General features: G+C 47.9%; 46 protein-coding genes (1 of these 46 only partly in view). 26 read left to right on the forward strand and 20 right to left on the reverse strand.

Annotated elements, in window-relative coordinates; genetic code table 11:
• Together BUA17_RS11750 and BUA17_RS11755 are read right to left on the reverse strand one after the other, a co-directional pair.
• Positions 1-68, reverse strand: the beginning of a protein-coding gene (locus tag BUA17_RS11750; RefSeq protein ID WP_063567354.1) for a nucleoside hydrolase. The gene continues 886 nt to the left of window position 1, outside the view; 68 of the gene's 954 nt are visible here — the first part of the coding sequence; the start codon lies at positions 66-68; its stop codon lies beyond the left edge, outside the window.
• Between the two features lie 276 nt (positions 69-344).
• Positions 345-2,576 carry an MMPL family transporter gene (locus BUA17_RS11755; RefSeq protein ID WP_072733711.1) on the reverse strand — a complete coding sequence of 744 codons (2,232 nt, stop codon included), beginning with the start codon at positions 2,574-2,576 and terminating at the stop codon, positions 345-347.
• Positions 2,577-2,756: 180 nt separating this feature from the next.
• On the opposite strand from BUA17_RS11755, the gene BUA17_RS11760 reads away from it, so the two are divergent.
• Together BUA17_RS11760 and BUA17_RS11765 are read left to right on the forward strand one after the other, a co-directional pair.
• Positions 2,757-3,380 carry a TetR/AcrR family transcriptional regulator gene (locus BUA17_RS11760; RefSeq protein WP_064641773.1) on the forward strand — a complete coding sequence of 208 codons (624 nt, stop codon included), beginning with the start codon at positions 2,757-2,759 and terminating at the stop codon, positions 3,378-3,380.
• 84 nt (positions 3,381-3,464) lie between these two features.
• On the forward strand, positions 3,465-4,046 hold the full coding sequence (locus BUA17_RS11765) for a GNAT family N-acetyltransferase (protein ID WP_072733712.1): 582 nt from the start codon (positions 3,465-3,467) through the stop codon (positions 4,044-4,046).
• Positions 4,047-4,059: 13 nt separating this feature from the next.
• Here BUA17_RS11765 and BUA17_RS11770 read toward each other — a convergent pair whose 3' ends face one another.
• Complete coding sequence (locus BUA17_RS11770; protein ID WP_211754047.1) at positions 4,060-5,271, reverse strand: serpin family protein; 1,212 nt, start codon at positions 5,269-5,271, stop codon at positions 4,060-4,062.
• A gap of 288 nt (positions 5,272-5,559) precedes the next feature.
• On the opposite strand from BUA17_RS11770, the gene BUA17_RS11775 reads away from it, so the two are divergent.
• Complete coding sequence (locus BUA17_RS11775) at positions 5,560-6,150, forward strand: hypothetical protein (protein ID WP_063567312.1); 591 nt, start codon at positions 5,560-5,562, stop codon at positions 6,148-6,150.
• A gap of 100 nt (positions 6,151-6,250) precedes the next feature.
• Here BUA17_RS11775 and BUA17_RS11780 read toward each other — a convergent pair whose 3' ends face one another.
• From BUA17_RS11780 to uxaC, 4 genes are all read right to left on the reverse strand, one after another.
• Positions 6,251-8,131, reverse strand: coding sequence for an ABC transporter ATP-binding protein (locus BUA17_RS11780; protein WP_072733714.1), 1,881 nt, complete (start codon positions 8,129-8,131; stop codon positions 6,251-6,253).
• Entirely contained in the window at positions 8,128-9,855 is a 1,728-nt protein-coding gene (locus tag BUA17_RS11785) for an ABC transporter ATP-binding protein (protein ID WP_072733715.1), read from the reverse strand. Before BUA17_RS11785 ends, BUA17_RS11780 begins: the two co-directional genes overlap by 4 nt.
• Complete coding sequence (locus tag BUA17_RS11790; RefSeq protein WP_063567315.1) at positions 9,852-10,394, reverse strand: MarR family winged helix-turn-helix transcriptional regulator; 543 nt, start codon at positions 10,392-10,394, stop codon at positions 9,852-9,854. Before BUA17_RS11790 ends, BUA17_RS11785 begins: the two co-directional genes overlap by 4 nt.
• 200 nt (positions 10,395-10,594) lie before the next feature.
• Positions 10,595-12,037: a glucuronate isomerase gene (gene uxaC, locus BUA17_RS11795; RefSeq protein ID WP_072733716.1), complete on the reverse strand. Its 1,443-nt coding sequence runs from the start codon at positions 12,035-12,037 to the stop codon at positions 10,595-10,597.
• Between the two features lie 204 nt (positions 12,038-12,241).
• Here uxaC and BUA17_RS11800 point away from each other — a divergent pair, with 204 nt between their 5' ends.
• Positions 12,242-12,988: an MBL fold metallo-hydrolase gene (locus BUA17_RS11800; protein WP_072733717.1), complete on the forward strand. Its 747-nt coding sequence runs from the start codon at positions 12,242-12,244 to the stop codon at positions 12,986-12,988.
• 86 nt (positions 12,989-13,074) lie between these two features.
• Here the strand turns inward: BUA17_RS11800 and BUA17_RS11805 are convergent, their stop codons facing one another.
• The 3 genes from BUA17_RS11805 to BUA17_RS11815 form a co-directional block, all read right to left on the reverse strand.
• A complete protein-coding gene (locus BUA17_RS11805; RefSeq protein WP_072733718.1) occupies positions 13,075-13,689 on the reverse strand; it encodes a hypothetical protein in 615 nt (204 codons plus the stop codon).
• A 202-nt stretch (positions 13,690-13,891) separates the two neighbouring features.
• Entirely contained in the window at positions 13,892-15,370 is a 1,479-nt protein-coding gene (locus BUA17_RS11810; RefSeq protein WP_072733719.1) for an alpha-amylase, read from the reverse strand.
• A gap of 165 nt (positions 15,371-15,535) precedes the next feature.
• Positions 15,536-17,857: a helicase C-terminal domain-containing protein gene (locus tag BUA17_RS11815; RefSeq protein ID WP_072733720.1), complete on the reverse strand. Its 2,322-nt coding sequence runs from the start codon at positions 17,855-17,857 to the stop codon at positions 15,536-15,538.
• 369 nt (positions 17,858-18,226) lie between these two features.
• Between BUA17_RS11815 and BUA17_RS31845 the strand changes: the two genes are divergently transcribed.
• The 12 genes from BUA17_RS31845 to gcvPB all read left to right on the forward strand — a co-directional run bounded on the left by BUA17_RS31845 (position 18,227) and on the right by gcvPB (position 36,319).
• Complete coding sequence (locus BUA17_RS31845) at positions 18,227-18,724, forward strand: antibiotic biosynthesis monooxygenase family protein (protein ID WP_072733721.1); 498 nt, start codon at positions 18,227-18,229, stop codon at positions 18,722-18,724.
• A gap of 308 nt (positions 18,725-19,032) precedes the next feature.
• Positions 19,033-21,021, forward strand: a complete 1,989-nt coding sequence (locus BUA17_RS11825; protein ID WP_244552127.1) for an LTA synthase family protein — start codon at positions 19,033-19,035, stop codon at positions 21,019-21,021.
• 292 nt (positions 21,022-21,313) lie between these two features.
• Positions 21,314-23,020: an amylo-alpha-1,6-glucosidase gene (locus BUA17_RS11830; RefSeq protein ID WP_072733722.1), complete on the forward strand. Its 1,707-nt coding sequence runs from the start codon at positions 21,314-21,316 to the stop codon at positions 23,018-23,020.
• Positions 23,021-23,213: 193 nt separating this feature from the next.
• Complete coding sequence (locus tag BUA17_RS11835) at positions 23,214-24,959, forward strand: sensor histidine kinase (protein WP_072733723.1); 1,746 nt, start codon at positions 23,214-23,216, stop codon at positions 24,957-24,959.
• Entirely contained in the window at positions 24,937-26,121 is a 1,185-nt protein-coding gene (locus tag BUA17_RS11840) for a response regulator transcription factor (protein ID WP_072733724.1), read from the forward strand. Before BUA17_RS11835 ends, BUA17_RS11840 begins: the two co-directional genes overlap by 23 nt.
• 129 nt (positions 26,122-26,250) lie before the next feature.
• Positions 26,251-27,513 carry an ABC transporter substrate-binding protein gene (locus BUA17_RS11845; protein WP_072733725.1) on the forward strand — a complete coding sequence of 421 codons (1,263 nt, stop codon included), beginning with the start codon at positions 26,251-26,253 and terminating at the stop codon, positions 27,511-27,513.
• Between the two features lie 24 nt (positions 27,514-27,537).
• Positions 27,538-28,524, forward strand: coding sequence for a carbohydrate ABC transporter permease (locus tag BUA17_RS11850; protein WP_063567326.1), 987 nt, complete (start codon positions 27,538-27,540; stop codon positions 28,522-28,524).
• Complete coding sequence (locus BUA17_RS11855) at positions 28,524-29,336, forward strand: carbohydrate ABC transporter permease (protein ID WP_063567327.1); 813 nt, start codon at positions 28,524-28,526, stop codon at positions 29,334-29,336. Before BUA17_RS11850 ends, BUA17_RS11855 begins: the two co-directional genes overlap by 1 nt.
• 31 nt (positions 29,337-29,367) lie before the next feature.
• Positions 29,368-32,499, forward strand: coding sequence for a beta-galactosidase subunit alpha (ebgA, locus tag BUA17_RS11860; RefSeq protein ID WP_083584703.1), 3,132 nt, complete (start codon positions 29,368-29,370; stop codon positions 32,497-32,499).
• Positions 32,492-33,274, forward strand: coding sequence for an SDR family NAD(P)-dependent oxidoreductase (locus BUA17_RS11865; RefSeq protein WP_072733726.1), 783 nt, complete (start codon positions 32,492-32,494; stop codon positions 33,272-33,274). The genes ebgA and BUA17_RS11865 overlap by 8 nt, the downstream gene beginning before the upstream one ends.
• Positions 33,275-33,322: 48 nt before the next feature.
• Complete coding sequence (gene gcvPA, locus BUA17_RS11870; RefSeq protein WP_072733727.1) at positions 33,323-34,723, forward strand: aminomethyl-transferring glycine dehydrogenase subunit GcvPA; 1,401 nt, start codon at positions 33,323-33,325, stop codon at positions 34,721-34,723.
• A 27-nt stretch (positions 34,724-34,750) separates the two neighbouring features.
• A complete protein-coding gene (gene gcvPB / locus BUA17_RS11875) occupies positions 34,751-36,319 on the forward strand; it encodes an aminomethyl-transferring glycine dehydrogenase subunit GcvPB (protein WP_072733728.1) in 1,569 nt (522 codons plus the stop codon).
• A gap of 193 nt (positions 36,320-36,512) precedes the next feature.
• On the opposite strand, the gene BUA17_RS11880 is transcribed toward gcvPB, so the two are convergent.
• Positions 36,513-37,397, reverse strand: coding sequence for a cidABC operon transcriptional activator CidR (locus BUA17_RS11880; protein ID WP_063567331.1), 885 nt, complete (start codon positions 37,395-37,397; stop codon positions 36,513-36,515).
• Between the two features lie 287 nt (positions 37,398-37,684).
• Between BUA17_RS11880 and BUA17_RS11885 the strand changes: the two genes are divergently transcribed.
• The 3 genes from BUA17_RS11885 to BUA17_RS11895 all read left to right on the forward strand — a co-directional run bounded on the left by BUA17_RS11885 (position 37,685) and on the right by BUA17_RS11895 (position 39,357).
• Positions 37,685-38,056, forward strand: a complete 372-nt coding sequence (locus BUA17_RS11885) for a CidA/LrgA family protein (RefSeq protein WP_063567332.1) — start codon at positions 37,685-37,687, stop codon at positions 38,054-38,056.
• Positions 38,053-38,733: a CidB/LrgB family autolysis modulator gene (locus BUA17_RS11890; protein WP_063567333.1), complete on the forward strand. Its 681-nt coding sequence runs from the start codon at positions 38,053-38,055 to the stop codon at positions 38,731-38,733. The genes BUA17_RS11885 and BUA17_RS11890 overlap by 4 nt, the downstream gene beginning before the upstream one ends.
• Before the next feature lie 105 nt (positions 38,734-38,838).
• On the forward strand, positions 38,839-39,357 hold the full coding sequence (locus BUA17_RS11895) for an AbrB/MazE/SpoVT family DNA-binding domain-containing protein (protein WP_064641751.1): 519 nt from the start codon (positions 38,839-38,841) through the stop codon (positions 39,355-39,357).
• A gap of 181 nt (positions 39,358-39,538) precedes the next feature.
• Here the strand turns inward: BUA17_RS11895 and BUA17_RS11900 are convergent, their stop codons facing one another.
• A complete protein-coding gene (locus tag BUA17_RS11900; protein WP_064641750.1) occupies positions 39,539-39,925 on the reverse strand; it encodes a DoxX family protein in 387 nt (128 codons plus the stop codon).
• Positions 39,926-40,349: 424 nt separating this feature from the next.
• On the opposite strand from BUA17_RS11900, the gene BUA17_RS11905 reads away from it, so the two are divergent.
• Positions 40,350-40,637 carry a winged helix-turn-helix transcriptional regulator gene (locus tag BUA17_RS11905; protein ID WP_062321783.1) on the forward strand — a complete coding sequence of 96 codons (288 nt, stop codon included), beginning with the start codon at positions 40,350-40,352 and terminating at the stop codon, positions 40,635-40,637.
• Between the two features lie 117 nt (positions 40,638-40,754).
• On the opposite strand, the gene BUA17_RS11910 is transcribed toward BUA17_RS11905, so the two are convergent.
• From BUA17_RS11910 to BUA17_RS11930, 5 genes are all read right to left on the reverse strand, one after another.
• Positions 40,755-41,759 (reverse strand): Gfo/Idh/MocA family protein, encoded by a 1,005-nt coding sequence (locus tag BUA17_RS11910; RefSeq protein WP_072733729.1) that lies wholly within the window; start codon positions 41,757-41,759, stop codon positions 40,755-40,757.
• Positions 41,760-41,827: 68 nt separating this feature from the next.
• A complete protein-coding gene (locus tag BUA17_RS11915) occupies positions 41,828-43,486 on the reverse strand; it encodes a glycerol-3-phosphate dehydrogenase/oxidase (protein ID WP_072733730.1) in 1,659 nt (552 codons plus the stop codon).
• Positions 43,487-43,879: 393 nt separating this feature from the next.
• Positions 43,880-45,367, reverse strand: a complete 1,488-nt coding sequence (glpK, locus tag BUA17_RS11920; RefSeq protein WP_072733731.1) for a glycerol kinase GlpK — start codon at positions 45,365-45,367, stop codon at positions 43,880-43,882.
• 23 nt (positions 45,368-45,390) lie between these two features.
• Complete coding sequence (locus BUA17_RS11925; RefSeq protein ID WP_063567339.1) at positions 45,391-45,969, reverse strand: glycerol-3-phosphate responsive antiterminator; 579 nt, start codon at positions 45,967-45,969, stop codon at positions 45,391-45,393.
• Between the two features lie 259 nt (positions 45,970-46,228).
• Positions 46,229-46,996 carry a GTP cyclohydrolase II gene (locus tag BUA17_RS11930; protein ID WP_072733732.1) on the reverse strand — a complete coding sequence of 256 codons (768 nt, stop codon included), beginning with the start codon at positions 46,994-46,996 and terminating at the stop codon, positions 46,229-46,231.
• Positions 46,997-47,369: 373 nt separating this feature from the next.
• Here BUA17_RS11930 and BUA17_RS11935 point away from each other — a divergent pair, with 373 nt between their 5' ends.
• From BUA17_RS11935 to gntK, 4 genes are all read left to right on the forward strand, one after another.
• The gene (locus BUA17_RS11935; protein WP_306291814.1) at positions 47,370-48,593 is read left to right on the forward strand and encodes an ABC transporter substrate-binding protein; all 1,224 of its coding nucleotides are present in this window, start codon (positions 47,370-47,372) and stop codon (positions 48,591-48,593) included.
• Positions 48,594-48,722: 129 nt separating this feature from the next.
• Complete coding sequence (locus BUA17_RS11940; protein WP_063567357.1) at positions 48,723-49,589, forward strand: carbohydrate ABC transporter permease; 867 nt, start codon at positions 48,723-48,725, stop codon at positions 49,587-49,589.
• Positions 49,590-49,610: 21 nt separating this feature from the next.
• Entirely contained in the window at positions 49,611-50,438 is an 828-nt protein-coding gene (locus tag BUA17_RS11945) for a carbohydrate ABC transporter permease (protein ID WP_072733733.1), read from the forward strand.
• Between the two features lie 129 nt (positions 50,439-50,567).
• A complete protein-coding gene (gene gntK, locus BUA17_RS11950) occupies positions 50,568-52,118 on the forward strand; it encodes a gluconokinase (RefSeq protein WP_072733734.1) in 1,551 nt (516 codons plus the stop codon).
• A 375-nt stretch (positions 52,119-52,493) separates the two neighbouring features.
• Here the strand turns inward: gntK and BUA17_RS11955 are convergent, their stop codons facing one another.
• On the reverse strand, positions 52,494-52,868 hold the full coding sequence (locus BUA17_RS11955) for a polyketide cyclase (protein WP_072733735.1): 375 nt from the start codon (positions 52,866-52,868) through the stop codon (positions 52,494-52,496).
• Positions 52,869-53,029: 161 nt separating this feature from the next.
• Here BUA17_RS11955 and BUA17_RS11960 point away from each other — a divergent pair, with 161 nt between their 5' ends.
• Positions 53,030-53,347 (forward strand): ArsR/SmtB family transcription factor, encoded by a 318-nt coding sequence (locus tag BUA17_RS11960; RefSeq protein WP_072733736.1) that lies wholly within the window; start codon positions 53,030-53,032, stop codon positions 53,345-53,347.
• Positions 53,348-53,410: 63 nt separating this feature from the next.
• Positions 53,411-54,226 (forward strand): hypothetical protein, encoded by an 816-nt coding sequence (locus BUA17_RS11965; protein WP_072733737.1) that lies wholly within the window; start codon positions 53,411-53,413, stop codon positions 54,224-54,226.
• A 243-nt stretch (positions 54,227-54,469) separates the two neighbouring features.
• Here BUA17_RS11965 and BUA17_RS11970 read toward each other — a convergent pair whose 3' ends face one another.
• Both BUA17_RS11970 and BUA17_RS11975 read right to left on the reverse strand, forming a co-directional pair.
• Positions 54,470-56,794, reverse strand: coding sequence for an ABC transporter permease (locus BUA17_RS11970; protein WP_072733738.1), 2,325 nt, complete (start codon positions 56,792-56,794; stop codon positions 54,470-54,472).
• Complete coding sequence (locus tag BUA17_RS11975) at positions 56,794-57,498, reverse strand: ABC transporter ATP-binding protein (protein WP_072733739.1); 705 nt, start codon at positions 57,496-57,498, stop codon at positions 56,794-56,796. The genes BUA17_RS11970 and BUA17_RS11975 overlap by 1 nt, the downstream gene beginning before the upstream one ends.
• Positions 57,499-57,671: the final 173 nt, after the last annotated feature.

Here is a 57,671-nt window from a genome sequence, read left to right on the forward strand (position 1 = left end):
ATGAACAGCGATACGAGGTCATCCACGCCGCCGTCATGGTTAAAGTACACATTAAGTTGGTTCGTCATGCTTGTTTTCATCCTTCCCCCTGGTTGTCCCATTGATGTTCATCCCGTCCGTCTGCCTGTGGCTGACGTTACCTCTATTATGTCCCAAAACCCTTGGCCACGTAAACCTTCCTCGTACAAAGAAAATAACGGCCAGTTCTGTTTCTGCGGATATTTTACAGTTCATCCATTCCATCTCAGCACTTGCTCAGATCAACCTGCATTCCAATATGAAAATGGTAAAAAAGGACAGTAGGCTTGAGGTCCCCGCTGTCCTTGTCTGAATCTATCCATCGTTTACATGGATTGTTTTTGTTTCTCTTTGGCTTTCTCTGCAACAGGCACATACTTGCCTGGCCAGAAAGCCCATTTGCCCAGCAACGTTGTAATGGCTGGCACCATGAACGGTCGAACAAGGAACGTATCGAGCAAGACACCCGCAGCCGTGATAATACCGAACTGCACTAGCACCTGTATAGGCAGTGTTGCCAGTACAGCAAACGTACCTGCGAGAATCAGACCTGCGGAAGTAATAACAGATCCGGTTTCACCCACACCTTCCTTGATCGCTTGGCGAAGTGGCATCGTTTTGCGTTTTTGCCAGATGCTTGAGATCATGAAGATGTTGTAGTCCTCACCCAGCGCCACAAGGAATACGAAGGAATACAGCGGAATCGCTCCCTGAATGGCGTCTGCTCCCAATCCATAGTGAATAATGAGCCAACCCAGGCCTAATGCAGAGAAGTAGGATAATACTACTGTCGCGATCAGATACGCCGTCGCTACGACGGAACGCAGGTATAACAGCAGCAGCAATGTGATCATCCCGATCACCACTGGGATAATGATGCTGGCATCCCGCTCCCCAGTGACTTCGATATCATACTGCTCAGCCGTCTGACCGTCGATCCAGACATGGCTGTCCACGCTTGTTATTCCAGCATCTTTCAATGCCTGTTCAGCCGTTGCCCGCAGATCCGGGATATGCTGCATCGCCTCCATAGAGTATGGATTCAGATTGAATTCCACATCGTAAGCGGTGATGTTTGCATTCTCAGCACCCTGCTGCGCTTCACCTACCTTGCTTACGTAATCCAGCGATTCCAGGCGTTGTTTCAGATCTGTCTGGCTGCCTTCTGTATCGATAATCACTTTCGCCGGAGCGAGTTCACCTTCCGAGAACTGTTCTCCAATGACTTTGAAACCTTCACGAGATGCAACATTCTCCGGGAAGGACGATAGCAAGTCATACGTGAATTTAATTTGGCTAGAGAAAGCAGCCAGTCCACCCAACAACACCAGTGTAATCGCCAGTACTGTCCACGGTTTGGTTACTACTGTACGGCCAATCCAGCTTTCCTTGATTTTACGCGGAGCAGGCGCTGGTTTGCCTTTTTTCTTCGCACGTTCTACTTCCATATCATGCGTACGCGGTACAAACGGATAGAATGAACCCCGACCGAAGATCGCGAGCAAAGCCGGAACCAGCGTCAGGCTCGCAATAAACATGATGAAGATGGATAAACTGAATGGTACGGCAAAACGGTGATAGGCACCATATTCTGCGAACAGCAGTACAAGCAATGCTGCAACAACTGTAAATCCACTCATGGCAATCGCACCGGACGATCCGGTAATCGCCTGGAAGAGTGCTTTCTTTTTATCCGGCTCATGATAGAGAACTTGACGGAATCTGGAGATCATGAACAGACAATAGTCCGTTCCTGCGCCGAACAACAGCACCGTCATAATAGAGATGGACTGCGCGTCCACTGTAATCCAGCCCTGATCCGCCATAAATCCGAGAATCGGACTGGTAACCATATAAGCGAACCCAACTGCAATAATCGGGATAATCGCCAGTACGGGCGAACGGTAGATCAACAGCAACAGCACGAGTACCAGCACAACTGTTGCAATCAGCAGAGATACATCCGCAGATGAGAATAATCCACTTGCATCAATCGATATCCCCACCGGACCTGTAACCCGTGCACTTAGTGCGCTGGCATCATCGATGGCAACATCAAATGGATCGGAGCCAAAAATATCTTTCGTTTTCTGCTCCAGCGCTTCAATGCCCTCTTTCAACTGTGACGAATCAGCTTCCTGATTGAAAAAGAGCGGCATAACCAAGGTGCTTCCGTCTTCCGAAAGCTGACCTTTCAGAGCCTCTGGCGGCAACTGATATAGTGGCACCACAGATTGCTGCTGCTCCACCGGATCTTGATCCAGTCGCCCCGTTAACGCCTGAATGTTCTTAATCTGTTCATCCGTCAGCCCGCCGGCTTGACGCCATACGATAAGAGCGGGAACACCTTCGCCGCCGGGAAATTCTTTCTGGGCAACTGCTGCCGCCTGCACCGAGGGCTTGGAATCACTCAGATCCTGCGCGTTATTGGTTTCACGGTCACCAACAGCAGGCCACACCACACCAAGAACAACCGCGATGATGATCCATACCAACAGTGTAATCCATTTGCTTCGTTTGCCGGCAACCCAGCGGCCGTAGCCCGAACCTTCTTGCATTGTCTCTTCATCTCCCTATTTTGGTTCTATGAAGCCGTTTTTATGTGATAAATATAGAAATGAACCACGGGTCATAGTATAATTGACTTAATTATATATACCGGAAGGTTAATATTGCAAATACTAATTTTGTGAACACTTTTGTACAGCCAACATGAATAAGTAAAGAGGTATGCAACCATGAGCAAAAAAACGAACCCTCCCCGCTCGCCGGGCAGGCCCAAAGCCGGTGCCGATCAGGCATCAGCCCAGTCGAAAATACTAATGACCGCCTCGCGGCTATTTATGGAATACGGGTATGAGCCCGTCTCTCTCCAGCAAATCGCCTCGCTATGCGGCGTAACCAAAGCATCGATCTATTATCATTTTTCCAGCAAACCGCAGCTATTCACCGTCGCCATCACCAGTATGATGGCTATGGGCATGCAGCAGACAGCTCTCCGTATGGATGCACCAGGTACATTACAAGAGCGGTTGGAGAAAGTTGCGGAAGGACGGATGCAACAATCCCACGTCGATACCGAGACCATGATGCGTGAAGCCAATACCTATCTGGATGCAGATCAGCTGGCCCAGATCCGTGAAGCCGAAGTCCGCATCTATGAAGTCCTCGCCACCCACTTTAAGCGGGAGATGGACAACGGTTATTTGCGATCTGCCAATCCGATGCTGCTTGCCCATGCGTTTACGTCCTTGCTGATGCTGGCAAACCGCGAAGGCGTGCGCGACATGCATGCAACGATTGCCGATCTGGCACATGAGCTGGTAGCTTTATTTTTGGACGGAGCCGCTCACAAGGCTTAAAGATCTCTCCATGCTTTTGCCAATGCGGCGATACCAGCTCAATCAGTCCTGCATGACGATTTGAACCCATAGGAGGAATAAACCATGTCCCAACCAACACCATCCGCACGCATCCCACGTCTGTTAGAAACGAAGCGCATCTATCTGCGTCCATTTGAATCGACTGACGTTGATACCTATTTCCCCGGATTGTTTGACGCCGAGATGCGCAGACTTACTGGAACACAAAACAGCTTCACCCGTACCCAAGTAGAACGTTACATCGAAAACGCGGCCCAGGATGACTCACGCCTGATGCTGCTGATTGCCTTGCAGGAGAATGACCAGGTCATCGGAGAGATTGCCCTGATGGATATGCATACCAAAAATCGCAGTGCGCACATCCGAATCGCCATTGATCATACAGAGCATCAAGGAAAAGGATATGGCAGCGAGGCATTGCTGCTTATGCTGGACTACGGCTTCGGTATCTGCAATCTGCACCGAATCGAGCTTGAAGTGTATGCCTTCAATCAACGTGCGATTCGTACATATGAGAAACTAGGATTTCAACGTGAAGGTTTACGGCGAGATGCCTTGTATTACAATCATCAATATCACGATTCCATTCAGATGAGCATGCTGGAGAATGAATTCCGAGAGCGGCATGTCAGCATACTTGGATAACGAAGACTACGTGCTACCGGGAAGGAATCTCATCTGGTTGGTTTACGTTCCCGGCAAATAACCATGCTCCAGTGGATTTATGCACTACAGCAACCATAAATGGACGATTAACCTCCATCTTGATTGGATCAGTTGGTGGAGCACTTCCAGCCTGCATCTCTACCAGCGTTGAAGCTGCCGCTACAGTCCCTTGCTCGCTCACTTCCATCACGGCACGATGCAGTACCTGACCAATGTATGCTTGCAAGTTCGGCCCGGGAGACATCATTTCCGTGAAATTGGCAGCATACGGATCAAAGGCCATTTCCATCCCCATCTGCTGCAACGTCTCTTTCAGGTTTATGCCATACTCCGCACGAAAACGTGGCAAGGACAGCTCAACTAGGCTATATTCGGAGCCACGATCAAGCCGTTTTGGGTCATCCAGCAACTGCTGCTGAACCTCATCCAGCGTACGCCCCTCTCGTGGTAAAACGACAAGCAGATGCATCTGGCCATCTCCGTAAGGCAGCCTCACCGCCTGCCAATCCTCATTCTCCGAGTATTGGAACTGCTTTGTCTGATGCATCATCCGCACAGATAATGCCTTTCCATTTGCCAGCTTAAACTCATCATCCGTCGTGTACTCCGGGTCAAACTCAGCCATCCAGTTTCCATCAAATGCAATGGCATTCACCAGAATCATCAGGGTTTCCTTTGCAGGTGGCTCCTGCATCAAGTTTGGAATCATACCTTCGGTGTGCTGCTTCACCCATTGATTGATCTCTTCCTTTGCTTGTGCTGGTTGTCCATTGAGTGTCCTGATTTCGGCTTCATACGTTTGCTGTACGGCTGTTTGGTACGTTTCCTCTACCGGAATTCCGTCCTTCACCCACATGGAGTTCGCAATACCGATCTGTATGCCTTTTCCCGGATGGGTCAACAACTGCTGCAAAGCCGCTTGAGAAGCATTCACTTGCTCCATTTCTAGCTCCGACCAGCCCATGACCTCTGCCATCTCTCGCCTAGTCTCACCTACGCTACCGTTATATGCCATGCCAATCGCTGCCGCAATGCTATAAGGAGAGATGAGCAGATTATTCCCATCAGTCTTCTCTTTTGCGCCCATCTGTTGAAGGATGTGCAGTCCCATGGTGTTCATGGATTGGATTGTTTCAGGTTCGATCTCTTTCAGAGCAGCTTTTCGTTCTGATTCGGACAGCTCCTGATTCAAATTGAATTGCATCTTGTTCGGGTCCCCCTTTGCTGAACAGCTCGTAATGATCAGCCCACTTATACAGCATAATAACAGTAGTACTCCTAACCGTGCATGCATCGTAATCCCCCCTCATCCGTAATACTCAGATACCCGTCATAGCAATTTACTGATTCCCTTTTTTTACTAGACGTACGGTTGAGAAAAAAGGTTACTTTACACTCAATGCTAAGGTCACCAATTTCTACTGTAGAAAACACCATTCAAAACGAGTCAAAACGGTTATATCTATACCATATACGAATGGAGGGATTCCCTATGATTCCAGCAACGTTGGAACAATTAGAGCAAGTTCGCAAGGAATGCCGCACCATGGTCAAAAAGAGAGCCACCGCTTCCGCTGGTACAACACTCGTTCCTCTTCCAGGTACAGACGTCCTGGCTGATGTGGGAATGCTCATGCAGCTACTGCCTGCCATAAACAATAAATTCGGATTATCGCAAAAACAGCTCGACGGGTTGGACCCTGAGACCAAATCCATGATCTACGGATTCGTCATGTCCATCGGAAGTAAAGTTATTGGACGTATGGTAACCAAAGAACTGGTAGTAGTCGTGCTAAAAAGGGTCGGAGTACGCGTAGCTACCAAATCAGTCGCCAAATTTGTACCTTTTGCAGGTCAAGGACTGGCTGCCGCGCTCAGCTTTACAGCCATGCGGTATGTCGGCAACAAACATGTTGAGGACTGTTATGAGGTCGTGAAACGTATGATCGAGCAGCGTGAATTACTACCGGGCGAGCCGGCACCTTCTGCGCTTGAGGAAGCAGACGAAGATCCAAAGCTGGAGGTAAAGACGTCATCCGGCGACAACGAAGGTAAAGCTCCAGAAGATTCGAAAAAGGACTAAAGAAAGAAGAAATTATATCGTGGGACTTTCCGCGGCAGCAAACAAATAGCCGGGTTCACCTAAATGGTGAACCCGGCTATTATGTTAACGCCATCTAGGATCAGATCGCCTGTGGCTGTTGCTCCGTAAACTGACTGTTGTACAGATCAGCATAGAAGCCTTGTTTCTCCATCAGTTCCTCATGATTACCCTGCTCAATCACGTTACCATGATCCATGACAAGAATCAGGTCGGCTCCGCGAATGGTGGACAATCTGTGGGCAATGACAAAGCTGGTGCGATCCTTCATCAGATCATTCATCGCTTTCTGGATGAACACTTCGGTCCGTGTATCGACACTGCTCGTCGCTTCATCGAGAATCAGAATGGCCGGATTCGCCAGAATTGCTCTCGCAATAGTCAACAATTGTTTCTGCCCCTGTGAAATGTTCGATGCTTCTTCATTCAGCACCGTATCATATCCATCAGGCAAAGTACGAATGAAGTGATCAGCATGGGCCGCATCGGCTGCCTTGATGACTTCTTCTTCCGTTGCGCCTTCTCGGCCATAGGCGATGTTGTCACGAATCGTTCCGTTGAACAGCCATGTGTCCTGAAGCACCATCCCAAACAGGCTGCGCAGCTTGCCGCGCTCCATGTCCACGATATTAACACCGTCAATTGTAATTTGGCCGTCCTGAATTTCGTAGAAACGCATCAGGAGGTTGATCAGCGTTGTTTTACCCGCTCCAGTCGGCCCGACAATGGCCACCGTCTGTCCCGGTTTTACATCAATATTCATATTTTGGATGAGTAACTCATCCGCTTTATATCCAAAATTCACACCATGGAATGCAACGGCACCCTGTGGTTGCTGCAATTGTACTGGTTTCGAAGATTCTGGAACCTCTTCCTCCTCATCCAGCAATTCAAATACCCGCTCCGCCGAAGCGATGGTGGACTGAATGATATTCGAGATGTTGGCAATCTGGTTAATTGGCTGAGTGAACTGACGGGAGTACTGTGTGAATGCAAGGATATCCCCGATGGAGATGGCACCACGTGTAACAAAGATCCCGCCGACCACACAAATCAGCACATAACCAAGGTTACCTACAAACGTCATCAGTGGCATAATAATCCCTGAGATAAACTGGGCTTTCCAACCGGATTCATACAGCTCTTCGTTCACTTTTTCGAACTGCTCTACCGAATGTTCTTCCCGTCCAAAGGCTTTGACCACCTTATGTCCGGTGTACATTTCCTCGACATGGCCATTCAATTCACCAAGTGATTTCTGCTGGCCTGCAAAGTGTTTTTGCGAACGGGATGCCACCAGAATAACAACAACTACACTTAATGGCAGTGTCAAAATGGTTATCAGGGTCATCCATGGACTAATGGTCAACATCATGATGATAACCCCGACAATGGTGACTACAGACGTAATGAACTGCGCCAAACTTTGCTGGAGCGTATTACTGATGTTGTCCACATCGTTCGTCGCCCGGCTTAATGTTTCCCCGTGGGTACGGGAGTCAAAATATTTCAGCGGCAGACGTCCAACCTTGGCACTGATCTGCTCACGCATGTCATACACAACTCGCTGAGCAACACCAGCCATCAGATATTGCTGAATGTACATGAAAGCTGCACTAAACAGATAGAGTCCCCCAAGCAGATACAATACTTTCATCAAGGCAGGAAAATCAATGCCGGCCCCCTGTACACCCTGAAGGATGGCAATAGCGCCTTTACTGAGAATATCCGTACCTTCTGCCATAACCTTTGGGCTGATAATGCTGAACACGGTACTTAGAATTGCAGCAACCAGCACACCCAGCAAACGATAGCTGTGGGGCTGAAGATAACGCATCAAGCGTCGCAGTGTACCTTTGAAATCCTTCGCTTTCTCCACGGGAGGCCGCATGCCCATTCCGCCTCCGGGATGACCCGGCCCGCCAGGGGGACGAGATGACTTGCGTTCTGTACGTTCACTCATGCGATCTCCTCCTCTGTCAGCTGGGAGGATACAATCTCGCGATATACTTCATTGTGCTCCATCAGCTCTTTATGTGTTCCCGAACCGACAATCCGTCCCTCATCCATAACCAGAATGCGATCTGCATCCATAACCGTACTTACGCGCTGAGCCACAATAAGCACTGCTGCTTCAGTCGTTTCGGACTTCAGGGCAGCACGAAGTTTGGCATCGGTTTTGAAATCGAGAGCCGAGAAGCTGTCGTCAAAAATATATACTTCCGGACGGCGAACCAGTGCGCGTGCAATGGACAAACGCTGCTTCTGTCCACCGGATACGTTGTTACCTCCCTGCGCAATGACGCTATCGTAACCGTCTTTCATCTCCGTAATGAAGTTCTCTGCCTGGGCCGTTTGAGCGGCTCGAACAATCTCCTCCATCGTAGCGTCATCCTTCCCGTGGCGGATATTCTCCGCAATTGTTCCGGTGAAAAGAATCGCTTTTTGTGGTACAAATCCGATTTTGGCCCGCAGATCTTCCTGCCGTAGCTCACGGACATCTGTTCCATTTACCCGTACACTGCCCTCCGTTACATCATAAAAACGTGGAATGAGACTGAGCAATGTGGATTTACCTGAGCCCGTACCCCCAATAATCGCTGTGGTCTCACCCGGGCGTGCCGTAAATGAAATGCCTGACAACGCAGCATTTTCCGCACCCGGATAACGGAATGTCACGTTATCGAATTCAATCGTGCCTTGCAGCGATTTCATCTCACGAGGCTGCTCTGGGTTGCTGAGATCCGGATGCATATCCAATACTTCGTTGATCCGCTCTGCCGAAGCCGAAGCTCTTGGAATCATGACAAAGATAATGGAGACCATAATGAGGGAGAACATGATTTGCATCGCATATTGAATAAAGGCAATTAATGAACCAATATTCATATTCCCGCTGTCGATACGCTGTCCACCGAAATACAGGATGGCAATCATTGAAAAGTTCATAACCAGCATCATAACAGGCATTAATGTTGCCATGAGCACATTCACTTTAATGGAAACGTCTCTCAGATCTGTATTGGCTCCATTAAAGCGAGCACGTTCATGTTCCCCACGATTAAAGGAACGAACCACGCGAATCCCAGTTAGTTGCTCACGCAGGACCAGATTGAGTCGGTCGAGTTTTTTCTGAATTTGTTTGAACAAAGGTAGACCTTTCGCACCAATCAGTGCAATGGCTCCAGCCAGTACAGGCAAGACAACCAGGAAGATGGTCGATAATTTGGCATCCTGGGATACCGCCATGAAGATACCACCGATACACATCATCGGAGCCATAACCATCATGCGCAGCATCATCGTTAATACGTTCTGTACCTGCGTAATATCATTGGTGGTACGGGTAATTAGTGAAGCTGTACCCAATTTATCAAATTCCTGCAGCGAATAGTTCTCCACATGGCGGAATACTCTGCTGCGCAGCTGTTTGGCAAATCCACCCGCTGTGCGGGATGAAAGGTAACTGGCTGTGATGGAACAAGCCGTTCCTGCTATCGCAATCACCAGCATCCAGCCACCAATCTGCCAGATATATGGAACATCTCCTTTTATTATGCCGCCATTAACGATGTCCGCCATCAGGGTTGGCAAATACAGTTCAGCTAACGACTGTAACAGCACCAGACCCAGTATGAAGAAAATGGGGACTCGGTAAGGCTTAAGCATGCGAAACAATTTCATCATGGCTTATCATCTCCTTGTGTGGACGCATCCATCTGTTGGGAAACCTTTGTATCAAAAAAGGTGTACACCTTGGTCAACAATGCCGCTAATTGAAGACTGTCTTCCTCACCCAGATGCTCAACGAGCTTATTAAATATCTCCATGCGCTCCTGATGTGCCGCCCGAATAATTTCACGACCTGCTTCGGTAATGGTGATGCGGACTGCGCGACGATCCTCCGGGTCCATGGTTCGTTCAACCAGCCCTTCGTCTTCAAGCCCTCGAATGACAGGAGTAATCGTCGGCGATTTCACACGCAACAAAGCACTAATTTCCGATACTTTTAGTCCTGGATGATTTGAATGTAGTGTGTCATTGAAATTAGGAGGATTATCCTGCCAATTCAATCGTTCTCCCGGATGCATGCCGTGGAGCAAACAACCCAGTACCATAATTTCATTGTGATTACGCCCATGTGGTTTATGTTGCCTCCATTTGCCTTTATTAAACTGCATTATGGAATACAAAAGCTTCTGGGCAACCGGATCTATGCCAGTCATTATTGTCCCCCCTTTAATTTCATTATCATTCCATAGACGTCCAACATCATAGGGCATCTATTAAATAGCATTCCAATTAAATAGCCAATCAATTAATTAGGTGTACTAAGTATATTCCTGCGAAAGTTGAATGTCAAATAGCAAATGCACACCAAAAAACCGTGACTTTAAAGTCACGGTTTTGAACCAAAATATAAGAATCAGGACTGTGAAGCAGAAACAGTTTTGAGCGCAGAAGCAAAAGGGAAATACTCCTTCGCATTGTTGTAGGCGATGCCCTGTACGATCTGTCCAAGCAGTTCCATATCATGTGGTACCTCGCCCTGTTCGGCCCATTCACCGATGAGGTTGCAGACCAGGCGGCGGAAATACTCATGTCGTGTGTAAGAGAGGAAACTGCGGGAATCGGTTAGCATACCGACGAAACGGCTGATTAGACCTACATTCGCCAGCGCCTTCATTTGAGCAAGCATGCCGTCCTTCGTATCGTTGAACCACCAGGCTGCACCAAGCTGGATTTTGCCTGGAATGCCGCCGCCCTGGAAGCTGCCGATAATCGCTGCGAGCACTTCATTGTCCCGAGGATTCAAGGAATACAGGATCGTTTTCGGCAGCGCATGCTGCTGCTCCAGCGCATCGAGTAATCCGATCATGGCTGAGGAAAGCGGCGTATCATTAACGGAATCATAACCGGTATCCGGGCCAAGCTGGGCGAACATACGGCTGTTATTGTTGCGGGCCGCATTAATATGGAACTGCATTACCCAGCCCCGATCTGCGTACAGCTTGCCGAGGAAAGTCAGTGTTACCGTCTTGTACTTGTCCTCTTCCTCACGACTAACCTTCTCCCCTGCAATAGCCTTGGCAAAAATCGCTGCTGCTTCCTCACGTGTGGCCGTGCCGTAAGGTACATAATCGAGTGCATGGTCAGACACCCGGCCTCCTACGGAGTGGAAGAACTCTACCCGGGACTCTAGGGCCGAGAGGAATGAGTCATAATCGGAAATCGCCGTTCCGGCTGCCTGCGACAGCTTGCCTACCCATTCCGAGAAGGTGTCACGGTTCAATTCCAATCCTTTATCCGGACGGAATGAAGGCAGTACAGCGGTATCGAAACCTTCGATCTCCTGAATCTTCAGGTGGTATTCCAAGGAATCACACGGATCATCCGTCGTGCATACCACGGTAACATTGGATTTGGTAATGAGATCACGTGCACCGAATCCGTCACTGTTCAGCTTCGCATTTACTTTTTCCCAGATGGCCGGGGCGCTCGTCTCATTCAACACTTCATAGACACCGAAATAACGCTGTAATTCCAAATGAGACCACGCGTACAGCGGGTTACCAATCATCATCGGTACAGTTTTGGCGTACGCCAGAAAACGATCATAATCGGTTACGCCCTCTCCTCCCGTAATGTACTGCTCCTCAATCCCGTTTGCGCGCATCAGCCGCCATTTGTAGTGATCACCGTATAACCAAGCCTCTGTAATATTGCCAAAGGTTTTATTCTCGTAGATCTCCTGTGGACTTAAGTGGCAGTGATAGTCAATAATCGGCATGTCTTTCGCATAGTCCTCATATAACCTGATCGCCGTTTCATTGTGCAGCAAAAATTGTTCATCCAGAAAAGACTTCATTCGCCTCGCACGCTCCCTTTAGGTGAGTTTACGTTCATATGGGTTCACTTCCCAATCTTTACGCTACACTGTTTGCCCACAAAGTTCAATATAAAATGATAGCGTTATCACAAAAGGTTGATTTAGGCATATTTCCTGGAACGAGGTATACTGTTTTTAATCTAATTGATGCTGATCTGAAGATGATAGAAGGAGATGAAATGGATGAAAATAACATTTCTCGGTACAGGAGACATGTTCAGTGTAGAGCAACACCACAACAGTATGCTGGCCGAATTCGGCGATACACATCTGGTGATTGATTTTCCGGAATCCAATGCAAAAGCATTAAAGGAATACGGCTTTCCAATGACGGATATTCACAATGTGTTTATTACCCATCTGCATGAAGATCATATTAACGGAGTACAGATGCTCGGATATTATTCACAGATTGTGGGCGACCGCAAGCCACGCCTGTTTATTCACGAGGAACTAGTTGATCCGTTATGGAACATTTTATCCCCAGGCATGCGTTATACAACCGATGGGGAGCGTACGATGAGCGACTATTATGATATCGTACCTTTACCGGATGGAGGCACATTTGAGCTGGGGGGCGTAACGTTTGAGACTTTTCGAACACAGCACGTGCCGGGTATGGTCAGCAATGGCCTTCTCGCAAAACCCTACTTCTACTATAGCGCAGATAGCACGCTGGATCAGGAACGGGTTGAGCAGGCCGCCGCAGACGTACAGCTAATTTTCCACGAATGTCATATGCATGATCTGGTGATCAAATCACATACCTCACTGAAGGATCTGCAACAACTGCCTGCCGAAGTGAGACAGAAAACCGTGCTCATGCATTATCATGATGAATACGCTGATGCGGACAAACGGGCACAGTTCAACCAAGAACATGATCTAAGAATGGTGGGCACGCTGGAGTCGTTTGAACTGGAAGTGTAGTACGCAACTCGAACTATATGTATCACCAAAATAAAGAGGCAGCATCCATTCAGGTTCCTTTGAAGGAGCTTTCCGGTGCTGCCTTTCTATTGATCTGCATTCCATGATTTCATATATTCAATAGTTTCAGGAGATGGTTTGGCTTTAACATGAATGTAATCTTCCGTACGCTGATCATTTGGTCCGTAGGAAATTTTGATATACATATCCTGATACGTTTTAATGCTATTACTATGGATCTCCGCTTTGGGCTTCAAAATATAATCTCTGAGTAAACTTAATCCCAACGGTTCTTTTCCAGGACCCAGAGTAGTCTCGTGCGTATTTACCGCATTGGAGTTGAGGAGCTCAGTTGCGTTAATGCTGTTCATCAAGGATGGATCAAGTGTAAAAGACTGTATTACATTGACCATCGGTACCCGGGCCTCTTGAACAGAAATCTCATATATAATGCGGTCCAGATCAGATTCATGATGAACCCTAACGGTAGCAGTCAAGCTATAATCATCTGGCAAACGCTCCTGAAAGGAATCTGGATTTTCCAGCAAACGCTGGGTCAAATCTCTTCGCTCGGTATTCAGCGTATAATCATCCGTTCGCTTCGGTTCTCCCCTTGGCCCTTTGTTTGTTCCCAAACTGCAAGCCCCCAGACAAACCGCCAGCACAAGCACAAACAACCCCAACTGTACTAATTTCCTCACCCGATTTCCCCCTCGGTATGATCTATCTAAAATGATCACGAATCTATTTTAATAGCAATCATTATATTGGTTTATTATTCCATATAAGGATAACACGAATAAGCTTAGTCTACCTAACATAAATAAACCACCTGCCTGGCAGATAGATCGCCAGTTCAGGTGGTTTAACATTCTATATGAAGATTTACTGATCCTCAACGTATTATTTAGCGGAAGATTCCTCACCCTGATTCGGGAGAGCCCACACGGAGACGCCTCCACCACATACATGGAAAGTGGCCCAACCGTCTTTCTCAATAGTGATGTCGTCCTCACAGCTGTGCGTCAGATCGGTCCAGAGCTCGCCAGCACGGTGTTCGCCAACAAACATCCTTTTCTCACCATCATCACCATTCGAGATAACTACTGCACAACCAGAACCTTCGATTTCGTCCACCCCGCGGCGTACCCACCCAATCGTGTTCGCGTGATCGAAGTAATCTTCCTGCTCTCCATAAGCTTTGTCGTAACGGGCTGACATCAGAATGTCGAGAATGTCCTTCTTGCCCTCGACAGGTTCGGGACCACCAATGCCGTAATAATCACCGTAAAAGACAACCGGATAACCGTCACGACGCAGCAGCGTCAGCGCATATGCGCTCGGCTTGAACCAATCGCCTACCCAGGATTCCAGCGCTTCATGCGGTTGGGAATCATGGTTATCGACAAACGTTACAGCATGCGTTGGATGTGTCTGCACCAGGGTATCATCAAAAATCTTGGAAAGATCGAAATCCCGCCCAGCCAGAGAGGCTTCATGAAGTTTGTAATGCAGGGACACATCGAACAGATCAATCTGATAGTCCACCGTATCCAGGAATTCACGGCATGCATCGAGATTGGAGTTCCAGAACTCACCTACAATGTAGAAGTCCTGCCCGCGTTTGCGGATCATCTCAGCAGCGAATTCCTTGATGAATTCGTGGTTGATATGTTTGATCGCATCCAGTCGAAAACCGCTGCATTGCAGCGTATCGATGAGCCATTTTCCCCATTGGAGCATTTCCTGCCGGACATCCGGGTGATTGTAATCGATATTGGCGAACATCAGGTAATCATAGTTGCCGAACTCATCGTCGACATTTTGATTCCAGTTCTTGTTCTCCCCTGCAATGCGGAACACACCGCTCCGTTCTTCCTTGGCATCAAAGTCTGTACCGTTGAAGTGTTCGGCGTTCCATTTGAAAGAGGAGTACTGATCCCCGCGGCCCGGAAATGTGAATTTGGTCCAGCCCTCAATCTCGAACGGTTTGGAGATTTCCTTCAATCGATCATTGGGATCAACCTCAATCACCTTGAAGACTTCCGTCTCATCGGCCCCCGCCTTATGGTTCATCACCAGATCCACATAGACGGCAACACCATTCTTCTGGCACTCAGCAATCGCATCCACCAGTTCCTGCTTGGTACCGTATTTGGTGCGCACGCTGCCTTTCTGGTCAAATTCGCCCAGATCGTACAGGTCATATACGCCGTAACCGGTATCCTCGGCAGACACGGCTTTGGTCACCGGAGGCACCCACACGGAGTCAATGCCTTTGGCTTTCAGTTTTGGCGCCATTTCGGCCAATCGTTTCCAGTGGTTTCCGTCTGCGGCCAGGTGCCATTCAAAAAACTGCATCATCGTATGATTTCTCTTCATTCCCAACCGACCTCCTTGATTGCTTTCGAAGCGGACCACGGCACGTATCTGTATCGTCCTTGTTCGTTCGTATGCTATCCAAGTAATACCCTTTTCGGCCTACCCTTCAATCATGGACAGAAAAGAAAGCCGGAAAGTCTGCGATCGATCTTTAGCTATATATCGTTATTGGGGTGAAATCCGTGTGTAGTCTTGCCATTCCTCTGGCAGCAATGAACGATACGGTTCCTCGGTGAATCGATCGTCGACCAGTACCAGTACGCCCTTGTCCTCTTCCGTACGTATCAGCCTTCCACCTGCCTGCAATACCTTGTTCATGCCGGGGAAAACATAGGCATAATTAAATCCGTTGCGCCCTGTCCGACTATAATAATCGCGGAGTACGTTGTTCTCCAGACCAATCTGGGGAAGTCCGGCCCCCACCACCACCACTCCGTTCAGACGATCACCCGGAAGATCCACACCTTCGGAAAATACACCGCCCATAACGGCAAATACCAATCGTGTTCGTTCAGGATGTGGCTGGAACGCGTTCAGAAACGCCTCCCGTTCCTCTTCACTCATGCCCTGCTCCTGCATCACGACTTCTGCCTCACCCGGCTGTTCCATATACGTCGCATGTACTTCGCGCATATAAGGATAGGATGGGAAAAAGACGAGCAGGTTGCTATGAGGCCACTCGGCAACCAATTGGCGCAGCATATTGGCAATAGGCTGTCTGGAACGTTCACGATCCCGATAGCGAATCGATAATGGCAGCAATCTCACATCCAGCTGCTCCCGCTGGAAAGGCGAAGCAATACGCAAGGTATAATCCTCTTCCTCCGCACCTAGCATATCCCGGTAATAACCAAGAGGTGACAATGTCGCAGAGAAATGAATGGTAGAGCGGAACCCCTTGGCAGTCTGGCGCAGCAGCACAGATGGATCCAGGCAGAACAGCTTCACTCGTACTTCACTTCGTACACATTCCGCATAGGTAATGAAGCGTTCATCGTACAACTTGGCAATACGCAGGAAATTCTGTGCGGTGAAGTAGGCTGCCAGCAGCAATTCATCCGTCTCGGCATTTCCCGAACCGCCTTCAACAAGGCATTGCTCCGCAACCATGACAAAAGGCTCCAGCAGTTCAATCAGTTCCTCTGGCGCCTCCTGTTGCAGCAATTTGCCCTCATCCCCACCGTTTTTGCGAAGCGTAATCAGGTATTTGTCGATGGCTCCCGTCCGATCCGCGATGGCTTTAGCCGCGGTCACACTGCTGCCCAGCGTTTGGAATTCCCTTTTGACATCCAGAAAGACGGCCTTCTCCAGCTCTGCCGAAAACATCATTCGGCCCCGATCGACCAGATTATGTGCCTCATCGACCAGTAATACCGTCTTGCGCTTCTGCTCCTCCAGCATTCGTTTGAGCGAGATACGCGGATCGAAAATATAGTTATAGTCGCAGATCACCGCATCGGCTGCATACGCAGCATCCAGTGAAAATTCAAACGGACATACCCGATGCTTGCGTGCGTACTGTTCTATAACCGGGCGTGTCATTAACGTCTCATGTTCCAGCATATCCAGCACGGCTCCATTAATACGGTCATAATATCCTTCGCACATGCCACACTGTCCCGTATCACAGGCTTCCTCTTCCTTGAAACAGATCTTGTCCTTTGCGGTCAGACTGATCACATGCATCTTCAATCCTTCCGCCTGCATCCGGGCAAAAGCCTCTTCTGCCGCCACTCGCGTCGTCGTTCTTGCGGTCAGATAGAACAATCGTTTGGCTTCTCCTTCACCAATGGCCTTGACCGTGGGAAACAGGACTGACATCGTTTTGCCAATACCCGTTGGCGCTTTCGCCATCAGTCCCTGCCCCTCGCGGATGGTCTTGTATACGGCTCCTGCCAGCTTGCGCTGTCCCTCTCTGTATTTGCGAAAAGGGAAAGGCAGCTCTCGCACGCTTATATCGCGCTTCTCTTCATAAGCCACAATCATCTCTGCGTATGGCGCGTAACCAGCGACCAGCTCTGCTGCAAACTGTTCCAGCTCCTGCCGTTCCAGCATCCGCCGAAAACGTCTTTCCTCATTATTCACGGTGTGCACGTATGTAAGCTGTACCTGCATACGGGGTTCATCATGCTGAACGGCGTACATATAGGCATACATCATGGCCTGCGCCCAGTGTACTGGGGCCCCATCGCCCAGATCGTCCAGATTGCCCGCAGTTGATTTGATCTCATCCACCGTCAGCTGACCATCCAGACGAATCAGCCCGTCACATCGTCCCTCCACCACGTAGGTCAAGTCTCCGTGCTGCAGTTCCACTTCGAGAACCACTTCTTTCAAATCCTCTTCTGTGTAATCCTTCTGCACCCGTTGGTGTATCCGAGTTCCCTCCTGCATCGATGCATTGGTGCGGAACCCTGGACGTATGCTGCCACTGCGGTACACATATTCCACCAAAGGCCTGACTGATATTCGAATTGCGGTTGTCATGCGATCACCCGTTCTGTTTGTAGTGACTATACTTTATCACGAAAAGCGGTGCTCAAACCAGCCAATCAGCGGATTGGACTCGTCCTTTCCCATATGCTATGTTGGGGTGTATAAGTTGAACTAGATAAAGTTACACTTGCCACTCCGATGACAGAACAATCTTCCGATCCGCTGTTATCCCCAGATTTTTTTGATTCATTTTTACAAAGGTAAACATCCGAGGATAAGCGTATGCTTCCGATGCAGCTTTCTTTCAGAAAGCTTTCAGGCGAACGCTTCGCTTCTCCAGCTTATTTCTGTCCTCTACGTTCTCGTGTAAAAGTGTAGTTAAACTTATATTGAATTTACTTAAATGAGGAGGCATCTTCTATGTATATCTATTTGGTCCCTTCACCGATTCCGGATGCACTTGCTGCATATCCTCATCTGACTTTGCGCAGCGAGGAACAGGTTCGTTTGGCCATTGAATCGACAGAACGTCTGATGAACATCGAGTCCGATGACAACGTAGCGGCGTACGAAGCCTTCGATGCCGCAGGCTCCTGGACAGGCGGCGGTTATGCCGTTCTCAACAATATACCGGTAACCGAAGATGGACGGAACGACTTTGAGGAACGTTTCAAGAACCGTGCGCGCAAAGTGGAAGCCGAACCCGGCTTTGTCGGCATTCGTGTGCTTCGTCCATTAAAGGACGATACGTATGTCGTACTTACACTTTGGCAGTCCGAAGATCATTTCAAGAACTGGCAGCAGTCTCAAGCCTATAACCATGCTCACCGCAACCGCAGCACGAGTGAAGGGCTGACCGCACAGAAGCCCACCATGTTTCCAAGACCTTCATTCGTCACGACATTCACCATAGAGTAAACGAACGGGAGCAAACTTGTTTTTGTGCTCCAGAATCTGTATGCAAGTTTACAGATATACTGTGATCACACTTTGGACAAGCATCATTTAATTATTTGTACTTTAAAATGATAACCCCTTCCGCCTCTTCTTCAATGGAAGGGGCTTTTTGTATACGTGAGGTCAAGAATGATCCCAAGCTCCTCTCTCCTTTTTCCAATAATTGCAAGAATTGAGCAAACAATAAGTTCGGTGCTTTTGACACGACATACCATGAGATAGCATAATACTTGTTAAATGAAACTTCGGAAAGGAAGGAAGGCGGTAACTTGTCACGCAATTCACTCACCCGGTTTCTAAGCGGACCGTTTATAGTGTTCACCGTTATTATGATGATCAAAAGCTCTCTGGCCTGGATTGTGATCTTCGATGACATCCCCGTCTGGAAACCGCTGCTGACAGAGTTGCCGCTGATCTGGATCTGCTTCTGTCTCATTGAGTGGTTCGCAGCCAAACACCGGATGTGGCTCTATCTCGGACTAAATCTGGTGCTATCGGGCATCTTCTTCGCAGCGATCATGTACTACAAATATTATGGTGTTATTGTTAATTATCACGCACTCGCACAGGTTAATCAGGTAACCTCGGTCAAGAGCAGCATGTTCTCTTTGCTCGATCCGTATTATTTGTTTATTTTTGCAGATATTCTGGTTATCGCGGGGATTCTGATTCGTCGGCGGATCAAGCTCGGCGGGACTGAACGTCCAGGCAGAGTGCCGCTTGAACGAAGGGCCAGAAGACGGATTGCCTCAGTCATTCTGATTCTGTCGATGGTGCTGTGCATGCTCAACATTTACCCCAATCGGGCGAGCATGAGCGAGATTACACAGGCGGAGCAGATGGGGATCCTCGGTTACGAAGCGTACACCATCCTGGCTGATCGGCCTGACAAACCCATGCCCCTCGATCAAATCGATCAGAATCATATCGATGAGATTAAACAAACGACAGCATTGCCCCCTGTTGTGGAGGAGGGTGCAGCCAAGGGACGCAACGTCATTGTCCTCCAGCTCGAATCATTCCAGAACTTCCTGATCGGATTGCAGGTGGACGGACAGGAAGTTACACCCAATCTGAATATGTTGGCTGGACAAAGCCTGTACTTCCCCAACTTTTATCAGCAAGTGGGACAGGGTAACACATCGGATGCCGAGTTTGTCGTGAATACATCGTTTTATACACCGCCCAACGGGGCCGCAGCTACCGTCTATGCCAATAAGGAATTGCCAAGTCTGCCCAGACTGATGTCCGCGAACGGTTACCAGACAGCCACATTCCATACAAATGATGTGCACTTCTGGAATCGCGATCAGTTATACAAGGCGCTTGGATTTGATCAGTATTATGACATGAATTATTTCGGAACAGAGGACTCCATCGCCTTCTCGGCATCAGATGAAGTGTTGTACAGCAAGACACTGGATAAACTCGAGTCCATGCAGGCATCAGGGTCACCTTTCTATGCACAAATCATATCCATGTCTGCACACCATCCTTACCATCTACCAGAAGATAAGAAAAGTCTGACGTTGCCGGAACGGTACGTTAATACGTTGCCCGGGGATTATCTTGTATCCCAGCATTATGCCGATCAGGCGGTGGGACAATTTATTGAGGGACTTAAGGAACGTGGACTATGGGAAAATAGCGTGCTGGTCGTTTACGGTGACCATCTGGGTCTGCCTATCTACTCGCTGGATCGGACTGACGAGAAGCTCATGCAGGAAATCTACGGTCGGGAGTACACGTCTGCGGACATGATTAATATTCCACTTATCGTCACGGCTCCTGGCATCACGCCGGCTGCTCAACTGGAACAGATCGGAGGACAGGTGGATATTCTGCCAACGATCGCCGGGTTGACCGGTGCCTCTCTCCAGAACCAACTGTATTTTGGGCAGGATTTGCTGCGTGATGGAAATAATCTGCTGCCAGAGCGCTATTATCTGCCCTCCGGTTCCGTACTGAACGATGCTTCACTGTTCGTTCCTGAGACGGGGTACGGTGACGGTACTCATTACTCCCTTGCGGATGCCGGGAGACAGGATGTCGTCTCGGCAGAGCTTGATCAGGAGAAGGGAACGATTCCAGACAGTCTGGAGGATCAACCGGCCTTGCCCGCATCTGCCATACCATCTGAAGAAGAATCGACCTCTCCCGAATATATTACGAAGGAACAGTACGATCGGGCTTTGGATCTTCTACACTTATCCAACAGTTATCTGAGTCAGTTACCGAATCGAAATGCATTAAAATGATCCAACATGCGAAATGAACTTATTTTTAACTTTAACAATTTTAATCCATCATGAAAAAAGACAAGAGCCCAAGAAAGGTCTGAAACGACCTGATTCATGGGCTCTTTCCATTCCTTCTGACCTCTATATCTAACACATTCTCCCCAATCCTCTAACAAAAAGACACCTATAACTACCCGAATGATCCATTGCCAACAAATTCCCCTCTTTAGTGAAGACACCTGGACGTTCCTGTTCCTTGAGCAGCGGTTTACAATGAAAGCGTATTATTCCTTGTTGAAGGAGGAGAATTATGAAATTCGATCTGAACTTTGTACCCTTCAGTCGCAGAGAGTCGTTCCTTGCCGTCTCTCATCTGCCTGAAGGCAAGAATAGACAGCAGGGCCTCTACCTACGAACTGTGCGGGGTGGAGATGATAAATTTGGCGAGGCGTTCCGTATTGAACTGTTGGATCAGCAGAATCAGACGATTCCATTCACGGCAGAAGCTTCTCCAGAAACTGTCCGGCTGAATTCACCAGAGCCCGCAATCTTTGCCGAAATCTGTATTTCGGATAGCTGCACGGTCCGCTTCCGCTCGAAAGGGTGCGGGATCAGATTGACCTTTATCCCCTCAACTTATGATTATGCATATGAGGTCAATAAGAACAGCTGGGAAGTAAATAGCTTCACCCATGAATGCCGCTTCATGCTGACTGGAATTGTAGGTGACATGAAGCTGGAAGTGCCGTGGGATAAAATCAAGAGCTCACGCGTAATCGCAGAGTTCAATCCGGATACAGACACGAATACAGCTGAGTTTGCCGTTGAGGAGTTCCGCACAGTATGGGAGCCTCGCCCACAATGGGATTCCTTTGATGATGACGTAAAAGCGGTTCGGACTGAATTCAGCCAGTGGCTGGACAGCAGTCTTGCGATCCCTGATCGCTGGCAGGATGCGCGGGAGCTCGCGGCTTACATTACTTGGTCCTGCCTCGTTCCGGCGGAGGGTTGTCTGACGCGTCCAGCTATGTATATGTCGAAGAACTGGATGACGAATATATGGAGCTGGGACCACTGTTTCAATGCGATGGCGCTTGTTCGCCATGATCCAAAGCTGGCGTGGGACCAGTTCATGATCTTTTTTGATCGGCAAGATGAGAGTGGATTAATTCCTGACTTTGTGAACGATAAATATGAACTGTGGAACTGCAACAAACCTCCTATTCACGGATGGACACTGGCTTGGATGATGCAACGTACGGATTATATTCGCGAGGCGCAGCTTCGTGAAGTGTACGGCCCATTGTCCAAGTGGACGAAATGGTGGTTCAGGTATCGTGATGATGATGGTGATGGGATTCCCCAATATAACCACGGTAATGATTCCGGTTGGGATAACAGCACCGCGTTTAATAATGGAATTCCCGTAGAAAGTCCGGATTTAGCTGCCTTTCTGATTATCCAGACAGAGCTTCTGGCTGAAATTGCTGGGTTGCTTGGGCTTACGAAGGAATCTTCGGAATGGAGAAAACTGGCGGATGATACGCTGGAGAAGATGATCAGCCACTTCTGGAAAGAGGATAGATTTATCTCCTTACGTTCAGGTACACATGAGCCTTCAGCTGGAGACAGTCTGCTGTTATTCGTTCCGATCCTACTGGGTAAACGCCTGCCTGAACCCATCAGAGATCTTCTTCTAAAAGGGTTACGGGAGGAGAATCGCTTCCTAACGGAAAATGGTTGGGCGACCGAGAGCATAAGCAGCCCTTACTATATACCAGACGGGTACTGGCGTGGACCGATCTGGGCTCCATCAACCATGCTGCTCGTGGAGGGCGTAGCTGCTGCCGGTGACCTGGAGCTGGCTCGGGAAGTATCCCGCCGCTTCTGCAATATGCTTAGCCGGAGTGGTATGGCTGAGAACTTCGATGCGCTGACTGGTGAAGGCCTACGTGACAGGGCATTTACATGGACATCAAGTGTGTTCCTGGTTCTGGGGCACGAGTACACAATCTAAAACCAATATTGCACGTCTCTGGCTGCTGTTTTAAACAGCTTTCCGGGGAGGTGCTTTTCCCGTTTCCTCGAAAAATTTTATTTGCAAACAACAAATTGAAAGCGTTACCATGAAATGATTGGATTCTTCTATAGGCTACCTGTCCATGCTAGAATGCAGGTAGATATAGTTATAGCGAGAGGGGAAAACGTTTATGAACATCCAATGGATCAGGCAGCTTAATAAACGCATTTTCTCTGGTTCCTACCGCAGTATACGGACCAAGCTGCTCTTCTGTTTTCTCATCGTGACTCTGATTCCACTGCTCTCGCTTGGTGCGTTGTCCTATTACCAATCCGCCAAAATCATCAATTCCCAGTTTGGCAAATATGGTGAAAATGCTGTAGCGCAGTTGGAGCAACAAACGAGCTCATCTTTAAGCCGAATGAAACAAATGAGTGAAACGATCTATTCGTATTTGCTTGATCCCGCCCATACCGATCTAAGGAATCAAGCACCTGCAAGCTATAGTGAAATCATTGAGAAGAATGACTTTGAAGCACTACTGAAATCACTGCGGACGGACCAAACCGCAGGAATCTATATCATTACACCCTCTGGCTATTATTATGGAGAGAACAATTTGGATGTTGCCAAGCTGAGAAATATACCAGAATGGAAGACAAAACCCACTTCTTATAAAGGATTATACTGGCTTGGCTTTTATATGCAAAATCACGCAATGAGCAGCTCAGGCGATTCGAATCTCCCCGTCCTTGGGCTCGCTGTTCCGATTCATAATTCCAACGGAACGCAAAACGGCAGCACCATACTCATAGAGGAGAATGGGCAGGAACTGATCCAAATGTTCAAGCTGTTTGAGACAGATACGAAGTCGCATCTGACCATTAAAGCTTCGGACGGAAGAATTATATATGAAAGCGCACCCAATTTCACGAAGAAGGATAGTGATATTACATGGATTCGGAAGCTTGCCGTGAACCAGTGGACCATAGAAGCGAGATTACCTGCCAAAGCCTTCTACCTGTCCTCGGGCATTATTCGGTCGAATACCATTGTTGTGGCCGTTATTTCATGTCTGCTTGCCTTTGGATTCGCCTATCTGTTCTCATCGAGGTTTACAGCGCGTATTCGCACGCTAAAGGATTCGATGCAGAAGGTCAGCTTCGGTAAGTTGGATACACGGATGCCGATCGAAGGCAGAGATGAGCTAGGTAGCCTTGATATGAGTTTTAACCGGATGGTAAGTGGCGTCCAATCGCTTGTACAAGAAGTGGAACAGAGCGAAAGACTCAAGAAGGAAGCGGAACTGAAGGCTTTTCATTATCAAATTAACCCCCACCTGCTGTTCAATACGTTGAACTCCATTCAGTGGAAGGCCCGTCTGGAAGGGGCTGATGATATCCGTCAGATGTTATATCACTTAACGATGGTGCTGGAAGGAAATCTGGATATATCGCAGGAACTGATCACGGTGGGCAGAGAACTACGCATGATTGAGCATTTCCTGAAAATTCAGGAGATCAGGTACGGAAATGTGTTCAGCTATGAGCTGAATTGCGAGGACTCCCTGAAGCAGTATCTGATCCCGCGTATGACTCTGCAGCCGCTGTTTGAAAATATATTTTTCCACGGCTTCACGGATGGAATAGGTGTAATCAAGCTCGATATCACCGTAGAAAAAAATGAACTTCTGCTGACTCTCCGGGATAATGGAGCAGGTATGACAGAAGAAAAACGGGAGCGTTTGCTTGTTCCAGATCAGAAACGTCGTGGTCGCGGAGGATTAGGCGTCCAGAACGCAGACCAGAAATTCAAACTGCATTTCGGCTCGAAGTACGGACTTACAGTATTTTCAACTAAGGGTGAAGGTACAGCGATTGTCATTCATTGGCCCAAAGAGGAGGAGCGTCCGGATGGATACAGCAAAGAGAATTAAGGTGCTGATTGCAGATGATGAAAGCATTGTACGGAAAGGCCTACGTTCGACCGTAGCTTGGGAGAAATTTGGAATGGAAGTTATAGCTGACGCGCCCAATGGACAAAAAGCCTGGGAAGCCTTTCTGGAGCATCGGCCTGAAATTGTAATAACAGATATTGTAATGCCAGAGATGGATGGCATTGAGCTGTCTCGCAAGATAAAAGAGATGGCGGCGAAGACAAAAATAATTCTGCTCAGTTGCCACCGAGATTTTGAATACGCACAGCAGGGAATTCAACTTGGGGCCTCCGGATATCTTTTGAAAACCGCTTTTGAGGACGAAGAACTTGAAGACATGTTAAAGAAGTTCCAGCAGGAACTGTCTGTCTCCGCTCCCCCCTCTCCAAAAGACGAAGAACGTATGGAAACACTGCTCTTTGCATGGCTGAACGGACATAGCTGTAAATTTCCAGAGGAGCTGGAGAAGCTGCATGGCGGTCAATCGCATGTTAACGGTCAGCCGCTGTTGATATATCTGATTCGAACGGCAGGATGCGGAGCATCTTGGACCGAGCTACTACAAGAAGCTGAGAAGAATGACCGCAGCATGCGCAAGGGTACGATCATTCCTTATGGAGAAGAATACTACTATTGGATCGTTCCTGATACGTTGCGAGGGTCTGCAGAAAGCCTGCTGGTAGAGAGTAAGAGCCAATGCAGTCAGTTGAAGTGGACTCGTAAAGAATCCTTGCTCCACAGCGATGATCTGAAGCAGGCGTTCCAAAACCTTCATAAAGAAGCTGAGCTAGAGAAGTTGTATGGGATATCCGTAAATCATTGGCCAGATCCGATCTGGAAAGCCGTGAATCTACTGTATGCTAATCCCGCAGCTGACTGGTCAGCCAGCGAACTGGCGGAAGAGGTTGGGCTCAGCCGCAGTCATTTCTCCATTCTCTTTAAGAAGGCTGTCGGCGATAGCTTCATTGCCTTCCAATATAAACGGAAACTGCGCCTTGCTTATGGTTTATTGCGGGATACGCATCTAACTATGCAGGAAATTGCGGAGCGAACAGGACTAGGAGATAGCAAATATTTTAGCAAATGGTTCAAACGCTGTACGGGTCAGACACCGAGTCATTACCGTTCCCAACAAAAAGACGAAGGGTCCCGAACAGATTGACACCTGCTTCAATAATTCGAACAAAATCACAACAACATTCGAATAGATACACGTTTTGAACCGCTTTCATTCGCGTTACGATGAAAGCGGTTCAATTATTATAAACCTCACTGACAGGGAGCTGACAATATGAAAAAAAGAATTTCACACATTGTCCTTGCAACGACGCTGATGGTATCTATACTGTCTGCATGCAGCGGTAACGCTGGAACAGCCAATCCGGAGAACGGCGGTTCGGATCAGACGAAGACGCTTCGTTTTGCAACCTGGGATACGGGAGACGCGCTCAAAATTGAGCAGGATATCGCCAAGAAGTTTGAAGCAGAACATCCCGGTACAAAGGTGCAGGTTGAGGCCTATGCGGACGGATTTGACCAGAAGCTTGCCGCAGGCTTTGGAGCGGGCAACCCGCCAGACGTCATGTACATGTGGGACTTCCCTACTTACCATCAATCTCTTGAACCACTGGATAGCTTCGCAGAAAAAGATAAAGACCTGAAGATAGATGATTTTTACAAAGGATTGTTCAACTATGGAAAAATTGACGATAAGTTATACGGCATTCCGGCCGGCTTCACGACTCGTGTCGTCTATTATAACAAAAAGCTCTTTGATGCTGCGGGTGTCCCTTATCCTAAAGACGGATGGGAATGGAGCGATTTCCAGGATATCGCTAAAAAGCTGACGGATCCATCTAAGAAGCAGTACGGTTTCGGTGCACGTGCCGAGAATGATACGTATGACTTGCAGGGCTTTGTCTGGAGCAACGGTGGCTCCTTTATTTCCCCAGATGGTAAAACCATCGAAGGCTACATGAACAGTAAAGAAACCGCTGAAGCTATCCAAATGTTTGGTGATATGGTGAAGGACGGCACCGCCGTGCTCACAGGTGGTAAAGGCCAGCAAAGCGGTGATGATATCTTTAAAGGCGGTAAGATCGCCATGTGGGAAAGCGGAATCTGGCCGCTCGAATCATTCAAACAAGCGGGAGTTGATGTAGGTACGGTCGAAATTCCGGCTTTTCCAGGCAAACCGGTTAAAGGTGTACTTGCAGAATCTGCCCTGTCTATTGCCAAAGACTCCAAGAACAAAGATCTGGCATGGGAATTCGTTAAATTTTATGTTTCTAATGAATCGATCAAAATGCGTGTTGCTGACCTGCCAGTACGACAAAGTGTTGTAAACGAACTCAAGAAGGATCAAGATCCGCTCTACAAACCTTATTACACCATGCTTGAGCGTTCGGACAATACACCTGCATTTCTACTCAATCCGAAGTGGAATGAAGTGAACCGACAGCTGTCGGCTGCAGTGGAAGCAGTTATGCACGGCAGCAATGCCCAAGAAGCGCTGAATCAGGCGGTTAAGGACAGCGAACGATATTTGAAATAACACTTGTAGAAAGAAGGTTAGGAGATGGCTCAGACCTACCTGCAGAATACATCAGAACCGACAGCTACCCTTAAGGCCTTGAAAAAACGTAGATGGGGTGGGCTTGCACCCTACCTCTTTATCTTCCCTTGGATATTTGGATTTGTTTTCTTCACTTTAGGCCCCCTGCTGTTCTCATTGGTCATTTCATTTTTTGATTGGCCAATCGTCGGTAAGGTAACTTTTATCGGGCTAGACAACTACGTAGAGATGTTTTCGAATGATCCGCTTTTTTGGAAATCACTATTTGTAACTTTGAAATTTGCAGCCCTCTTCGTTCCGCTCAATATTATAGTCGCACTCGGACTTGCCATGCTGCTCAATCAAAGGGTTAAAGGAAGCGCCATTTTCCGTACGGCATTTTATCTCCCCTCTGTAATTTCAGGTGTTGCGCTTGCTATGATCTGGTCCTGGGTATACAGCGGAGACTATGGAATTCTGAACTACTTCTTGTCTGTCCTGGGTATTCAAGGGCCCGATTGGCTGAATGATACAAACTGGTCGCTTGTTGCAATGGTCGTTGCCAGCCTCTGGGGACAAGGATCGATGATGCTTATTTTCCTAGCTGGACTTAAAGGCATTCCTAAGGACCTGTACGAATCGGCTTCCATCGACGGAGCAGGTAAAATCCGAAAGTTCTTGAGTGTAACCATTCCGATGATTACGCCAACCATTCTGTTCAATCTCATCACATCGATTATTGCAGCATTCCAGCAATTAACTCTCGCCCTGCTACTTACGGGAGGCGGGCCAATGAAATCAACCTATTTCTATGCGATGTACATGTATGAGAACGCTTTCAAATATTTTAAGATGGGTTACTCTGCCGCCAACGCCTGGTTTATGTTTCTGATCGTGCTTACCTTGACATTTCTGGTATTCAAATCTTCGGAAGCCTGGGTGTTCTATGAAGGTGAAATGAAAAAGCAGCCGCAGAAGAAACTTAAGGCCAGTACAAGGGGGCGGTCCTGATGAAAAAAATAGTTGCATACACGTTGCTGATTGGGTTCTCACTGCTGTTCATCGCCCCACTGTTCTGGGCGGTGACTACGGCACTGAAATCACCGCAGGAGCTTTATCTGTTTCCTCCCAAATGGATTCCGTCCGATTGGAAATTCAGTAACTTCGCAGAGGCATGGAACATTCAGCCCTTTAATTTATTTTTGAAAAACACACTGATCGTTACGGTCTTATCCACCCTTGGACAGCTGATATCCTGTACGCTCGTCGCTTACGGCTTCGCCAGATTCCAGTTCAAGGGGCGTGATTTCCTGTTTCTTGTCGTTCTGGCAACCATGATGATCCCTTGGGAAGTAACGATGATTCCGCAGTATATGGAGTTTAACTATTTGGGTTGGATTAACACACTCAAACCGCTGATTATTCCATCGTGGTTCGGATCTGCCTATTATATCTTTTTGTTGCGGCAGTTCATTATGACCCTCCCCCGGGAGCTGGATGAAGCAGCGACGATTGACGGCGCTAGTAAAATGACGATTCTGCTACGAATCATCGTGCCGCTAATGGGACCTTCGCTGATCCTGGTCTCCGTATTCCAGTTCATGAGTTGTTGGAATGACTATCTGGGGCCTCTCATTTTCCTAAATGATCAGACGAAATATACGTTAACGTTAGGCCTATCTCAATTTAAGGGCATGTACGGTGTTGATATGCAATCCATCATGGCCATCACCTGCTTAATTTCGATTCCACCACTTGCGATTTTCTTCTTCGCTCAGCGTTACATTGTCGGCGGAATTGCCACGACAGGTATTAAAGGTTAGGACACACAGATAGAGGAAAGGAATGACGATCATGACTGTTATGAACATTGAGCGCGACTGGGATAAACTCAGCGTGCTGGAGAGAAATCGTGCGAAGAGTCGCTCCTATTTTATTCCTCATTCCAATAAAGAAAGTGCTCTGAGCTATGACAGAGGAAGCTCTCCTTGGTTCAAATCGCTGAATGGTATTTGGAAATTCCAATTTGCTGAGGGGCCTGATCTAGCACCCCAGGATTTTCATCAAAATGAATATGACACCTCAGGTTGGGATAATATTCGTGTCCCTGGACACTGGCAGTTGCAAGGATACGGAAGTCCGCATTACACGGATCTCGACTACCCATTCCCTGTTGATCCTCCTCATGTACCTAATGATAATCCAACGGGTAGCTACGTAAGAGAATTTACGCTGCCAGACCATTGGGACGGAAGAGTTGTTTCACTTAAGTTCGACGGTGTAGATAGCGCCTTTCATGTATGGCTGAATGGTTCATTTGTCGGCTACAGCCAAGGCAGCCGCCTGACATCAGAGTTCGATCTGACCCCTTTCCTTCAGGCGGGAATTAACCGATTGGCGGTCCGGGTATACCAGTGGTCTGACGGTAGTTATTTGGAGGACCAGGATATGTGGTGGATGAGTGGCATTTTCCGGGATGTCTATCTGGTTTCCGAGCCTTCAGCATCCCGTATTACAGATTATCGAATTGTAACGGAGCTAGATACAGAGTTTACCAATGCGGTACTGTCGGTCCGCTTAGATCTTGATGGAGAAGAAGTTCAGGGCACGGTACAGTTGCAACTGCTGAATAACGTTGGCGAGCAGATCCTGTCTGCTGAGAAGAATCTAAACCATCCTTCGAGTGTCGAGTTCAATCTGCCTGTGGCAAAGCCTTTTTTATGGAATGCTGAATCTCCTTATTTATATCATCTAATCATTTCAGTGGTTGATTCGAAGAATCAGGTTATAGAAACGATTGCCCAGCGAGTCGGGTTCCGCCGTGTGGAAGTCAAGGATGGACAGTTCTTGGTGAATGGAGTACCGATCCTTCTCAAAGGAGTAAACCGGCATGACCATCATCCAGATACGGGACGAACCGTCACGGTATCCACCATGCTCGAAGATATTCAAATGATGAAGCAGCACAATATCAATGCGGTGCGGACAGCACATTATCCGAACGACCCGCGGTTCTATGATCTGTGTGATGAGTATGGGTTATACGTTATGGAAGAGACGGACCTGGAGACGCACGGCTTTGAGCCGCTGGGTAATATTTCACGACTTAGCGATGACCCCGCTTGGAAGGATGCTTATGTTGACCGCATCCGCCGTATGGTGGAGCGCGACAAGAATCATCCTTCCGTAATTTTCTGGTCACTTGGCAATGAATCGGGCTTCGGCTGCAATTTCCGTGCGATGTCTGAGTGGTGCAAAGCCAATGATTCCACACGTCTTATCCATTATGAAGAAGACCGTGAAGCGGAAGTATGTGATGTGGTGAGCACGATGTATTCTTCGGTGGAGAAAATGGAAGGATTCGGCCAGCTAACCGAACATCCGAAGCCGCATATTCTATGCGAATTTGCCCATGCGATGGGTAATGGCCCCGGAGGGTTACGGACGTATTTTGACACCTTTGATACTTATCGGCGTCTTCAAGGCGGCTTTGTCTGGGAATGGATCGATCATGGGCTCAGCAGAAAATCAATCGATGGCAAGGCTGACTACGCTTACGGTGGAGATTACGGAGATGTACCGAATAACAGTAATTTTGTTATTGACGGACTAGTTCGCCCAGACCGCACCCCCTCTCCGGGGCTCATTGAATATAAGAAAATCATCGAACCTGTGAGGGTCGAATTAATAGACGCAGGAAAGATTCGCGTAACGAATCGGTATGATTTCGTGACTTTAGATCATCTACAGGTTCATTACAGTATCACGGCTGATGGAAGAACCATAAACAGTGGTGCACTCGTACTTCCTCAGATTGGTCCGGGTGATAGCGCAAACGTATTGATTCCACATTTGAATTTAACAGATCAACAGTCGATTCATCTTGAGCCGGGTACGGAGATGTGGCTGAATGTCGGATTTACGCTGGCAGCAGACTGCGCTTGGGCGGAACAGGGGCATGAGGTGGCTTGGGCGCAGTTTGCACTGCCGAATCATTCCACCTCAGCCGTATCTCCCTCATCCCTGCTGTCTGTAGAGCAGAAGTTGTCAGTTACCGAAGAAGGGCGAGAGCTAATCCTTACGAATGACAGTTTCCGTATTTCTTTTAATCGTCTACGTGCAGGGGTCACCTCACTTCACCTGAACGGAAAGGAACTCATTCAACATGGACCACGACTGAATTTCTGGCGTGCTCCCATTGATAACGATATGTATGTGCTCCCGGATTGGCGCAAGGCACACCTCGATCGACTGACCGAGCGGATAGACGACTTCCGCTGGGATCGATTGAATGAAACATCTGTGCGTATGACTTGGACTTCACGCATAGCACCTCCTGTCTACGATTGGGGCTTCCGCTGTGAAACGTCCTATACGGTTACTGCAAGCGGACTAATCATTATAGATGTGAAGGGAATGCCGGAAGGAACACCACCTGCTATGCTCCCGAAAATCGGTCTTCAGATGAAAGTTCCCGGTGATATAGATCGTGTGAAATGGTATGGCCGTGGGCCGGGAGAGAGCTATTCGGATAGCCGGGAGGCCGGACGCTTCGGCGTATATCAGAGCAGTGTAGATGGATTGTTCACGTCATATATTTATCCCCAAGAGAATGGAAATCGGACAGATGTAAGATGGGTTTCGATTGCCGATGGAGCAGGAATCGGTCTGCTGGCGGCAGGAGCGCCAACGCTTGATTTCAGCGCTAGACGTTACACGGATGGTGATCTGGAGAAGGCGCAGCATATGAGCGATTTGGCACCTCGTGATTTCATTACTCTGAATCTGGATTACCGACAGAACGGACTGGGAAGTAATAGCTGCGGCCCAGCACAGTCGCCTGAGAATACAGTTAAACCGGAAGCGTTCCGGTTCCGTATCTTGCTTCAGGCGTATATGGCGGAGGATAGCTCTCCTGAAAGGCTGAGCCGCCGAATGAGTACAGAAGCGATGCAATATGAAATGGAGGAAGATAAAGATGCTTAATACACAGGACGTTTTGAATTTATCTGGCAAGGTAGCCGTCGTTACTGGTGGGGCATCAGGCATTGGGCTGGCCACCGCTGAGCTTCTAGCGAGCTTCGGGGCACATGCTGTCTTGATTGATATTAATGAGGCTGCGGGTAACGAGGCAGTCGCCAGTATCCGTGAACAGGGAGGTCAGGCCAGCTTTTACTGCTGCAACGTGACCTCTGCCGCAGATTGTGAACGCACAGCTTCAGAGATCAAATCGACTCTTGGAGGAATTCATGTCCTGTTCAATAACGCAGGGGTTATTCGCCGCAAAACGGTTACCGAGTTGGATGAAAGAGACTGGGATCTTGTACTAGATGTCTCACTCAAAGGTGTCTTTCTCCTTTCTAAATATGTAATTCCCATTATGGAGCAAAGCGGTGGCGGTAGCATCATTAACACAGGCTCAGGTTGGGGACTGAAAGGTGGAGACCGCGCAGCAGCTTATTGTGCAGCAAAAGCAGGCGTTGTTAATCTGACGCGCGCCATGGCTATCGACCATGGAGCGGCGAATATTCGAGTCAACTGTGTATCACCAGGAGATACGGATACACCACTCCTGCGTGACGAAGCGAAGCAGCTGCAGCAGGATGAGTCAGCATTTCTGGTTGCCTCTGCAGGAGGCAGACCGCTGGAGCGTCTAGGTACACCGCGTGATATCGCGAATGCCGTATTGTTCCTAGCGAGTGACTTATCCTCATGGGTAACAGGCAGTGTGCTCGTTGTTGACGGAGGCGGGATCGCTTAGGACGATAAGAATTACCATTTTCCCAACATATGAACGGAGGCGTTAATTGTGGCTGACAACAAAACATATGCCCATCCCTATATTCCAAATACCGTTCCGGAGGTCCGGGACGCGATGCTGAAAGAAATTGGTTTAACGTCTATGGAGCAACTCCACGACGCGATCCCTGACAGCCTGAAGCTGAAGCGGGAGATGGACCTTCCGCCAGCCATGAACGAGTATGAACTGCGCCGACATATTGATGGACTGTTAGCAAAGAACAAGCACAGTGGAGATTATCTTAATTTTCTGGGTGCAGGATGCTGGCAGCATTTCATCCCGGCTGTATGCGACGAGATCAATCAGCGTTCTGAGTTCGTGACGGCCTATGCCGGAGAACCTTACGAAGACCATGGTCGATTCCAAGCCCTATTCGAATATCAGAGCCTGCTTGCCGAGCTCGTGGACATGGATGTCGTAAATGTTCCAACCTTTGACTGGGCTCAGGCGGCTTCCACCGCGATTCGGATGGCTGGGCGTATTACAGGGCGCAAAACCGTGCTGCTCCCGCGTTCCGTAGATCCGGATAAGGCGGCGATTATTCGTAATTACTGTACTCCGGTAATGGAGATTCAGTATGTTGACATCGATCAGGTAACAGGACGAATGGATCTGAATGATCTGAGCAGCAAATTAAATGACGATACGGCGGCAGTATACTTTGAAAATCCCTGTTATCTTGGAATCATTGAGGATCAGGGTGCCGAGATATCTGAACTAGCTCATAAGATTAATGCCGTTTCTATTGTAGGTGTTGATCCCATATCACTTGGAGTTCTGGAGCCTCCGGGCCATTACGGGGCCGATATCATTTGCGGAGATTTACAGCCGCTGGGTATGCATATGAACTTTGGCGGTGGGCAGGCTGGCTTCATTGCAACACGTGATGAGGAAAAATACGTAATGGAATACCCTTCCCGGCTATTTGGCATCGTGCCAACCGAAGTGGAAGGCGAATATGGCTTCGGAGATGTGGCCTATGAACGTACATCATTCGCTCTTCGGGAGAAAGGCAAGGAATCGGTAGGAACTCAGACCGCATTATGGGGCATTACGGCAGGAGTATATCTGGCTCTTCTCGGTCCTGCTGGAATGCAAGAGGTTGGCAGCACCATTATCCAGAAATCGCATTACGCTGCAAAACAGATATCACGAATTCCAGGTGTATCTCTTCACTTCGAAAATGGCACCTTTTTCAAAGAGTTTGTTGTTGATTTTAATGATACAGGTCTAACCGTTGATGAGATCAACCAAAGATTAATGGAGACAGGAATTTTCGGAGGTAAGGATCTGTCTTTATCCTACCCATCATGGGGTCAATGTGCACTGTACTGCGTTACGGAAACGCATACCCAGGCGGATTTGGACCGACTCGTCGATACTCTTCGTTCCATTGTCAGCACGTCATAACGATCATATAGAGGAGGACTGAACGCCATGAAACGAATTCGCAGAGATCATAAGGTTCGGAAGTTTCACCAAGCTAAATGGGATGAGCCCGTTATCTTTGAACTTCACCGACCCGGGGAGCGAGGCGTCGTGCCGCCGGGAACGGAAGCGACTGTAGCAGCTGAAGTAGGCTCCGCAGAAGACAACATACCGGCATCCATGTGGCGGCGCACTATTCCCGCTTTGCCAGAAATCGGGCAGGCAAAGGTACTGCGGCATTATCTGAGATTATCCCAGGAAACGCTGGGATCGGATATGAACGTGGAGATTGGTCAGGGAACCTGCACGATGAAATATATTCCCCGGATTAACGAAATGCTTATCCGAAATCCACGTATGACCGAGCTTCATCCGCTACAAGATGTGGATTCTGTTCAGGGGATGCTGGAGATATTCCACAATCTCGATCTGGCAATGCGAGAGATTTCGGGTATGGATGCGTTCTCCTTTCAGCCGAGTAGCGGAACCCAGGCACTTCTGGCTATGGCCTCCATCGTTCGCGCCTATCATGATTCGCGCGGTGAAGGTGAGCAACGTGATGAGATTATTACAACGATCTTCTCTCATCCTTCGCAAGCCGCTACAGCTGCGGTTAAGGGATATAAGATTATTACGTTGCATCCAGACGAGAATGGATTCCCGGACCTTGAGAAGCTGAAGAACGTTGTCTCCGAGCGGACTGCCGGATTTGTTGTGGCTAATCCAGAGGACACAGGCATCTACAATCATCGTATCCGAGAATTTACGGATGTCGTGCACGAAGCTGGTGGTGTCTGCTACTATGATCAGGCTAACGCCAATGGCCTGCTCGGAATTACACGAGCGAAGGAAGCGGGTTTTGATATGTGCTTTTTCAATCTTCACAAAACCTTTGCTGCGCCCCATATGTGCGGTGGTCCTGCTACGGGCGCTCTCGGAGTGACGGAAGAATTGAAGAATTTCATGCCCGGCCCTTTGGTGGATAAGGAAGATGACGGACGTTATATTTTGAGAGATCAAACGGAAGTCAGCATTGGTAAGGTACGGAGTTTTCACGGTGTAGCCCAAACTGTACTCCGCTCCTACGCCTGGATTATGAGCCTCGGACCGGACGGTCTGAAGGATGTCGCTCAGGTGGCGGTGCTGAATAACAACTATCTATATCATAAAATTGTTCAAATACGAGGAGCGAGTGCCCCGTATGTCCAAGGACGCCGTTTAGAACAGGTCCGCTACAGCTGGAAACAACTCACGGATGAGACTGGAGTGACGACGGAGGATATTACGCGAAGAATGTGCGATTTTGGCTTGCATTACTGGACCTCTCATCACCCGTATATTGTTCCACAGCCGTTCACACTGGAGCCAACGGAATCCTATTCCAAGGAGGATCTCGACGAATATATCCATGCGCTGGAGCATATCTCAAATGAAGCCTATACTCAGCCAGATATCGTCAAATCAGCTCCGCATAACAGTACGGTGCATCGCAATGACGAATCATCTTTGGACGACCCGAAACAATGGTGTATTACTTGGCGTGCATATTTGAAAAAAACACAGCCAGAGCTTCACTAACTGCATTAGCATGTACGCTGTAGCTACTCTTATTGTGCATATAGAGGAACATTAATATTACTCGTTTTATAAATAGACAGAAAAGCAGCGCCCCTCAACCGTGTTGAGGGGCGCTTTAATATGATTCTATAGCTTTCAGTGGAGTTAAGATAACGATTTCTCCGGTTCCTCTTCCCCGTTTACACCGATTTTCTTATTCACTCAGCATGGACTGTGTGAAACTGATCCACTCCCGGGTTGCAAAGGATAAATATCGGTCCCTCCGCCAAATCATGCCGAGCTGCCACGGAATCACAGGTTCCATTACAGGTATAATGCGCACACGCATATGATCCACCTCACGGCAGATCGTTTCTGGCAGCAAAGCCACACCCAGATTGGCCGCTACCATTGCACTGAGCAGGTCCCATTGGGAACTCTCGTACACCACCCGAGGCTGGAATCCCGCATGCTGACAGGCGGCGATAATCCGGTCATGCAGCGCAAAATCTTCCCGAAACAGCACAAATGCATCATGCTCCAGCTCGCGCAGCGCGATGGACTCTTTGCCCGCAAGTGGGTGTGAAGGGTGTACGATCAGATTCAGTTTCTCTTCCACAAAAACAAAGTGGTCCACGAGTTCATCCACGGTAGGCAGAACGGAGACACCAATATCCAGTGCACCACTAATCACATCAGCCTCTACTTTTTTGGCACCGTCTTCGAAGAGCTGAATGGTTACCTGTGGGTAAGCTTTATGAAATTCACCGATAATCATCGGAAAAAAGCTCGAACCTATCATCGGCGGCAAGCCGATCCGCAGGTGTCCTTTCTTCAGATTCATCAAGTCATCCAATTCGGACGATAAGCTGCGAAATGACTTTTCAATCTCCAGCGCCTGCCGAAAAAAGACATGCCCTGCATCCGTTAACGCTACCTTCTTGCCATAACGATCAAGCAGCGTTACGCCCAATTCGTCTTCCAAGCTTTTGACGGTTTTGCTAATCGTCGGTTGTGTAATGAACAGCACTTCGGCCGCTTTGGTGAAGCTTTGCTGCCGCGCAACTTCCAGAAAATATTGCAAATGGCGGATATCCATCGTCTGATCCCCATCTCTCATAGATAAATGGAATGGTAAACATTCTTAATATGCATTTTACTCATGAAAGAATGCGATGTAAAATTTGTGATATCAAGTGAATCATTTTCATAATACATTTGGCTGCTTCAATCAGGGCTAGATATAGATCAAAACGATTCAATTTGTCTATATCTAGTTACTTAAATTCACTTTTAGTGAGTTATGAAATTGATTCAAACAACGCTTCCATTCATTTTCATAAACAACTCAAAATCATCACGTTCATTATACAAGGAGGGATTGAAGTGAAGAAATGGGGCCTTGGCATTTTGCAAGTTGCGCTCTTGATGGCCTTTTCACTGCTCATGGACCAGTTGGCCCGTGCTCTCCATCTACCTGTACCAGGTTCAATACTCGGTATGATCGTGCTATTCATTCTGCTTCAGACCCGGGTCGTGAAGCTGCGCTGGATCGAAATTGGAGCTGCCTGGCTGCTCGGTGAGCTGCTGCTGTTTTTCATCCCGTCAGCCGTTGGCATTATGAACTACATGCCCATGCTGGAGCAAGATGGACTGCAAATTTTGTTTATTGTTCTGCTTAGTACATTTCTGGTCATGGCCTGCACAGGCCTTGTTGCCACCCGAATCGCCAAACGAAAGGAGCGTCACACCGGATGATTGGATTCCTCTGTCTTTTGTTAACCGTCGGTATATACTTGGTCGCCAAACGCATGTACCGCAACCTGCCCAAAGTGTATCTGTCTCCGCTGCTGATTACGCCGCTTCTTGTCGTCGGTGTGCTGCTCGCAACAGGCACGGATTACGCAGCCTACAGCAGTGGTGGTAAATGGCTAAGTTTGCTGCTTCAACCGGCAACGGTAGCCTTCGCTATTCCGCTCTATACATTCTTCCATGTACTCAAAAAACATATTTCCGAGATCGTCTTCAGCGTTATGACGGGCTCCGTTGTGGCGGTCCTCTCTTCTGCCCTGCTCGCCAAATGGCTGCGCCTGGACTCCGGACTCATTCATAGTCTGATCCCAAGATCGATCACGACCCCTATTGCCATGAATGTATCGGCTACCATTGGAGGCATTCCGGCGGTTACGGCGGTTTTTGTCATCATGACCGGTCTGCTGGGGGCGATTATGGGGCCATCCATTGTGAAAATGCTGCGTATTGATGGTGAGATTGCGCGTGGAACGCTGCTTGGAACCGGTGCCCATGGAACAGGCACATCCAAGGCTTTTGAGCTCAGTTCACTGACAGGAACCATCTCCAGCATCTCCATGGTACTGGCCGCATTGTTCACATTAGCGGTTGCACCCGTGCTATCCAAACTTATTTTCCCATAATAGATGGAATTAACCCTATTTCTTGAAATATTATTGTTGTATTAAAGCCCTTTCTTCCTTACAATAAGGACAGGTTTTAATTGTGAATATTGCGGGGGAGATGCGATGAAAAGAACCGGAATGAAGAGATCTCTGGACCGCCTTGGACGAATTGTCCTTCCCAAAGAAATGCGGGATACGATGGAAATCCATATCGGCGATCCGCTCGAGTTTTTCATTGAAGGGAAAGAGTTGATTTTGAGAAAGTACAAATCAACATTGTGTATTTTTTGCGGTGATGTGGATACTGAAATGTATTTCAAAGAGCAATTCATCTGCCGGACTTGTGCAATTCAATTAAAACACCCGGATGACACTCCCGATTGGTTCGTTCCTCCAAACAAACAGGCTCCTGCACCCGTGGAGCGTCCTGCTACCGAATCCGCCACAGTCTCATCTCCCGCATGGGAAGAAGGGACTACAGCTGCCAACCATGAGTACCCGGACCTGCGGCCGAAGACGGCACGCATGCTGCAACAGATGAAGGAAATTGTTGAACAGAATCCTGGTTTGGCTCAACAGCAAATTGCGGAAAAGCTTGGCATTAGCCAAGGACGCGTCTCCCAACTTAAAAAACTACTATAATAGGAATTTATTCGATTATTTATTAATCAGGAGACCTTCCGTTTCAAGAAGTCCCGTTGCAAGAGAACCCTTTGAAATCCGTGGGTTCTTCTTTTTTTTTGAGATAAACATAAAAAAGACGACTACCGCTTAATCACAGTGGTCATCTTTTTCAATATTCGTTACTCCAGCGTCTAACTCTTTAGACCTGCACGAGATCCATATCCATTTCTTCTGCTTCCAGTTTACGCATACCCATAATAAGAACAACAATGTTAGCAACCAACAGTACCGCCGGGAAAGGAACAGCCGTATATTGTCCGTAAATCAGATGACTTCCCACAGCCCCAATCAGAATAAACGTCAATACTCCTGAAGCCAGAATACGAGTTCGTGGAATCAACAGACCCACCGCACTGAGCAGCTCTACTGCACCAATGAGATACATCGTCCATGTAGGATAAGAGAAACCTTCGAAAGTCTGCACCATCATCTCTGCTCCACTAACCTTGTTAAACCCCGCCATTACAAACACACCTGCAAGCACAACCAACGCAATATATCCCAAAATTCTTAAGCCTTTGTTCATATGTATAATCCTCCTGAAAATGAATGTCCATATCCATCTGTTGTATAAAAAGCAATCTATGTAAAAGTTACTGCGTAACTCTATTTTTAAAATAGGCAGTTTGCACTGCAAAAAAAGGTACGTGCTGATATTATACATATTAATAATCATTAACTTACTTTTATGAAGTGAGTATATAATAATAACATTATTTATTCAAGTAATTTTTTGACGAATAGTGTATAATACATACAAAAGGTATGTTACAGTACATTTTGTAGTAACATGTTGACTTCATTGTCCCTTACTTTGGTCAGAGCGGCAGAAAGCCACGCACTTTTATATATACGAATATACGAAGAAATCCATCAATACTTGAATCGAGGTGAATACGTTGAAGCTGAGAAAAGTAAAATCACCAAGTCCCTGTCTCATTACTCAGGCCATGGATATCATCGGTAAGAAATGGGTACTGCTCATCATGTACCAACTGTTATCCGGACCCAAACGATTCACAGAGCTGGAAGCAGAAATGGCGATTAGCGGTCGGTTGTTGTCCGAACGTCTGAAGGAAATGGAAATGGAAGGTATCGTAACCCGGCATATGTATCCTGAAATTCCGCCCCGCGTAGAGTATGAATTGACGCCCAAAGGAAGAGCCATCGAACCCGTCATTAATCAGATTTACAACTGGTCCTCAGACTGGTTGAAACAGCAACAGTCTACTAAGTAGCCAGATTCTGATTCATGTACAACACAAAGACGCCTGAATTGAACTGATCTTCGGATCAGTCCAAATTCAGGCGTCTTTTTCACACGTTTATATTTCTTATTTAAGTTATAAAAAGGATTAATGTGAGAGGTGTTTTGATGGCTGAAGCTGTACCGGCAATCCCGAATCTGCCGAAACCAATGCCGCCGTTGTAATTTCCTGTGTACGGCAGGCATCCGCATAATCGGACAATATCCGTGAACGATCTCCGGTACGAAGGGCGTGAATGAACGCTTCATTTTCCCGCTCATATGGGTTATGCCCTGCGGGAATCTCCAGACCTGCCATCGCATGAGGGGCAGCACTTGGCAGAAGAAGACGTTCAGGTGTCCAGTCCCATACTCCGGCATCCGTGTAGAACTGGAGCCCTGCACCGCCCTCACCATCTGGCAACAGGCAGGTGTTGGCAATGCTTGCAATCGCTCCACTCTCCAGCTTAAGCGTTACATTCGCCACATCAGCTACCGTGACATGCTCATGCTTTTCATGCATACTGCGTTGGGCCGCTACAGCGTATACCTCTGTCACTTCACCAGCACAATACCGCAGCAAATCCACGATATGGGTCGTCTGTTCCACAAACTGTCCCCCGGAGCCTTCCTGGCGACGCCACCAAGCGACTCCCGGCATTCCGCCCATCCAGCGTCCAAGCGCCATACCGACGGTCTGCTCTTTCATCGCTTCTTTCAGTACCTGTGCAGCCTCCTGATAACGGAAATGATAACCTACCGATGTCAACAATCCGGACTTCTGTACCTGATCCAACACCTGACGAGGAATATCCATGCCTGTACTCAGCGGTTTTTCCACCAGGAATGGGATACCACGACGAATCAATTCAGCTTCAATCGATCCATGAGACATCGGAGGAACACAGATATAGACTGCATCCAGCTTTTCACCATCCAGCATATGTTCAAGTTCACCGTAGCCAACAGCATCATAGACGGAAGCCATAGCCTCTGCCTTCTCCAGCGTTGTTCCGCAGACAGCTGCTACACGAACACCTTCCATTCGTGCCAGAATATCTGCATGTACCTTGCTGAACCAACCTGTTCCAATGATTCCGATCTGTAAAGTCATAGATGTAAACCCCTCTCCTTGTTACACGCTTACATGTTCCATTCGACCCCCAGATGCGAAATCCTGCATTACATTTTGCCCGATGCTTCCAAGAGCAACTGATCCAGTTCATTCGCAAACCGTATCGCTTGCTCCTCCCGCCAATCCAGGCGTTCAGCCATAAACTGAATCACTACTGCCTTATACTGACGGACTTCGTCAATGCGGAAAAACAGGTCTCCGGTGCGTCTCACAAAAAAGTCTGCAGGTGTCACAGCCATCTCCTCGTCAATGGCATAACGTAGCATTAGCAGCAGCTCCTGTGACATACCATGAAGGTCGGCCTTTGTCCGCGGATCAGGAATCCGCTCGTACAGTGCATCCACATTGGAACCATACACTCTGGCTAATCGTTCCGCAGTAGATCTGTCGAGTCCAAGTGCTACTCCATCCTTAATCTTGCGTTCAGCATACGCACCAAATCTGGCGGAACCGCCAACATGGCCTCCAGAAATCGGCATTTTTTTCGTAGTACATGGTCCAGCGGATCTCCCCGTCTCCTGCTCCAATTGGCGGGAAGCCAGATCAACAACCATCTCTGCCATCTTGCGGTACCCGGTCAATTTTCCCCCGGCAATCGTGATCAACCCCGAAGGGGCTACCCACACTTCATCCTTGCGCGAAATTTCGGAAGGCCCTTTACCCTCCTCATGGATCAAGGGACGTACTCCAGCCCAACCGGACTCCACGTCCTCAGCTCGAATTCGAACGTCCGGGAACATGCCGTTGACGGCATCGATGACATAATCCCGGTCTGCCTCAGAGATTAACGGGTGTGCGGGATCATCTTCGAAGACGGTATCCGTGGTTCCCACATAGGTTTTCCCATCCCGTGGGACAGCAAAGACCATTCGTCCATCCGGTGTATCAAAATACACAGCCTGCCTTAACGGGAAACGCGTACCGTCGAATACCAAATGAATACCTTTCGTCATCTGCAACGTTTTGCCTTGGCGCGAACCATCGATCTTGCGCAGCTCATCCACCCATGGACCGGAAGCATTAATCACCTTGGTTGCCCGCAAATCATAAGATTGACCGCTGATCTGGTCCACAGCCTGAATTCCGGTAATGACCCCATTCTCCTTCAGGAATGCTGCTGCCTTCACATAGTTCACTGCCTGTGCACCGCGCCGCACCGCTTCCTTCATCACTTCAATGGTAAGCCGGGCATCGTCCGTTCGGTATTCCACATAACGTCCACCACCCAGCAGTCCTTCCTTGCGCAGCAAAGGCTCACTGTCTGAGACGGCACCGGCATTTAACATTTGGCGTCGTTCACTACGCTTCACTCCGGCAAGCCGGTCGTATACCATCAGACCAATGGATGTGCTGAAGCGTCCAAAGGTACCCGCCGTATAGATGGGGAGCAGCATCGGTTCGGGTGTTGTTACATGCGGCCCGTTCTCATACACCACCGCTCGCTCCCGTCCCACCTCAGCCACCATTTTCACTTCAAACTGCTTCAGATACCGTAGACCGCCATGCACCAGTTTGGTCGAACGACTGGATGTGCCTGCTGCAAAATCCTGCATTTCCACCAGTGCTGTCTTTAATCCGCGGGAAGCTGCATCCAGCGCAATCCCGGCTCCCGTGATTCCCCCACCAATAATCAATATGTCAAAATGTGCATTCGCCATCCGATCCAGATATTCCGTACGCTTTTCCGCCGAGAACGATGTTGTCATTCTGATTCCTCCCATTGATTACCTCTGTTATACCCACAAAAGCACAAAAAAAAAGACCACGTCATTCGCTTCAGCAATTGCTGAGCGGTACGTGGTCTCTCCCGATCTCCAGACATCATTTTTTAACTTGTGACTTAATCCTATCACACAATTAAGGCGGCGTGAAGGCCTGAAATGACACATTATTCAAAAAAATTTCAAAAAGTTGTTCTGCCTGCGGATGGAATTTCAAGCTGATCCACTAATCATTTATTTTTCCTTATAGTGGGTATATGTTTTCTCTTCTCCAGGAAAATAACCCCTGTAAGTTATGCATCATTTTCCACCAATAAATATCATTTATTGTAGAACTTTAACGAAAAAGTACAAATGCCCATTTGAAATATAATCCACTCATTTGAAAACCATCGCTGCCTTCACGGCACGTTGCCACCCTGCATACAGTTCTGTACGCTCATCTTCAGCCATAACCGGATGGAAGACACGTTCCGTATTCTCGTGATTCGCCAATTCATCCGCGCTATTCCAATAGCCTACTGCGAGTCCTGCCAGATAAGCCGCACCTAATGCCGTCGTTTCGTTCACATTGGGACGCTCCACAGGGATATTCAGAATATCACTCTGGAATTGCATCAGAAAATCATTGGCCGCCGCCCCCCCATCCACGCGCAAGGCATTCACCGGAATACCTGAATCGGATTCCATTGCCGCCAGTACATCCTTGGTCTGATACGCCAGTGCTTCCAGGGTTGCACGGATAAAATGTTCTTTGGTGGTTCCTCGCGTCAAACCAAACACTGCTCCCTTAACTTCACTGTCCCAGTAAGGGCTGCCCAGACCTACAAATGCAGGCACCATATAAACGCCGTCTGTAGAGGGTACACGTGCCGCATAATCCTCACTGTCTTTTGAGGAACGAAGCATCCGTAAGCCGTCACGCAGCCACTGTACCGCCGAACCTGCGACAAAAATACTGCCTTCCAGCGCATACTCGATTTTGCCATTAATGCCCCATGCAATAGTTGTAATCAGACCATGGTTGGATTGTACGGGTTGTTCACCGGTATTCATAAGCATGAAACAGCCGGTGCCGTACGTATTTTTCATGCTCCCCTTTGTATAACAGCCCTGACCGAATAATGCCGACTGTTGATCTCCTGCTGCTCCGGCAATCGGAATCCGATGGCCAAAGAAATGGTAGTCAACCGTATGTGCGTACACCTCGGATGAACCGCGCACTTCTGGCAGCATCGCTTTGGGAATGTCCAGGATATGCAGCAATTCATCATCCCATTGCAGATCATAGATGTTGTACATTAATGTGCGGGAAGCATTGGATACATCAGTAACATGAGTACCACCGCTCAGCTTCCAGATCAGCCAACTGTCGATCGTACCAAACAGAAGCTCACCATTCTCTGCACGCTCCCGGGCGCCAGGCACATGATCCAGAACCCATTTCACCTTGGTTCCCGAGAAGTAAGGGTCAATGAGTAAGCCTGTTTTGCGATGAAAAAGGTCACCCAATCCCTTCGCCTTCAACTCATCACAAATATCAGCCGTTTGTCTGGACTGCCAGACTACTGCATTATAGATGGGCCGGCCCGTTTCTTTGTCCCATACCACAACCGTTTCCCGCTGGTTCGTAATGCCGATGCCGGCAATCTGGACCGGCTTGATTCCACTTTCGGCCAGACACGAAGCCATCACTGCCAGAATGGAGCTCCAAATTTCATTGGCGTTCTGCTCCACCCAGCCCGGCTTGGGAAAGTACTGTGGAAATTCCTGCTGTGCAATATGTACAATCTCCCCGCTCCGGTTAAATAGAATAGCCCGGGAACTTGTCGTCCCCTGATCTAGGGCCAATATATATTTTTCCATACAGACAACCTCCTGTTGTGGGATTACTGCTTATATTCTGTATGCGATTTCTTGTAGTGCCGAATCAGGTCCACGTTGGAAGTGGTTACTGCGGTAGCTCCAGCTTCCAGCGCCAGTTCAACCTCTTCCGTTGAGCGGATCAACCCACCTGCAATAATGGGTATACCTGTCCGTATGGATACTTCTGCAATAATATGCGGGATAACACCGGGCAGTACTTCAATATAATCCGGTTGGGTCTTGGACAGCAAAAGATAACTTTTCTCCAGCGCATTTGTATCCAGCAGAAAAACGCGCTGAATGGCTGTAATCCCTTTCTGTTTCGCCTTCTGAATTACACTGGCTCGCGTCGAAATCAGTCCTGCCGGACGAATATGCTGGCATAAATACTCTGCGGCATATTCATCGTTCTTCAGCCCCTGCACCAGATCGGCATGCAGTACTATTTTTTTACCACGTCGCCGTGCTTCTTCCAGCAGACTATGAAGCTGCGCAATATGCGTATCCAGCATAACCCCATAGGTGTAAGGGCCTTCAATCATTGCTTCAAACTGCTTCATGCTCTTGGCAGCCGGTAACACATACTGTCCCTCAAATGGCACCTTCGTTCCTCCCGCATAAATCAGATGCCTATATTGTATAGTTCGTATGGTATGAACGGCAAGCAAAGTCAGGACCGTCAGATTAATTCTTCGCGTGAGACGGGACCGTTCCATTCTCTAAACTTAAAAAAGCTGTTCATGTATACCCCAGAAGGAGCATACACAAACAGCTTAAATTGTCCTGTCTATTGGACAGAATGGCAAACAGGCTTTATGCCAAAATCATATTGAACGATCGATCGGGATCGGGATCAACCTTTTAGGCTTGGGCGTGTGGAAGCAAGGTCTCTTCGCCAGCCCATGCATCATTTTCTGCCAAGTGACCAGAACGGCTCACTTTGGTCTGCAAATATTTTTCGTTAAAGGACGAGCGATCTCCCCACAGTGGCACACGTCCACCTACATTCAGTCCCGCTTCCTGCAAAGCAGCAAGCTTGCGTGGATTGTTCGTGATCAATGTAACAGGAGCTGAACGAAGCGCACGCAATACGGCAATGGCATCATCATAATTACGCGCATCGTCTGTGAACCCAAGTTGCAGGTTAGCGTCAACGGTATCCAGACCTTCCTCTTGCAACAGGTATGCCATCGCTTTGCTGAACAGACCGATGCCACGGCCCTCATGATTCGCCAGATAGAAGAGTGCGCCTGCTCCATGGGCAGCAATCATCTTCATCGATTGCTCGAGTTGGAAGCCGCAGTCACAACGTTTGCTGCCAAAGATGTCGCCTGTATGACAGATGCTGTGCATCCGAATCAGTGCTTCCTGTGCTTCGGCAAAATCACCGTACACTAATACGCTGGATTGCTGACGTTCAGCCAGTTCGGCAGTAGCGAGAGATTCAATCAGCTCGCCGCTTTCCATAACTTTCTCCGATTTCATCCAGCTGTACCACTGGAAGGTGTGTGTCTCTCCATCAAGGTTCACCGGAAGCTTAATCGGCCCAACGAGGTAAATGAATTCTTTTCCACTCGGAAAAGTCTGGATTTTAGGGGCAAGCAGTTGAATAATATGTGAATTAATCATTAGTAAGTTCCTCCTGTTAAGCCATCTTGGTTATGAATTGATTCGCATCCAGACGGAAAATGGATCACTGGATTGCATATCATACGTATCTATATTATTGTCATCATCATTAGTTACTTTATGTAAGCAAGTTTAAAATAAAAATTATGTTGTGTCAAGTAACTTTTGTTTCTAAAGTAACTAATAAATTTATGATACGCAACCGACACAAATTTGTGTTTCATTTCAGGAATATTGGGTATGAGTTTATAAACTGCTCATACACTTATGTTGTAGTCCATCGCACTTCATGCCTCGAACTTAACGATGAGGGGGTTATCACATGATCCGCCGGAAAAGAACATGCTGGACAGCCATTCTGCTAGTCTGTGTCATGCTGGTGAGCGGATGCTCCATATGGCCGGGACAGAACGATTCATCGAGCAACAAAAAGGTAGCGCTTACATTATGGTACTGGAACCGTTCCATCGATGATAAGCTGATTGCCAAGGCCAAGGAAAAGTTCCCCAATATTGAACTGACCGCTCAGAAAATCGGTGGTGATTTCAAAGCAAAACTCAAAACGACACTCGCTGCGCGCTCAGGTGAGCCCGACATTGTCGCATTGAACGATTGGATCATGGAGCTCTTTCCCAGCGAGGACCGTTTCTATAATCTGTATGATCTCGGCGCAGGTGACGTCGAAGACCAATATCTGGATTGGAAATGGAAGCAAGGCGTTACACCGGGTGGACAAATGATCGGTTTCCCTATGGATACGGGACCGACAGCCCTCTTCTACCGTGCAGATCTATTTAAAGAGGCCGGATTGCCTTCCGAGCCTGAAGAAGTGGCTCGCCAGATCAACAACTGGGATGCCTATTCTGCTGCAGGAGAAAAGATCAAGGAGAAGTTCGGAGGCAAGGTATTTCTAACCGACAATATTGGAACCGTTTACAATCAAGTGTTATCGCAAGGAACCGAACGGTATTTCCGTCCTGACGGCTCGTTTATCGGCATGGATTCTCCACTCGTCAAGCAGAGCTGGGATACCGCCGTATCCTTCAAGCAAAAAGGGCTGCTCGCTAATGCCGACGGCTGGACCCCGGGCTGGAACGCAGCGATGAATAATGGTGAGATTGCTTCCTTTGTGGGAGCCGTCTGGATGAAGCAGGTACTGCAGGAAGCCGCGCCGGATACATCTGGCAAGTGGCGAGTCACTCGCGCTCCTGGTGGAGACGGCAATAACGGTGGATCATTCCTGTCCATTTTGAAGTCAAGCAAACACCCAAAAGAAGCGTTCGAAGTCATCCAGTGGCTGCAAAGCCCGGATAATCAGCTTGAACAATATAAGACGTTGAACCTGTTTCCTTCGGCACCTGGTGTGTTCGATACACCGGCGATGAAAGAAGAAGAACCCTTCTTCGGCGGACAGGCAACAGGGCCTGTATTTGCCGAATCGGCACAGCATGTGCCCGAGGCTTTCTTTGGCGAACGATACCCTTCGGTGCACAACATCATTACTCGGCGGCTGAATGATATTGCGAAGCAAAATGCCAACCCGGAGCAGGTCTGGCCTGATACGGTTCACCGTGTTGAGCGGGAGTTACAGCGTTAATTCAAACACTCTTATGAGATGGCAATCCGCAAAGGAGGAATTCATATGGCTGTAACCGAACCTCGCCTCACTCCGGATCCCGGAAAGGTAAGTCCGGATTTGGATCGGCAGAAATCACTCTTGTCCCGGATGTGGGAACAACGTGCACTCTATGTGGCGATCTCCCCGTTTTACATTCTGTTTGCCGTGTTTGGACTGTTTCCGATCGGTTTTTCCTTATATCTGGCCTTCCACAAATGGGATGGCATTGGTGTGATGACCTATAACGGACTAAACAACTTTAAATATATGCTGACCGATGCAGAATTCTGGCAAGCGGTGGGCAATACGTTCATGATCTGGATATACGCGACCATCCCGATGTTGTTCTTTGCCCTGATCATTGCGTTTCTGCTGCATGCACCGTTTGTGAAGTTCCGCACGCTGTTTCGCGTGGGATATTTCCTGCCGAACGTGACGTCCATCGTGGCCGTCGCCATTATCTTCGGTGCCCTATTTGCCAACAACTACGGATTTCTTAACTATCTGCTCCAGTCCGTAGGACTTCCAGTGGTGGAGTGGCTGAACGCGCCATGGGGCATCAAAGTGGCAATCTCCTCCATGGTGGTCTGGCGCTGGACAGGATACAACGCAGTCATCTATCTGGCCGGACTTCAGAGCATCCCGCAGACATTGTACGAGGCAGCCAAGATTGACGGTGCATCCGGGATACAGTCTTTTTTCCGAATTACGATTCCGATGCTGCGTCCCGTCATTCTGTTCACTGTAATCACATCAACAATCGGCGGTATGCAGCTATTCACCGAGCCACAAATTCTCGTGGGTAACGATGGCGGCGCAGGCGCAGCCGGAATGACCATTGTATTGTACCTTTACCGCGAATCTTTCATTAATAACTACTTCGGCTACGGTGCTGCGGTTGGTTGGGGCATGTTCCTCATTATCGCCCTGTTCTCGATTGTGAACTGGAAGCTCGTTCAAGGCAAGTCATCCTGATGTGACAAGGGGGGAGCGCTCATGACGTCCAAATCTCTCAAATCGCTGGTGTTGTATATCGGTCTTATCGGGGGCATGCTCATTTCCATGTTCCCGTTCTATTGGCTGATTGTAATGTCTACCCGGACGACGTCCGACATTTATAAGTTCCCACCTCAGCTCTGGTTCGGGGGCGAACTGTGGAACAATATCAGTCGGGTGCTTCAGCAGATTGATTTCTGGGGCGCATTCATGAATACGTTGTTTGTGTCGGGCTTGGTGACGGTACTGGTACTGTTTTTTGATTCACTGGCAGGGTTTGCGTTTGCGAAGTTTGAATTCCCGGGTAAAAAATGGCTCTTCGTCCTACTGCTCGCCACCATGATGGTGCCTTCCCAGCTGTCGCTGGTCCCTTCCTTCGTGCTCATGGCGACGTTCGGATGGGTTGGTTCCTTCAAAGCCCTCATTATTCCGGGCATGGTGAACGCCTTCGGCATCTTCTGGATTCGCCAATATGCCACGGAGTCCATACCGAATGACCTGCTGGATGCCGGACGAATTGACGGCTGTAACTTTTTTCGGCTCTATTGGAACGTGGCGTTGCCCATTCTGCGGCCTGCGTTTGCTTTCCTCGGTGCGTTCACGTTTATTGGCGTATGGAATGATTATCTCTGGCCCCTGATCGTCTTGACGGATGCACGAAAGTATACGCTGCAGATTGCGTTGTCTCAATTAAACGGACTGTACAATACGGATTACGCGATGGTTATCGCGGGTACATTGCTGGCTGTTATTCCGCTGATCGTGATGTTCCTGTTCATCAGCCGCCAGTTTATATCCGATATTGCCGCAGGAGCTGTAAAGGATTAGGGATCGCGCATTTTGATCCATCCCTCAAGTCTGATATTCTTATCTATAGATAAATACCAGATGCCATATAAGTTGGATGAATAGACAGCATTCATTTCACTTATATATTCAAGAAAGAGGGATGACAAAATGGCTTCTTCACCCTATATGATCGGCGTAGATATCGGCACCACCTCCACGAAGGCCGTCCTGTTTGAAGAGAACGGAACCATCGTGGCTCAAGGCGGTGCCGATTACCCGCTGTATACCCCTACTCCTGCGATTGCAGAGCAGGATGCAGAAGATATTTTCAAAGCAGTAGTAGAATCGGTTAAACAAGCGACCTCCAAAGCGAGGATCAAACCGGATGAAATCCTGTTTGTATCGTTCAGTTCAGCCATGCACAGCATTCTGCCTATTGATGAACACGGCAAACCACTGATGCGGGCGATGACTTGGGCAGACAATCGCAGTGCCGAGTGGACGGAAGCACTCAAAACCGAAATGAACGGTCACGAAATCTATTTGAGAACCGGTACGCCGATTCATCCGATGTCACCTCTGACCAAAATCATGTGGCTAACCAGAGATCAACCTGAGCTGTTCAAACAGACGCACAAATTTATTTCAATGAAAGAATACGTATTTTATAAATTGTTCTCCGAGTATGTGATTGACCATTCCATGGCCTCAGCCACCGGAATGATGAATCTCGAAAAGCTAGACTGGGACGAGGAAGCTCTCCATGTCGCAGGCATCACTCCGGATCATCTGTCCCGCCTCGTGCCGACGACACATGTACTCAAGAAAGGCTTGAATCCTGAGTATGCCAAGGAGATGGGTATTGCGGATTCGACGCCATTTGTCATCGGGGCAAGTGACGGCGTGCTCTCCAATCTGGGCGTAAACGCCATTGATCCAGGCGTCGTGGCCGTTACTATCGGTACCAGCGGAGCGATTCGTACCGTCGTGGACAAGCCAGTCACTGATCCGAAAGGGCGTTTCTTCTGTTATGCGCTCACTGAGGATGCGTGGGTGATTGGCGGTCCGGTCAACAATGGCGGGGTGATATTCCGTTGGATTCGGGATGAGTTTGCGGCATCTGAGGTAGAGACAGCGAAACGACTCGGCATTGATCCGTATGAAGTATTGACCCGTGTCGCCGAAAATGTACCTCCAGGCTCGGAAGGCCTGCTGTTCCATCCGTACATGACGGGTGAGCGGGCCCCACTCTGGAATCCGAATGCACGCGGTTCGTTCTTCGGCCTGACGCTGCATCATAAGAAGGAGCATATGATTCGCGCTGCTCTCGAAGGTGTCTTGTTTAACCTGTACACCGTCATGCTGGCGATTGAAGAGAAGATCGGACGTCCCAAAAAGATTCAGGCCACGGGCGGATTCGCCCGCTCTGAGCTGTGGCGCCAGATGATGGCTGATATTTTCGACCAGGATGTCATCATTCCCGAAAGTATCGAGAGCTCCTGCCTGGGGGCAGCCGTACTGGGGCTATATGCTCTTGGCCGCATCGATTCCCTCAGCGCCGTCTCCGGCATGATTGGATCGACGCATCGGCATCAGCCAGACCCGGATAGCGTTCGCGTCTATCGCGAACTGCTGCCGATCTTCATCCGCATCTCCCGCAAGTTTGAAGAAGAGTATGCCGATATCGCTGCTTTTCAGAATAAAACGATGCAGAAGTGAGTTAGCTACGCCAACGAATCGCTGCACGTTAAAGAGGGGCATCCCACTATGTCTATGACATATGGGGTGGCCCTTCTTCATGTACTTTTTTTGTACAAATACCCCAAGTACCATAGTTGCATTGCCCACCACACCATCAGCAATGGTGACATGATATGCAAGATAGATAACGAAGTATCTCAATAAGAAGAACCACAAAAGAACATTTATGCATCCAAATAAAACACCTAACTTTGAACTATCTGTAGGAAATAAGTTAACGCCTAACTGATCCGGAGTACGACAAAAAAAGAGAACAATTAATCGAAAAGTAATCGATCGGTTGCTCCCTTTCTATTTCAATCTGGATATGCATCTATATCCTAATTATTGCAATCATCCATTATATTTGCTGAATGCATCCTTATCTGCCTGCACATTTTCCAAATACACAATCTGTCCCGCCTCATTCACACGAGCGATATCGATGCCTGTTTTGGCATACACCGTTCCGTCCGAAGCTTGTCCGCATACCGCCCAGTTTGTTTGATAGCTACCGTCCGGCTGAAGCTTCCATTCGTCCCACATGTGTTTCACATCGCTATTGTATTCATAGAAAGCCTTCATAAAACCATCAAATCCCGTTCTGCTGGTGCCGTTCAACACAATCTCTGCATCCGGTGTAAACAGGGACAACAGATCTTGCATCGCGCGTTCGTCTGTACGGGAAGCGTCAAATAAACGGAAATAGTTGTTTAACAAGGTAGTCATGGGTATTCCTCCTGAGGTTGATAAGCTGATTTGGATTTCAGTTCGAAAAATTTCAAACTAAATCAGAAGAAATGTACCACACTTTATGTCCACAGAACAACCCTTAGTTCGAAAAAAATCAAACATTGAAAGAGATTGTCGAGTATGCTACCGTCATAGATATGAAAACTCCAACGATACCTATGGCTTCGGAATTGAATCTGACCACGGTCTGCAACGCACTCGGTGATCCGGTACGGATGAAAATTGCACACTGTCTGGCCAGCTCTGGCGAGAAAAACTGTTCCGCTTTCGAAGTAGACCATATTTCCAAATCAACGTTGTCTCATCACATCAAAATCTTGCGTGAAGCAGGCCTTATCCGGCCTCGCATTGAAGGCAAACAGCACTTTTATTCTCTACGAAAGGACGATTTGAACTCCCGTTTTCCCGGTCTTGTTGAACTGATTCTGAATACAGCCGAGGAATATGTACATTAAGGAAAACGAAGCTTAAATCTTGCGATACATCATCTTATGGATTGTATAAAGGAGGTTGATTTCTTGGATAAAAAAGCGGCAAAAATTCTGCTGGGCACCTTCTGGGGAAGCGGCGGCTGGAAAACAATATCTGCTCCCTTCTCGGGGGATGACTTTGAATATGCCAAAAGCAGAGGTGTTATGTTCGATCCACTGACCATTACCCATGATGAGATCGTCGCACGTTTGCATGAGATTCATCAGGACAACTCCATCAAGCGACGGGTAGTATCAGCATTTTTACACAGTTTGTCTACCAAAAAAGGTTATCTGCGCAGCGCCCTTTCCAGCTGGGCTTTAACATCGCAACTGCCTTTGCATACCTACGAGGAACGCCGTGCACTGCATGCCAACACCAGCTCCTGCGGGGATTGCAACTTCCTGCGCCTGCAATCGGACAAGACGTACACGGACGTCGATCTGAATGTATTGAACTTTGAACGGGTAAAGTGGGGCGGGGTTCGCCATAATAACCTGTTATACTGCCTGATGGATCTGGATCTACTGCTGGCTAGCAAGGAAGCCATTTATGAAGTGACTGACGCAGACATCGCTATACTTGTGAGCATGCTTGAAGCAGCGCAAACCTGCGAGCCTCATGAGAGTGCACGCGGGTTGGAGAAACGCTGGAAAGGCTTATTTCCTTCGAGCAAACAGGAACGCGACGCCATCCTCGAAATCTGGGGTGCCTCCGGTCTGCTTGTTCCGCAGGATACGCCACGAAAAAGCAGAGGCGGGTACAGCGACTTCCACTTTGCCGCAACCTGGCAGGGCGATGATGGGTACAGCGCAGATGCGGCGATTTCCCTCTTTGGTTCCTATCTGCCCCAGAAACTCTAAGCCCTTAAGCAGCTCTAGATCTGTTTAAGCCGGTTATATGAATAACAAACAAATACTTAGGTCTATATAGTAAAAAACACTACAGCTTGGAGGCTCGTAGTGTTTCATCGAAAATTGACCATTAATTTTCCGATAGGCATCAAGAATCAAGACATATTTGAAGGACGACTTACTATGTGTGGAATCAATTCACACTTGTCGTTATTTATATAATTGGCAATAATCCACTCTTTACTGCCCGATTTATTCTAAACTTTTTAACGATTCAATCATATTAATTCGGGATACCTTTCTCCGAAGCATCAAGTTAGAGAGCCCGGTAAGTAAAAATGCAATAATGATTGATATCAGCATAACAAACATATTTATTTGATCTGGGATTTGTTGATGGGTACTCGACAACGCCTCAATAATAATGGAATACATGTATACGCTGATCGGCAGTGCTATAATGACCGCAAAGGTGGTGAGTATCATGTTCTCAGAGAAGATAAGTCGATTTATTTTATTTTTTTGATAACCCAATACCTTAAGAGTAGCCAGCTCGCGATTTCTTTCATAGATGTTGATGGAGGATATGGTGTAGATGGCGCCAAACGAAAGAATAACAGCACTAATGATAAACATGATAAAGATAAAACTATTCTGCTTCATAATAAATTGTGCAGATTTTTTCAAATCATCCTTGTCCGCGATTGTATCTACCAGATTGTCTTGTTCGAAGAACTGTCGTACGTTAGTAAGGTCTGTGGCATTGCTAGCTTTCACTAGAATTGTGGTTGGGTTGTAGTCGATCCCAAAACTCTCCAGATACGCTATCGAGCAAAAGAAAGACGGATTGGAATACTGATTAGATATTTGTGCAACCTTCATATCGACCGTTTTATTCGCAAACGAATGATCAGTGAATCGAATTCGGATCGTATCCCCTATCGCAACCTTATAGTGATCCGCATATGATTTTGGTACCAGCACACCACTGTCCATAAGTGTTATCGGATTATCTTTCCCGTCGAAAAATTGGATAAGTGCGTTGTCCTTCTGCGTAACGGTTAGAGTGGCATTCTCATGATCATCGCCCTTGGCGAATTCCACAGGAAAGGTCGATTGATAATAACTGCTTTCAATCCCAGTGGGTAATTCCACCTTTTCTAGCTCTGCCCCACTCGTGTATTCAACCTTCAGATCGTAGGTATTCACCTCTTCGATCTGGTCGGCGACCCTTTGTAAGGACGTTTGTGTCCCGAACGCAGTGATCAACAACACTGTGCTCACAACAACGCCAACGGAACTTGCTATCGCCTTTTGCTTATTAAGAAAGATGTTTCTCAAAATGAGTTTATTGCTATAGGGAATACGTCCCCAAATTTTCGGAAGCTGTTCAATGAGCAGTTTTTTCATCTTCTTCGGCAGTTTAGGCCTCATCGCCTGTGCTGCATGTTCTCGAAGGATACCTATGCCGCTCAAGTAACATGCCAGCATGCCGAATGCACTCGAGAACAGGATAGGCATAATGATCGAGAAGGGGGATAAGGAGAAGGTTATGCTCGGTAACGAGTAAGATCTAGCATTCGACGCCTCAATCATTGGAACAAATATGATTGCCGAAACGATACAACCAAGAATGGAACCTGTGATTCCGACAAATACCGGGAAACCCATGTAATGTAGCATGATGCTGCTGTTCTTCACGCCTAACGCCTTCATAATTCCTAATTGGTTCCTTTGCGAATCGATAATCCTTGACATGGTGAGGAAGAGAATGATCGCTTCGATGATAAAGAGAACCAGCGGAATAACCTTGCTCATCAATTTATTGTTATAGACTGTATGTTGAAGCTGCGAGTAATTGAATGTTCGCTCTTTACTTATTTGACTTACATAAGAAAGTTGTTGAGACTGCGCTTCAACATTTTGGCCTAATCGGTCTATATCGTACCCTTCTTCAGCTTCAATCAAAACCTCATTATAATAAAGGTTACCTGCGATTCGAGGAATTCCCGCTTCAGCCACATATGCGAATCCGGAAGTTTTATGGTCCTGAGTTTCGTTTTTTTTGGCATATTCCACATTTTCGCCCAGTCCACTAATGGTGAATGACACATCCTCGTTATTGACGCTTAACTTCATTTGATCCCCGACTCTGTATTGATGTTCCCTAGCGTAATGGGAATCAAGCAAGATTTGATCCTTGCGAGATGGAATGTTGCCTTCAATCATCGTAGGCGTATTAATGATATTCTTGGCGGGAATCGAGTGGATCTTTAAGGTCGCTTTCGTATCACCAAAAGATTGCGTCGCATCAAAGGTGTACCGTCCCTCCACCTTCTTTATCCCTTCAATTCCACTCAACTTCGACATATCCTGCTTGGATACTTGGTCGTAGTAAACGTTTAAGTCACTTAAATTATGAGTTTGAAAGTAATTCTTTGAATAAGAGCTAAGGTTATCACTTAACGTTACCAGCCCCGTGTAGAAAAAAACGCCTATGGTGATAACCAATACAAAGGCCAGAAATTGACCGATTGATTGCTTGATATCCCTTATCAATTTTTTGAATAATTTCATCACCACTCAATCCCTTCAACGCTTTGTTTATGCTCATTGACCGTTACGCTTTCGATTTTTCCGCTTTTCACCCGAATGATTTTATCCGCCATCGGCACAATCGCAGAGTTATGCGTGACCAGCACAACACATTTTTTCGTTTCCGTATTCAAATCCTGAAGCAGCTTCAAAACCGACTTGCCAGTTACATAATCCAACGCACCAGTCGGCTCATCGCATAGCAATAGCAGAGGGTTCTTTGCAACGGCGCGTGCTATAGCAACTCGCTGCTGCTCTCCTCCGGAGAGCTGGGACGGGAAGTTTTTTATCCGATTCTTCAAACCGACTTTATTTAATATCTCTTTGGCATCCAAATGGTCTTTGCATACTTCAGTGGCGAATTCAACATTTTCTAAAGCATTCAGATTGGGAATTAAGTTATAGAATTGAAAGACAAACCCTACCTTCTCGGCGCGATATCCCGTAAGCTTCTTCTCGTTAAAGCTAGTAATATCCTTATCGCCAACAGTCACTTTACCCGAGGTTGCCGTATCCATGCCACCAAGTATATTGAGAATCGTGCTTTTACCGGCTCCGCTTGCACCGAGAACAACAACGAATTCACCCTCGTTAATGGTAAAGTCAACACCGTTCAGCGCTTTGATCGGCACTTCGCCAATTTTGTATTCTTTCGTTACATTTTTAAATTCAATTAATGTTTTCATAAATTTCTCTCTCCCCATTATTTATTTGACATACTTCTGGAGCGCTCCCTATTGCAAGTGTATTTTTATTTATGTAGGTATGTTAGTGTATGAGTATGTCACTCATGTAGCATACTATAATTCCATCGCAATCAATTGTCAATAACTGGACTCAGTGTAAAAAAAATCATCAC

This window comes from Paenibacillus sp. ov031, from assembly GCF_900143165.1.
Lineage (GTDB): Bacteria > Bacillota > Bacilli > Paenibacillales > Paenibacillaceae > Paenibacillus > Paenibacillus marchantiae.

Excerpts from the sequence above, each read along its gene's own strand:
- BUA17_RS11810 (WP_072733719.1), bottom strand. The coding sequence starts at position 15,370 with ATGAAGAGAAATCATACGATGATGCAGTTTTTTGAATGGCACCTGGCC.
- BUA17_RS11770 (WP_211754047.1), bottom strand. The coding sequence starts at position 5,271 with ATGCAATTCAATTTGAATCAGGAGCTGTCCGAATCAGAACGAAAAGCT.
- BUA17_RS11840 (WP_072733724.1), top strand. The coding sequence starts at position 24,937 with ATGGATACAGCAAAGAGAATTAAGGTGCTGATTGCAGATGATGAAAGC.
- BUA17_RS11815 (WP_072733720.1), bottom strand. The coding sequence starts at position 17,857 with ATGACAACCGCAATTCGAATATCAGTCAGGCCTTTGGTGGAATATGTG.
- uxaC (WP_072733716.1), bottom strand. The coding sequence starts at position 12,037 with ATGAAGTCTTTTCTGGATGAACAATTTTTGCTGCACAATGAAACGGCG.
- BUA17_RS11970 (WP_072733738.1), bottom strand. The coding sequence starts at position 56,794 with ATGAAATTATTCAAAAAATTGATAAGGGATATCAAGCAATCAATCGGT.
- gntK (WP_072733734.1), top strand. The coding sequence starts at position 50,568 with ATGGCTTCTTCACCCTATATGATCGGCGTAGATATCGGCACCACCTCC.
- BUA17_RS11880 (WP_063567331.1), bottom strand. The coding sequence starts at position 37,397 with ATGGATATCCGCCATTTGCAATATTTTCTGGAAGTTGCGCGGCAGCAA.
- BUA17_RS11765 (WP_072733712.1), top strand. The coding sequence starts at position 3,465 with ATGTCCCAACCAACACCATCCGCACGCATCCCACGTCTGTTAGAAACG.
- glpK (WP_072733731.1), bottom strand. The coding sequence starts at position 45,367 with ATGGAAAAATATATATTGGCCCTAGATCAGGGGACGACAAGTTCCCGG.
- gcvPB (WP_072733728.1), top strand. The coding sequence starts at position 34,751 with ATGAAACGAATTCGCAGAGATCATAAGGTTCGGAAGTTTCACCAAGCT.
- BUA17_RS31845 (WP_072733721.1), top strand. The coding sequence starts at position 18,227 with ATGTATATCTATTTGGTCCCTTCACCGATTCCGGATGCACTTGCTGCA.
- BUA17_RS11890 (WP_063567333.1), top strand. The coding sequence starts at position 38,053 with ATGATTGGATTCCTCTGTCTTTTGTTAACCGTCGGTATATACTTGGTC.
- BUA17_RS11940 (WP_063567357.1), top strand. The coding sequence starts at position 48,723 with ATGTGGGAACAACGTGCACTCTATGTGGCGATCTCCCCGTTTTACATT.
- BUA17_RS11945 (WP_072733733.1), top strand. The coding sequence starts at position 49,611 with ATGACGTCCAAATCTCTCAAATCGCTGGTGTTGTATATCGGTCTTATC.
- BUA17_RS11910 (WP_072733729.1), bottom strand. The coding sequence starts at position 41,759 with ATGACTTTACAGATCGGAATCATTGGAACAGGTTGGTTCAGCAAGGTA.
- BUA17_RS11850 (WP_063567326.1), top strand. The coding sequence starts at position 27,538 with ATGGCTCAGACCTACCTGCAGAATACATCAGAACCGACAGCTACCCTT.
- ebgA (WP_083584703.1), top strand. The coding sequence starts at position 29,368 with ATGACTGTTATGAACATTGAGCGCGACTGGGATAAACTCAGCGTGCTG.
- BUA17_RS11790 (WP_063567315.1), bottom strand. The coding sequence starts at position 10,394 with ATGACTGGCATAGATCCGGTTGCCCAGAAGCTTTTGTATTCCATAATG.
- BUA17_RS11865 (WP_072733726.1), top strand. The coding sequence starts at position 32,492 with ATGCTTAATACACAGGACGTTTTGAATTTATCTGGCAAGGTAGCCGTC.
- BUA17_RS11835 (WP_072733723.1), top strand. The coding sequence starts at position 23,214 with ATGAACATCCAATGGATCAGGCAGCTTAATAAACGCATTTTCTCTGGT.
- BUA17_RS11960 (WP_072733736.1), top strand. The coding sequence starts at position 53,030 with ATGAAAACTCCAACGATACCTATGGCTTCGGAATTGAATCTGACCACG.
- BUA17_RS11845 (WP_072733725.1), top strand. The coding sequence starts at position 26,251 with ATGAAAAAAAGAATTTCACACATTGTCCTTGCAACGACGCTGATGGTA.
- BUA17_RS11955 (WP_072733735.1), bottom strand. The coding sequence starts at position 52,868 with ATGACTACCTTGTTAAACAACTATTTCCGTTTATTTGACGCTTCCCGT.
- BUA17_RS11900 (WP_064641750.1), bottom strand. The coding sequence starts at position 39,925 with ATGAACAAAGGCTTAAGAATTTTGGGATATATTGCGTTGGTTGTGCTT.
- BUA17_RS11775 (WP_063567312.1), top strand. The coding sequence starts at position 5,560 with ATGATTCCAGCAACGTTGGAACAATTAGAGCAAGTTCGCAAGGAATGC.
- BUA17_RS11975 (WP_072733739.1), bottom strand. The coding sequence starts at position 57,498 with ATGAAAACATTAATTGAATTTAAAAATGTAACGAAAGAATACAAAATT.
- BUA17_RS11800 (WP_072733717.1), top strand. The coding sequence starts at position 12,242 with ATGAAAATAACATTTCTCGGTACAGGAGACATGTTCAGTGTAGAGCAA.
- BUA17_RS11855 (WP_063567327.1), top strand. The coding sequence starts at position 28,524 with ATGAAAAAAATAGTTGCATACACGTTGCTGATTGGGTTCTCACTGCTG.
- BUA17_RS11895 (WP_064641751.1), top strand. The coding sequence starts at position 38,839 with ATGAAAAGAACCGGAATGAAGAGATCTCTGGACCGCCTTGGACGAATT.
- BUA17_RS11935 (WP_306291814.1), top strand. The coding sequence starts at position 47,370 with ATGCTGGTGAGCGGATGCTCCATATGGCCGGGACAGAACGATTCATCG.
- BUA17_RS11760 (WP_064641773.1), top strand. The coding sequence starts at position 2,757 with ATGAGCAAAAAAACGAACCCTCCCCGCTCGCCGGGCAGGCCCAAAGCC.
- BUA17_RS11905 (WP_062321783.1), top strand. The coding sequence starts at position 40,350 with ATGGATATCATCGGTAAGAAATGGGTACTGCTCATCATGTACCAACTG.
- BUA17_RS11915 (WP_072733730.1), bottom strand. The coding sequence starts at position 43,486 with ATGACAACATCGTTCTCGGCGGAAAAGCGTACGGAATATCTGGATCGG.
- BUA17_RS11780 (WP_072733714.1), bottom strand. The coding sequence starts at position 8,131 with ATGAGTGAACGTACAGAACGCAAGTCATCTCGTCCCCCTGGCGGGCCG.
- BUA17_RS11755 (WP_072733711.1), bottom strand. The coding sequence starts at position 2,576 with ATGCAAGAAGGTTCGGGCTACGGCCGCTGGGTTGCCGGCAAACGAAGC.
- BUA17_RS11830 (WP_072733722.1), top strand. The coding sequence starts at position 21,314 with ATGAAATTCGATCTGAACTTTGTACCCTTCAGTCGCAGAGAGTCGTTC.
- BUA17_RS11785 (WP_072733715.1), bottom strand. The coding sequence starts at position 9,855 with ATGATGAAATTGTTTCGCATGCTTAAGCCTTACCGAGTCCCCATTTTC.
- BUA17_RS11930 (WP_072733732.1), bottom strand. The coding sequence starts at position 46,996 with ATGATTAATTCACATATTATTCAACTGCTTGCCCCTAAAATCCAGACT.